The 54969-nt window shown below is 66.3% G+C and carries 52 protein-coding genes, 2 tRNA genes and 2 pseudogenes (1 of these 56 only partly in view); 32 read left to right on the forward strand and 24 right to left on the reverse strand.

Going from position 1 to position 54969, the window contains the following annotated elements; genetic code table 11:
• Positions 1-112 precede the first annotated feature (112 nt).
• From RN02_RS22685 to RN02_RS22695, 3 genes are all read left to right on the forward strand, one after another.
• Complete coding sequence (locus tag RN02_RS22685; RefSeq protein WP_009619991.1) at positions 113-391, forward strand: hypothetical protein; 279 nt, start codon at positions 113-115, stop codon at positions 389-391.
• A gap of 99 nt (positions 392-490) precedes the next feature.
• Positions 491-1411 (forward strand): bestrophin family protein, encoded by a 921-nt coding sequence (locus tag RN02_RS22690; protein WP_009619989.1) that lies wholly within the window; start codon positions 491-493, stop codon positions 1409-1411.
• A gap of 15 nt (positions 1412-1426) precedes the next feature.
• Positions 1427-1993, forward strand: a complete 567-nt coding sequence (locus tag RN02_RS22695; protein ID WP_043317052.1) for a flavin reductase family protein — start codon at positions 1427-1429, stop codon at positions 1991-1993.
• A gap of 186 nt (positions 1994-2179) precedes the next feature.
• Here RN02_RS22695 and RN02_RS22700 read toward each other — a convergent pair whose 3' ends face one another.
• Both RN02_RS22700 and RN02_RS22705 read right to left on the reverse strand, forming a co-directional pair.
• The gene (locus RN02_RS22700; protein WP_009619986.1) at positions 2180-3559 is read right to left on the reverse strand and encodes a sensor histidine kinase; all 1380 of its coding nucleotides are present in this window, start codon (positions 3557-3559) and stop codon (positions 2180-2182) included.
• Complete coding sequence (locus RN02_RS22705) at positions 3537-4226, reverse strand: response regulator transcription factor (protein ID WP_043317055.1); 690 nt, start codon at positions 4224-4226, stop codon at positions 3537-3539. Before RN02_RS22705 ends, RN02_RS22700 begins: the two co-directional genes overlap by 23 nt.
• 104 nt (positions 4227-4330) lie before the next feature.
• Here RN02_RS22705 and RN02_RS22710 point away from each other — a divergent pair, with 104 nt between their 5' ends.
• A complete protein-coding gene (locus tag RN02_RS22710) occupies positions 4331-5014 on the forward strand; it encodes a response regulator transcription factor (RefSeq protein WP_043317057.1) in 684 nt (227 codons plus the stop codon).
• Between the two features lie 242 nt (positions 5015-5256).
• On the opposite strand, the gene RN02_RS22715 is transcribed toward RN02_RS22710, so the two are convergent.
• Both RN02_RS22715 and RN02_RS22720 read right to left on the reverse strand, forming a co-directional pair.
• Positions 5257-5565 (reverse strand): HigA family addiction module antitoxin, encoded by a 309-nt coding sequence (locus RN02_RS22715; protein WP_024128404.1) that lies wholly within the window; start codon positions 5563-5565, stop codon positions 5257-5259.
• A gap of 8 nt (positions 5566-5573) precedes the next feature.
• The gene (locus RN02_RS22720; RefSeq protein ID WP_043317059.1) at positions 5574-5870 is read right to left on the reverse strand and encodes a type II toxin-antitoxin system RelE/ParE family toxin; all 297 of its coding nucleotides are present in this window, start codon (positions 5868-5870) and stop codon (positions 5574-5576) included.
• A 222-nt stretch (positions 5871-6092) separates the two neighbouring features.
• Between RN02_RS22720 and RN02_RS22725 the strand changes: the two genes are divergently transcribed.
• The 3 genes from RN02_RS22725 to RN02_RS22735 are packed head-to-tail and all read left to right on the forward strand — an operon-like array spanning position 6093 to position 11757.
• The gene (locus RN02_RS22725; protein WP_043317061.1) at positions 6093-7496 is read left to right on the forward strand and encodes an efflux transporter outer membrane subunit; all 1404 of its coding nucleotides are present in this window, start codon (positions 6093-6095) and stop codon (positions 7494-7496) included.
• Positions 7493-8659, forward strand: coding sequence for an efflux RND transporter periplasmic adaptor subunit (locus RN02_RS22730; protein WP_043317063.1), 1167 nt, complete (start codon positions 7493-7495; stop codon positions 8657-8659). Before RN02_RS22725 ends, RN02_RS22730 begins: the two co-directional genes overlap by 4 nt.
• Positions 8656-11757: an efflux RND transporter permease subunit gene (locus tag RN02_RS22735; RefSeq protein ID WP_043317065.1), complete on the forward strand. Its 3102-nt coding sequence runs from the start codon at positions 8656-8658 to the stop codon at positions 11755-11757. The genes RN02_RS22730 and RN02_RS22735 overlap by 4 nt, the downstream gene beginning before the upstream one ends.
• 7 nt (positions 11758-11764) lie before the next feature.
• Here RN02_RS22735 and RN02_RS22740 read toward each other — a convergent pair whose 3' ends face one another.
• Together RN02_RS22740 and RN02_RS22745 are read right to left on the reverse strand one after the other, a co-directional pair.
• Positions 11765-13135, reverse strand: a complete 1371-nt coding sequence (locus tag RN02_RS22740) for a CoA transferase (RefSeq protein WP_043317134.1) — start codon at positions 13133-13135, stop codon at positions 11765-11767.
• Positions 13136-13360: 225 nt separating this feature from the next.
• Complete coding sequence (locus tag RN02_RS22745) at positions 13361-13756, reverse strand: hypothetical protein (RefSeq protein ID WP_043273733.1); 396 nt, start codon at positions 13754-13756, stop codon at positions 13361-13363.
• A gap of 197 nt (positions 13757-13953) precedes the next feature.
• Here RN02_RS22745 and RN02_RS22750 point away from each other — a divergent pair, with 197 nt between their 5' ends.
• Both RN02_RS22750 and RN02_RS34000 read left to right on the forward strand, forming a co-directional pair.
• A complete protein-coding gene (locus tag RN02_RS22750; protein WP_009619967.1) occupies positions 13954-14271 on the forward strand; it encodes a hypothetical protein in 318 nt (105 codons plus the stop codon).
• 134 nt (positions 14272-14405) lie between these two features.
• On the forward strand, positions 14406-14582 hold the full coding sequence (locus tag RN02_RS34000; protein ID WP_009619965.1) for a hypothetical protein: 177 nt from the start codon (positions 14406-14408) through the stop codon (positions 14580-14582).
• A gap of 501 nt (positions 14583-15083) precedes the next feature.
• Here the strand turns inward: RN02_RS34000 and RN02_RS22755 are convergent.
• On the reverse strand, positions 15084-15428 hold the full coding sequence (locus RN02_RS22755; protein ID WP_052267799.1) for a hypothetical protein: 345 nt from the start codon (positions 15426-15428) through the stop codon (positions 15084-15086).
• Positions 15429-15573: 145 nt separating this feature from the next.
• Between RN02_RS22755 and RN02_RS22760 the strand changes: the two genes are divergently transcribed.
• Both RN02_RS22760 and RN02_RS22765 read left to right on the forward strand, forming a co-directional pair.
• The gene (locus tag RN02_RS22760) at positions 15574-16293 is read left to right on the forward strand and encodes an endonuclease (protein WP_043317069.1); all 720 of its coding nucleotides are present in this window, start codon (positions 15574-15576) and stop codon (positions 16291-16293) included.
• Positions 16294-16383: 90 nt separating this feature from the next.
• Positions 16384-16890, forward strand: a complete 507-nt coding sequence (locus RN02_RS22765) for a DUF1993 domain-containing protein (RefSeq protein ID WP_043317071.1) — start codon at positions 16384-16386, stop codon at positions 16888-16890.
• Positions 16891-16931: 41 nt separating this feature from the next.
• Here RN02_RS22765 and RN02_RS22770 read toward each other — a convergent pair whose 3' ends face one another.
• Complete coding sequence (locus tag RN02_RS22770) at positions 16932-17405, reverse strand: Lrp/AsnC family transcriptional regulator (RefSeq protein WP_043273730.1); 474 nt, start codon at positions 17403-17405, stop codon at positions 16932-16934.
• Positions 17406-17537: 132 nt separating this feature from the next.
• Here RN02_RS22770 and RN02_RS22775 point away from each other — a divergent pair, with 132 nt between their 5' ends.
• Positions 17538-17891, forward strand: a complete 354-nt coding sequence (locus RN02_RS22775) for a hypothetical protein (RefSeq protein WP_052267800.1) — start codon at positions 17538-17540, stop codon at positions 17889-17891.
• A gap of 140 nt (positions 17892-18031) precedes the next feature.
• On the forward strand, positions 18032-19036 hold the full coding sequence (locus tag RN02_RS22780; protein WP_043273852.1) for a bile acid:sodium symporter family protein: 1005 nt from the start codon (positions 18032-18034) through the stop codon (positions 19034-19036).
• A 203-nt stretch (positions 19037-19239) separates the two neighbouring features.
• On the opposite strand, the gene gorA is transcribed toward RN02_RS22780, so the two are convergent.
• Positions 19240-20595: a glutathione-disulfide reductase gene (gene gorA / locus RN02_RS22785; protein ID WP_043273729.1), complete on the reverse strand. Its 1356-nt coding sequence runs from the start codon at positions 20593-20595 to the stop codon at positions 19240-19242.
• Between the two features lie 86 nt (positions 20596-20681).
• Here gorA and RN02_RS22790 point away from each other — a divergent pair, with 86 nt between their 5' ends.
• The gene (locus RN02_RS22790; protein ID WP_043317073.1) at positions 20682-21113 is read left to right on the forward strand and encodes a VOC family protein; all 432 of its coding nucleotides are present in this window, start codon (positions 20682-20684) and stop codon (positions 21111-21113) included.
• A gap of 183 nt (positions 21114-21296) precedes the next feature.
• On the opposite strand, the gene galU is transcribed toward RN02_RS22790, so the two are convergent.
• Entirely contained in the window at positions 21297-22136 is an 840-nt protein-coding gene (galU, locus tag RN02_RS22795) for a UTP--glucose-1-phosphate uridylyltransferase GalU (protein ID WP_009619948.1), read from the reverse strand.
• Between the two features lie 401 nt (positions 22137-22537).
• Here galU and imuA point away from each other — a divergent pair, with 401 nt between their 5' ends.
• Genes imuA through RN02_RS22810 form a run of 3 tightly spaced genes read left to right on the forward strand, consistent with a single transcriptional unit; the run spans position 22538 to position 27649 of the window.
• Entirely contained in the window at positions 22538-23155 is a 618-nt protein-coding gene (gene imuA / locus RN02_RS22800) for a translesion DNA synthesis-associated protein ImuA (RefSeq protein WP_043317075.1), read from the forward strand.
• 7 nt (positions 23156-23162) lie between these two features.
• The gene (locus tag RN02_RS22805; RefSeq protein WP_043317077.1) at positions 23163-24578 is read left to right on the forward strand and encodes a Y-family DNA polymerase; all 1416 of its coding nucleotides are present in this window, start codon (positions 23163-23165) and stop codon (positions 24576-24578) included.
• Positions 24575-27649 (forward strand): error-prone DNA polymerase, encoded by a 3075-nt coding sequence (locus RN02_RS22810; protein WP_043317079.1) that lies wholly within the window; start codon positions 24575-24577, stop codon positions 27647-27649. Before RN02_RS22805 ends, RN02_RS22810 begins: the two co-directional genes overlap by 4 nt.
• Before the next feature lie 4 nt (positions 27650-27653).
• On the opposite strand, the gene RN02_RS31750 is transcribed toward RN02_RS22810, so the two are convergent.
• Positions 27654-28031, reverse strand: coding sequence for a LexA family protein (locus tag RN02_RS31750; RefSeq protein ID WP_064582945.1), 378 nt, complete (start codon positions 28029-28031; stop codon positions 27654-27656).
• Between the two features lie 143 nt (positions 28032-28174).
• Between RN02_RS31750 and RN02_RS22820 the strand changes: the two genes are divergently transcribed.
• A complete protein-coding gene (locus tag RN02_RS22820; protein WP_043317081.1) occupies positions 28175-28393 on the forward strand; it encodes a hypothetical protein in 219 nt (72 codons plus the stop codon).
• A gap of 126 nt (positions 28394-28519) precedes the next feature.
• Here the strand turns inward: RN02_RS22820 and RN02_RS22825 are convergent, their stop codons facing one another.
• Both RN02_RS22825 and RN02_RS22830 read right to left on the reverse strand, forming a co-directional pair.
• The gene (locus tag RN02_RS22825; RefSeq protein ID WP_009619935.1) at positions 28520-28735 is read right to left on the reverse strand and encodes a hypothetical protein; all 216 of its coding nucleotides are present in this window, start codon (positions 28733-28735) and stop codon (positions 28520-28522) included.
• A gap of 194 nt (positions 28736-28929) precedes the next feature.
• Positions 28930-29016: transfer RNA gene (locus RN02_RS22830), tRNA-Leu, on the reverse strand.
• Positions 29017-29426: 410 nt separating this feature from the next.
• Between RN02_RS22830 and RN02_RS31755 the strand changes: the two genes are divergently transcribed.
• Positions 29427-29846 (forward strand): LytR/AlgR family response regulator transcription factor, encoded by a 420-nt coding sequence (locus tag RN02_RS31755; RefSeq protein WP_052267801.1) that lies wholly within the window; start codon positions 29427-29429, stop codon positions 29844-29846.
• A 305-nt stretch (positions 29847-30151) separates the two neighbouring features.
• Here the strand turns inward: RN02_RS31755 and RN02_RS22840 are convergent, their stop codons facing one another.
• Positions 30152-30577, reverse strand: coding sequence for a hypothetical protein (locus RN02_RS22840; protein ID WP_043317083.1), 426 nt, complete (start codon positions 30575-30577; stop codon positions 30152-30154).
• 431 nt (positions 30578-31008) lie between these two features.
• On the opposite strand from RN02_RS22840, the gene RN02_RS22845 reads away from it, so the two are divergent.
• From RN02_RS22845 to RN02_RS22870, 5 genes are all read left to right on the forward strand, one after another.
• The gene (locus tag RN02_RS22845; RefSeq protein ID WP_043317085.1) at positions 31009-31359 is read left to right on the forward strand and encodes a hypothetical protein; all 351 of its coding nucleotides are present in this window, start codon (positions 31009-31011) and stop codon (positions 31357-31359) included.
• A 2294-nt stretch (positions 31360-33653) separates the two neighbouring features.
• On the forward strand, positions 33654-33968 hold the full coding sequence (locus RN02_RS22855; RefSeq protein ID WP_043317089.1) for a type II toxin-antitoxin system RelE/ParE family toxin: 315 nt from the start codon (positions 33654-33656) through the stop codon (positions 33966-33968).
• Between the two features lie 2 nt (positions 33969-33970).
• The gene (locus RN02_RS22860) at positions 33971-34276 is read left to right on the forward strand and encodes a helix-turn-helix domain-containing protein (RefSeq protein ID WP_043317091.1); all 306 of its coding nucleotides are present in this window, start codon (positions 33971-33973) and stop codon (positions 34274-34276) included.
• A 395-nt stretch (positions 34277-34671) separates the two neighbouring features.
• Complete coding sequence (locus RN02_RS34005; protein WP_177331072.1) at positions 34672-34956, forward strand: hypothetical protein; 285 nt, start codon at positions 34672-34674, stop codon at positions 34954-34956.
• Between the two features lie 132 nt (positions 34957-35088).
• Entirely contained in the window at positions 35089-35565 is a 477-nt protein-coding gene (locus tag RN02_RS22870; protein ID WP_043317093.1) for a tyrosine-type recombinase/integrase, read from the forward strand.
• Positions 35566-35664: 99 nt separating this feature from the next.
• Here RN02_RS22870 and RN02_RS22875 read toward each other — a convergent pair.
• A tRNA-Cys gene (locus RN02_RS22875) sits at positions 35665-35738 on the reverse strand.
• 403 nt (positions 35739-36141) lie between these two features.
• Here RN02_RS22875 and RN02_RS22880 point away from each other — a divergent pair.
• Together RN02_RS22880 and RN02_RS22885 are read left to right on the forward strand one after the other, a co-directional pair.
• A complete protein-coding gene (locus RN02_RS22880; protein ID WP_082033863.1) occupies positions 36142-38211 on the forward strand; it encodes a TonB-dependent receptor in 2070 nt (689 codons plus the stop codon).
• A 219-nt stretch (positions 38212-38430) separates the two neighbouring features.
• The gene (locus RN02_RS22885; protein ID WP_043317097.1) at positions 38431-39321 is read left to right on the forward strand and encodes a helix-turn-helix transcriptional regulator; all 891 of its coding nucleotides are present in this window, start codon (positions 38431-38433) and stop codon (positions 39319-39321) included.
• Between the two features lie 4 nt (positions 39322-39325).
• Here the strand turns inward: RN02_RS22885 and RN02_RS22890 are convergent, their stop codons facing one another.
• The 7 genes and pseudogenes from RN02_RS22890 to RN02_RS34760 all read right to left on the reverse strand — a co-directional run.
• Positions 39326-41065 carry an ABC transporter ATP-binding protein gene (locus RN02_RS22890; protein ID WP_043317099.1) on the reverse strand — a complete coding sequence of 580 codons (1740 nt, stop codon included), beginning with the start codon at positions 41063-41065 and terminating at the stop codon, positions 39326-39328.
• Positions 41049-42827, reverse strand: coding sequence for an ABC transporter ATP-binding protein (locus tag RN02_RS22895; RefSeq protein ID WP_052267802.1), 1779 nt, complete (start codon positions 42825-42827; stop codon positions 41049-41051). Before RN02_RS22895 ends, RN02_RS22890 begins: the two co-directional genes overlap by 17 nt.
• 151 nt (positions 42828-42978) lie before the next feature.
• Entirely contained in the window at positions 42979-44280 is a 1302-nt protein-coding gene (locus RN02_RS22900) for an MFS transporter (protein WP_201773771.1), read from the reverse strand.
• A gap of 50 nt (positions 44281-44330) precedes the next feature.
• A complete protein-coding gene (locus RN02_RS22905) occupies positions 44331-45080 on the reverse strand; it encodes a class I SAM-dependent methyltransferase (RefSeq protein ID WP_052267803.1) in 750 nt (249 codons plus the stop codon).
• A 176-nt stretch (positions 45081-45256) separates the two neighbouring features.
• Positions 45257-45613, reverse strand: a complete 357-nt coding sequence (locus RN02_RS22910; RefSeq protein WP_236695215.1) for a lipocalin-like domain-containing protein — start codon at positions 45611-45613, stop codon at positions 45257-45259.
• Positions 45614-45687: 74 nt separating this feature from the next.
• A pseudogene (locus tag RN02_RS22915) lies at positions 45688-46035 on the reverse strand (alpha/beta fold hydrolase); the annotation flags it as partial.
• A pseudogene (locus tag RN02_RS34760) lies at positions 45981-46441 on the reverse strand (VOC family protein); the annotation flags it as partial. The pseudogenes RN02_RS34760 and RN02_RS22915, both read right to left, overlap by 55 nt.
• 509 nt (positions 46442-46950) lie before the next feature.
• Between RN02_RS34760 and RN02_RS22920 the strand changes: the two are divergent.
• Positions 46951-47799 carry an amidohydrolase family protein gene (locus RN02_RS22920; RefSeq protein ID WP_043317100.1) on the forward strand — a complete coding sequence of 283 codons (849 nt, stop codon included), beginning with the start codon at positions 46951-46953 and terminating at the stop codon, positions 47797-47799.
• A 94-nt stretch (positions 47800-47893) separates the two neighbouring features.
• On the opposite strand, the gene hemN is transcribed toward RN02_RS22920, so the two are convergent.
• Positions 47894-49279, reverse strand: a complete 1386-nt coding sequence (gene hemN / locus RN02_RS22925) for an oxygen-independent coproporphyrinogen III oxidase (RefSeq protein WP_043317102.1) — start codon at positions 49277-49279, stop codon at positions 47894-47896.
• 196 nt (positions 49280-49475) lie between these two features.
• On the opposite strand from hemN, the gene RN02_RS22930 reads away from it, so the two are divergent.
• Both RN02_RS22930 and RN02_RS22935 read left to right on the forward strand, forming a co-directional pair.
• Complete coding sequence (locus RN02_RS22930) at positions 49476-49685, forward strand: DUF2945 domain-containing protein (RefSeq protein ID WP_043317103.1); 210 nt, start codon at positions 49476-49478, stop codon at positions 49683-49685.
• A gap of 12 nt (positions 49686-49697) precedes the next feature.
• Positions 49698-50246 (forward strand): DUF488 domain-containing protein, encoded by a 549-nt coding sequence (locus RN02_RS22935; RefSeq protein ID WP_043317104.1) that lies wholly within the window; start codon positions 49698-49700, stop codon positions 50244-50246.
• A 4-nt stretch (positions 50247-50250) separates the two neighbouring features.
• Here the strand turns inward: RN02_RS22935 and RN02_RS22940 are convergent, their stop codons facing one another.
• Positions 50251-51000, reverse strand: a complete 750-nt coding sequence (locus tag RN02_RS22940; RefSeq protein ID WP_043317106.1) for a succinate dehydrogenase iron-sulfur subunit — start codon at positions 50998-51000, stop codon at positions 50251-50253.
• A 222-nt stretch (positions 51001-51222) separates the two neighbouring features.
• Between RN02_RS22940 and RN02_RS22945 the strand changes: the two genes are divergently transcribed.
• The 3 genes from RN02_RS22945 to RN02_RS22955 form a co-directional block, all read left to right on the forward strand.
• The gene (locus tag RN02_RS22945; protein ID WP_009619857.1) at positions 51223-51777 is read left to right on the forward strand and encodes a sigma-70 family RNA polymerase sigma factor; all 555 of its coding nucleotides are present in this window, start codon (positions 51223-51225) and stop codon (positions 51775-51777) included.
• Positions 51777-52766: a FecR domain-containing protein gene (locus RN02_RS22950; RefSeq protein WP_052267804.1), complete on the forward strand. Its 990-nt coding sequence runs from the start codon at positions 51777-51779 to the stop codon at positions 52764-52766. Before RN02_RS22945 ends, RN02_RS22950 begins: the two co-directional genes overlap by 1 nt.
• 170 nt (positions 52767-52936) lie before the next feature.
• Positions 52937-54969, forward strand: the 5' portion of a protein-coding gene (locus RN02_RS22955) for a TonB-dependent siderophore receptor (RefSeq protein ID WP_236695216.1). 379 nt of this gene lie beyond the right edge of the window; the window shows 2033 of its 2412 coding nt (coding positions 1-2033); it begins with the start codon at positions 52937-52939; the stop codon falls past the right edge of the window.

Consider the following 54969-nt stretch of genomic DNA (forward strand, 5'->3'; position numbering starts at 1 on the left):
GCCCCGCCTCCCATTCCGGAAGGCGGTTCCTCACCCACTCGAGGAGCAATGGACATGCAATTTCCGGCCATCCGTGTGCATCGCCCTGCTGCCTCTCATCCGGAGGCAGACGATGCCTGACATGATCCCCCTCACCACCCTTTCCCAACCCCACGAGGACGTGCTCTACGTCAACCTGCAGGCCCCGGTGGACCATCTGATGGGCACCGCCGAACGTCGCCTGGAATCCCTCAGCGTGCTGCTGCGCCTGCTGGAAGACAGCGCCGACGAAATGCCCATGCCTTTGGGCGTAGCGCGCCTGTCCGCCAGCCTCGCACCGCTGCTGGAAGAAGCGCGGCAGCTGTACGAACTGGCCGAACGCAAGGCCCGGCAGGTACAGACCGGCGCCTGAGCCCACGGCGGAGGGCGCTGCGCCCTCCGCCCCCGCTGCCCCCGGCGGCCATCTCGGCTATGATGCGCGCTCTCCGTGTCCCCGCCTGGAAGCCCGCGCATGATCCTCCGCCCGCAAACCCCGACACTCTGGGTGCTGCTGTTCTCCCTCAAGGGCTCGATCATCCCGGCCATCTGGCGCAAGGTGCTCTACACGGTGCTGCTCAGCTCGCTGGTGGTGGCCACCCACGGCACCCTCTACCACTACAAGGTGGTGATCACCTCCACGCCCTTCACCCTCTGGGGCCTGACCCTGGCGATCTTCCTCGGCTTCCGCAACAACGTGGCCTACCAGCGCTTCTGGGAAGCGCGCACGCTCTGGGGCGAACTGCTGGTGGTGTCGCGCAACCTGGCGCGGCAGAGCCTGTCGCTGCTGCCCGGCCTGGACGACGCCGGGCGCCGCCTGCTGGCCCAGCGCCTGGCCGCCTTCGCCTACGTGCTGCGCGACCAGTTGCGCGAGCGCCCGCAAAGCGAAGACGCCCGCCGCCTGCTCGGCAGCGAACTGGCCGACGCCCTGGCGCACACGCCCGGCCCGGCCAGCGCCCTGCTCGCCCGCCTGGGCCGCGACTTCGCCGAAGCCGGCCGCCGCGCCAACGCCAGCGACATGCTGCTGGCCAACGTCGACCAGCAGGTCAGCCGCCTGTCCTACGTGCTCGGCGGCTGCGAGCGGATCAAGGGCACGCCCATCCCCTACCCCTACATCCTGATGCTGCACCGCATCGTCCATGTGTACTGCTTCCTGCTGCCGTTCTGCCTGGTCGACAGCATCGGCTGGTTCACCCCGCTGGCGGTGTGCGTGCTGGCCTATACCTTCTTCGGCCTGGATGCCCTCGGCGACCAGATCGCCGACCCGTTCGACACCCAGCCCAACGACCTGCCGCTGGACGCCATGAGCCGCCACCTGGAGATCGCCGTCATGGAGATCCTCGGCGAAAGCGAGCTGCCGGCGCCGCTGGAGCCGGTCGACGGCCTGCTGCTCTGATCCTGAGGACCACCCATGAACCACCTGCAAGACGTTCCCCTGGCCAAGGCCTACCTGCTGCTCAACCATGGCCCGTCCACGATAGTCACCAGCGAATACGAAGGCGTGGCCAACGTGATGGCCGCGGCCTGGGTGATGCCGCTGGACTTCGACCCGCCCAAGCTGATGCTGGTGCTGGACCGCAACACCTGGTCGCGGCACCTGGTGGAAGGCTCCGGCGCCTTCGTCATCCAGCTGCCCTCGCGGCGCCAGGCCGAACTCACCCTGGCGGTGGGCTCCAGCAACGGCGGCGAGCTGGACAAGTTCGCCCGCTACGACATCGCCACCGCCCGCGCCCGCCAGGTGCAGGCGCCGATCGTCGAAGGCTGCCTGGCCTACCTGGAATGCAAGGTGATCGCCGAGCCGCACAACCAGGAGAAGTACGACCTGTTCATCGCCGAGGTGGTGGCGGCCTATGCGGACGAGCGGGTGTTCTCGAAGGGGCGCTGGCATTTTCCGGACGAGGAGTCGCGGACCATTCATTACCAGGCGGGTGGGGCTTTCTTTGCGACGGGGGAGGCGTTTCAGGTGGTTAAGGCATAAAGAGCAAGAGCCCCTCACCCCAACCCTCTCCCGGAGGGAGAGGGGGCCGTTCGGCATGCTCTGATGGCCTGGCCTCAGCCGGTGGTGCAGGAGTGCTCTGATGCTTCAGCAGGCAGAGGGCAGCCCCCTCTCCCTCTGGGAGAGGGCCGGGGTGAGGGCAGCCGCGCTCAACCCCTACACCCAGCCCTACCCCCGCACCGCCGCCGAAACCACCCGCCCCCGCAAACTCACCCAACACCCCGGGGCCCCATCCCCCACGCTCATCGCCAGGTCATGCAACCGCGCCACCGCCGCCACCAGGCTCAGCCCCAGGCCATTGCCCGGCGTATGCCGGCTGCGCTCGGAACGGTAGAAGCGCCGCAGCACCGCCTCGCGCTCGTGCTCGGGAATCCCCGGCCCGTTGTCGCGCACCTGCACTTCCACCGAATCCTCACCCGCTTCCACCCGCACCTCGACACGCCCCTCGGCCGGGGTGAACTTCAGCGCGTTGTCCACCAGGTTGCTCAGGGCGTCGAACAGCAGGTGCGCGTCGCCCTGCAGCCAGGCCGGCTGCGCCGGGCCGCTGTAGCTCAGGAGCAGGCCGCGCTCCTCGGCCAGGGGCTCGAACAGCTCGACCACGTCGGCCGCCACCTGGGTCAGATCCACCGCGACGAAGCCGGTGCGCCGCGCACTGTCCTCGATCTCGGAGATGCGCAGCAGCGCGCGGAAGGTCAGCAGCAGGCCGTGGGCGTCCTCGATGGCCTGGTCGATGGCCGCGGCATACTCCTCCTTGCTGCAATCGCGCCGCTGCGCGCGCTCCAGGCCGGCGAGCAGGCGCGTCAGGGGCGTGCGCAGGTCGTGGGCGACGTCGTCGCACACGCCCTTCACCTCATGCATCAGCCGTTCGATCTCGTCGAGCATGCGGTTCACCACCACCGCCAGGCGGTCGACGTCGTCGGAGCTGCCGCGCACCGGCAGGCGCTCGCTGAGGTCGCCCTTGACGATCCGCTCGATGGCCCCGGTCACCGCGTCCAGGCGCTGCTGCGAGGTGCGCCCGGCGATGATCGCGCCGGCCAGGCCGAGGATCAGGATCAGCACCCCGCCGGAGGCCATGGCGCTGACCAGCAGTTCGTCGAATTCCAGCAGGTCCTGGATGTCCTGACCGATCACCAGCACCTCGCCCGAGGGCATGCGGTGGACGATGCCGCGCACCCGCCGCTCGCCGCCGGAGAGGCTGCGCCGGCTGAACTCGATGGGCGTGTCCAGCGCCGTGGTCGGCGGCTGCTCGGCGAGGGTGCCGGCCAGGCGCCGGCCGCTGGCATCGAACAGCGCCTGGGGGAAGTGCTGCTCGGGGTCCTTGGCGGCGTGCTCCTGCACCTCGCGCAGCAGCTCGGGCAGCTCCAGGCCGGCGCGGTTGTGGATCTGCCGCGTCAGGTTGGCCTGCACCTCGGCGCGCAGGTAGCCGGCGGTGCGCCAGTACACATAGCCGAACAGCGCCAGCGAGGCCACGCCGAACAGCAGCAGGAACAGCAGCGCCACGCGGAAGCTGGTGGTGCGCGGAATCTCACTCAGGCGCCCGGAGAACATAGCCCGCCCCCCGCACGGTGTGGATCATCGGCGGCTCGCCGTCGATGTCGACCTTGCGCCGCAGGCGGCCGATGTGCACCTCGATGACGTTGGTGCGCTCGTCGTAGCGGTAGTTCCACACCGCCTCGAAGAGCATGGTGCGGGTGACGATCTGCCCGGCGTGGCGCGCCAGGTACTCCAGCAGTTGGTACTCGCGCGGCACCAGGTCGATCGGCCGCTCGCCGCGGCGCACCGAGCGACGCAGCAGGTCGATGTCCAGGTTGCCGATGCGCAGGCGGCTGTCGCGCGCCTCGCCGCCGCGCGCGGCGCGGCGGGTCAGGGCGTCCAGGCGGGCGGTCAGCTCGATGAACTCGAAGGGCTTGGTCAGGTAGTCGTCGCCGCCGGCGCGCAGGCCGCGCACGCGTTCGTCGAGGTCGGAGAGCGCGCTGAGGATCAGCACCGGCGTCTCCACCCCGGCCGAGCGCAGCGCGGTGAGCATGGCCAGGCCGTCCATGCCGCCGGGCAGCATGCGGTCCAGGACGATCACCGCGAAGCTTTCGCTCAGGGCCCGCACCAGGCCGTCGCGGCCGTTGCCGGCCAGGCTGACCTGGTAGCCGTGGTCGTGCAGCGCGGCGCTGATCTCGGCGGCGGTGGCGGGGTCGTCTTCGACGACGAGAACCTGGGTCATGGGCGCGGTCCGTGGCGGCGGCGGGAGGTGTTCGGCAGTATATTTTGTCTGGCGCGGGCGAACGTCGGCCTCGCGCCAAGATGAACAAAAGTTTAGGTGCAGCCTTGAGAATCCTGGTCATCGAAGACGACCCGCAGGCCGCCGGCTACCTGGTGCGGGGCCTGCGCGAGAGCGGCCACATAGTCGACGCCGCGGGCGATGGCGTCCAGGGCCTGGACCTGGCCCTGGAGAGCCTCTACGACGCCCTGGTAGTGGACCGCCGCCTGCCCGGCCTGGACGGCCTGGAACTGGTGCGCCGGCTGCGCGCCGCCGGCTCCGACACCCCGGTGCTGATGCTCAGCGCCCTGGCCTCCACCCACCACCGCGTCGAGGGCCTGCAGGCCGGCTGCGACGACTACCTGGCCAAGCCCTACGCCTTCGTCGAAGTCCACGCCCGCCTGGCCGCCCTGCTGCGCCGCCCCGGCCGCCGCCTGCTCGGCGCGCGCCTGCAGGTCGGCGACCTGCAACTGGACTGCGAGGGCCGCGTGGCCCAGCGCCAGGGGCACAGCATCGCGCTGCAGCAGCGCGAGTTCCTGATCCTGGAAAAACTCATGCGCCACGCCGACCAGGTGGTGACCCGCGGCATGCTGCTGGAAAGCGCCTGGGACTACGACTTCGACCCGCGCGACAACGTCATCGACAAGCACATCCACCGCCTGCGGCAGAAGGTCGACCAGGGCTTCGGGTGCACGCTGATCCACACGGTCCCCGGCGCCGGCTACATGCTCAGCGAAACGCCGCCGGAATAGGCCGCGCCAAGGCGCTTTTCGTAGGATGGGTTGAGCGAAGCGATACCCATCGCCCCCCCAACCGAACACCGGCCCTGCCGACGGGATCGCGGACAGAGTCCGCTCGCGCGCCATTCCCATACACTCCCATATAGGAGCGCGCACTGCGTGCGAATCGCGGGCAGGGCCCCGCTCCTGCAAAAAACACCTCAGCGCAGCTGCAAGCGTGCCTATGAGGACCGCAACTCCACCACACCTGGCATTCAGGCCGCCCGATTCAATGGCCGAGCCCGCTCTATGCGGGCACGTCGCTCTGGCGAATTCAACGCCGCCCACAGGTCGTTGCGCCGCTGCAGGTTGAGCCAGAACTCCGCAGAGTTGCCGAATACCCGGGCCAGCATCAGCGCGGTATCGGCCGTCACTGCCCTCCGGTCGTTGCACAGTTCGTTGACCAGCTTGCGCTGCACCCCCATCGCTTCGGCGAGGCGGCCTTGGGTCAGGCCTAGCGGATCGAGGAACTCGCTGCTGAGCACCTCGCCGACGCTGACCGGCTTGCGTTCGGTGATGATCACGTTGCACCTCATCGGTACGAATGGTTGTCGAGGTAGACGTCCGAGGCTTCGCCTTTTTCGCCATCCCAATGAAAGACCAGGCGCCATTGGCGATTCACCCGGATCGAGTGGTATACCCGCAGGCGCCCCTGCAAGCGCTCGAAATGGTTGCTGGGTAGGCTACGCAAGTCCGCGTCCGTGGTGGCGTCGTCGAGCATCTGCAGCTTGCGGAACAGGCGCTCCTGGATATCCGCGGGAATCTGCCGCGGCATCCTGTCCCGCACGAAGAACGCTTCCAGCCACGCGTCCCTGAAACTCCCGATCATGGGCCGGCTTCCTTGAAGGGAAATGTACCGCGTCACGGTACAACCGGCAAAACTCTGGAGTTGTCAGCCAACGGTTAGGCAAAAGCCGCAAAGCCAATCGGAAACCTCCCAAGCGCCACCTAAACTTTTATTCAGCTTGGGAAGAACCGCCCGGTAGCTACCCGGCGCTAGGCTCGTCCATCACAGCAGCCCGCAGCACGCGGGACGCAGAAGGACGAACCCATGCCCCCAACCACCGCCGGCGCCCTGCCCCGGCTGGCCGCCGCCCTTTCCCTGGCCCTGCTCGGGGCTTGTTCGCTGGTGCCGCAGTACCTGCGGCCCGGCGTACCCGTCGCCAGCCACTGGGACAATGCCGCCGCGCCCGCCGCCCAGATGCCGCAGCAGTGGTGGAAGGACTATGCCAGCGCCGAGCTGGACAGCCTGATCCAGCGCGCCGGCAGCGACAGCCTCACTCTGCAGGCAGCAGTGGCGCGGGTCGACCAGGCCCGGGCCAGCGCCCGCGTCGCCGGGGCCGCGCTGTACCCGGACCTGAGCCTGGGCGGCAGCTACGTCCACGATCACGACAGCAGCAAGAACGCCCACGACCTCTACGCCCAGGCCAGCTACGAGCTGGACTTCTGGGGCCGCAACCGCGCCCTGGCCGATTCCGCCACGGCGCTGGCCCAAGCCACGGCCTACGACCTGGAGACGGCGCGCATCGGCCTGCAGGCGGATATCGCCGACAGCTACTTCCAGGTGCTCTCGCTGGATGAGCGCCTGGCCGTGGCCAAGCGCATCGCCAGCGACGCCGAGAACATCCTGCAACTGGTGCAGACGCAGTCGCGGCTGGGCTCCTCTTCCGACCTGGAAGTGGAGCAGCAACGCAACGCCCTGCAGAACTTCCAGGCCAACGTCAGCGTCCTGGCCCAGCAGCGCGACGCCGCGCTCTACCAGTTGGCGGTGCTGGTGGGCGCCGCGCCCGAGGGCTTCGCTCTGCAGCACAGCGGCCTGGACGGCGTCCAGTTGCCCGAGGCGCGCGCCGGGCTGCCGGCCAGCCTGCTGAGCCAGCGGCCGGATATCCAGGCCGCCGAGGCGCGGCTGGTCTCGGCCAACTTCAATGTCGGCGCGGCGCGCGCGGCCTTCCTGCCGAACATCTCCCTAGGCGCCCTCGCCGGCAGCGACGTGCACACCGGCGGCGGGCTCTGGCAGCTGGCCGCCAGCCTCAGCCAGCCGCTGTTCGACGGCGGCCTGCTGGAAGGCCAGTTGCAGGCCGACCGCGCCCACGCCCGCGAGCTGGTCGCCGACTACCGGCAGAACGTGCTCCAGGCCCTGCAGGACGTGGAGACGCAGCTCAGCGCCAACGCCCGCCTGGCGCAGACCCAGCGCATCGACCAGGCCGCCGTGGACTCGGCGCGCAAGGCCGCCGACCTGGCCCAGGTGCGCTATCGCCTGGGCAGCACCGACTTCCTCACCCTGCTGACCGTGCAGCGCACCCTGTACCAGGCCGAGGACAGCCTGCTGCAGGTGCGCCTGCAACGCCTGCTGGCCTCCGTCGGCCTGAACCGCGCCCTCGGCGGCGGCTTCCAGGCGCCGGCGGGCGCCGAGCTGGCCAGTAATCAACCTTCCGCACAGGCGACCCGACCGTGAGCCCGTCCCAGCCCTCCTCCCAACGGCGCTACTGGCGCCTGGCGTTCCTCTTCCTGGCCGTGGCGCTGGCCGCCTTCGCCTGGCGCCACTTCTCCGCCACCACGACGGCCAAGCCGGCCGAGGCGCCGGTGCCCGTGAGCCTGGGGGTGGCCGACCAGCGCGACCTGCCGATCTGGCTGCAGACCATCGGCACGGTGCAGGCGCTGAATGCGGTGGACATCAAGGTACGGGTGGATGGAGAGCTGCAACAGTTGCACTTCCAGGAGGGCCAGATGGTCAAGGCCGGGCAACTGCTCGCCGAAATCGACCCGCGCCCCTACGCCGCCCAGGTGCTGCAGGCCAAGGCCAACAAGGCGCACGACGAAGCGCAGCTGGCGGTGGCCAAGGTCAACCTCGAACGCGCCAGCAAGCTGGCCGCCGCCCATGCCGGGCCGAGCCAGGACGTGGACACCCTGCGCGGCCAGGTGGCCACCCTGCAGGCCACGATCCAGGCCGACCAGGCGGCGCTGGACACCGCCCAGCTGCAGCTCGGCTACACCCGCATCGCCGCGCCCTTCGCCGGGCGCACCGGGCAGCGCCTGGTGGACGCCGGCAGCATCGTCCACGCCAGCGACAACACCGGCCTGCTGACGCTCACCCAGATGGCGCCGATCTCCCTGGCCTTCAGCCTGCCCCAGGAGGACCTGGCCGAAGTGCTGCAGGCCAACGCCGGGCAGCCGCTGCAGGTCGAGGCGCTGAGCCGTGACGGCCGCCAGCACATCGCCACGGGGCGGCTGAGCTTCATCGACAGCCAGGTCTCCAGCGGCAACGGGCAGATCCTGTTCAAGGCCGACTTCGCCAACGCCGACGGCAAGCTCTGGCCCGGCGAACTGCTCAGCGTGCGCCTGCTGCTGCGCACCGAAAAGGCCGCCACCGTAGTGCCGGCCAGCGCCGTGCAGCAAGGCCCGCAGGGCAGCTTCGTGTACGTGGTGGGGCGCGACCAGCAGGCCCAGGTGCGCGAGGTGCAGGCCGGCGCGGTGGTCGATGGCCTGCAGTGGATCCACCAGGGCCTGGCGCCCGGCGAAACCGTGGTCACCGGCGGCCAGTACCGCCTGGCCCCGGGGCTGAAGGTCGCGGCCCTGGCAGACGCGCGGCAGACCGCCAGCGCGGAGCAGCGCCAATGACCCTCTCCGAACCCTTCATCCGCCGCCGGGTGGCCACCACCCTGCTGGCCCTGGGCGTGCTGCTGCTCGGCGCCGCCGCCTACTTCCTGCTGCCGGTGGCGCCGCTGCCGCAGGTGGACATGCCGACCATCCAGGTGCAGGCCAAACTGCCCGGCGCCAGCGCCGAGACCATGGCCTCGTCCGTGGCCACGCCGCTGGAGCGGGCCTTCGCCAGCGTTCCCGGGGTCACCCAGATGACCTCCGCCAGCTCCCTCGGGCTGACGCAGATCACCCTGCAGTTCGACCTGGAGCGCAACATCGACGGCGCCGCCCAGGACGTGCAGACGGCGATCAACGCCGCCGGCGGCAACCTGCCGAAGAACCTGCCGGCGCCGCCAACCTTCCACAAGGTCAACCCGGCGGAATTCACCTTCCTCTCCCTGGCCCTGACCTCGCCCACCCGCACCCTGCCGGAGCTGGACCGCTACGCCGACGACTACCTCGGACAGCAGCTATCGCAGATTCCCGGCGTCGGCCTGGTGGACTTCCACGGCGAGCAGCGCCCGGCGGTGCGCGTGCGCATCGACCCGGACGCCCTGGCCGCCCGTGGCCTGACCCTGGATGACGTGCGCGAGGTGCTGGGCAACGCCACTGTGGATGCGCCCAAAGGCAACCTCGACGGCGCCGAGCGCGCGGTGACTCTCGACACCACCGACCAGCTCACCCGCGCCGCGCAGTACGGCTCGCTGGTGATCGCCTACCGCAACGGCGTGCCGATCCGCATCAGCGACCTGGGCACGGTGATCGACGGCGCCGAGGACGTGCGCCAGGCTGCCGGCCTGCAGGGCCGGCCGACGGTGATCGTCGACATCCACAAGCAGCCCGGCTACAACGTGCTGGCGGTGACCCAGGCGATCAAGGACCGCCTTCCGGCGCTGATCGCGCAACTGCCGCGCGACGTGAAAGTGAACCTGGTGGGCGACCGCACCCAGACCATCGACGCCTCCATCGACGAGGTGCAGTTCAACCTGCTGCTGTCCATCGTCCTGGTGGTGGCGGTGGTCTTCGTGTTCCTGCGCAACGTCAGCGCCACTGTGATCCCGGCGCTGACCATCCCGCTGTCGCTGGTGGCCACCTTCGCGGCCATGTACGTGCTGGGCTACAGCCTGGACAACCTGTCGATCATGGCGCTGAGCATCGCCGTGGGCTTCGTGGTGGACGACGCCATCGTGGTGATGGAGAACATCATCCGCCACCTGGAGATGCACAAGCCGCCGCTGCAAGCAGCCATCGAGGGCACCGCCGAGGTGGCCTTCACCATCGTCTCCATGACCGTCTCGCTGGTGGCGGTGTTCATCCCCATCCTGTTCATGGGCGGGGTGATCGGCCGCCTGCTGCGCGAATTCGCGGTGACCGTGAGCGTGGCGGTGGTGATGTCCGGGGTGGTTTCGCTGACGGTCACGCCGATGCTCTGCGCCTGGTTCATCCGCCACGACCTGCACGGCGCGCAGAACCGCTTCCTGCAATGGAGCGAGCGCACCTTCGACGCCCTGCTCGACGGCTACCGGCGCAGCCTGCGCCGCGTGCTGCGCCACGAGCGCCTGACCCTGGCGGTGGCGTTGCTCACCCTGCTGGTCACCGCCGTGCTCTACGTCGAGGTGCCCAAGGGCTTCTTCCCGCAGCAGGACACCGGCGTGATCATGGGCGTGGCCGAGGCCAACGCGGACATTTCCTTCGCCGCCATGCGCGAACGCATGGCCGCGCTCAGCGAGGTGATCCAGCGCGACCCGGACGTGGCCAACGTCTACTACTGGATCGGCCCCAACCCCACCCTCAGCCAGGGCCGGGTGATGATCAACCTCAAGCCCTACGAGCAGCGCGCGGCCAAGGCCGACCAGGTGGTGGCGCGGCTCAAGCGTGAACTGGCCGCGGTGCCGGGCATCGCCCTGTACATGCAGATCCGCCAGGACGTGCAGATCGGCGGGCGGCCGAGCAAGACGCAGTTCCAGTACACCCTGCAGGACCCGGACAGCCACGAGCTGGACCACTGGGCCGCGGCGCTGCTGGCGCGCCTGAAGCAGCTGCCGCAACTGCGCGACGTGGCCACCGACCAGCAGCAGGCGGCGCCGCGCGCCACCCTGCACATCGACCGCGACAGCGCCGCGCGCCTGGGCGTGAACGTGCAGGCCATCGACGACGTGCTCTACGACGCCTTCGGCCAGCGTCAGGTGGCGACGCTGTTCACCGCGCTGGACCAGTACCACGTGATCCTCGAACTGGACCCGCGCTGGCAGGTGTCGGAGGAAAGCCTCAAGCACCTCTACGCGCGCTCCAGCCTGACCGGCGAGCTGGTGCCACTGAGCGTGCTCGGCCGCCTGGAGCCGGACCTGGCGCCCATCACCATCAACCACCAGGGGCTGTTCCCGGCGGTCACCCTGTCGTTCAACCTGGCGCCGGGCTATGCCCTGGGCGACGCGGTCGCCGCCATCCAGCAGGCCACCCGCCAGGCCGGCCTGCCGGACAGCGTCAGCGGCACCTTCCAGGGCACCGCCCAGGCCTTCCAGGACTCGCTGCGCAGCCAGCCGTGGCTGATCCTGGCGGCGGTGGTCACGGTGTACATCGTCCTCGGCGTGCTCTACGAGAGCCCGCTGCTGCCGCTGTCGATCCTCTCCACCCTGCCCTCGGCCGGCCTCGGCGCGCTGCTGGCGCTGCTGCTGTGCGGCCAGGACCTGTCGCTGATGGGGATGATCGGCATCATCCTGCTGATCGGCATCGTCAAGAAGAACGCCATCATGATGATCGACTTCGCCCTGGTGGCCGAACGCGGCGGCATGACGCCGGAGCAGGCGACCATCGAGGGCAGCACCCTGCGCTTCCGGCCGATCCTCATGACCACCCTGGCGGCGCTGTTCGGCGCCCTGCCGCTGGCCCTGGGCACCGGCTCCGGCGCCGAGCTGCGTCAGCCGCTGGGCATCGCCATCGTCGGCGGGCTGCTGGTGTCGCAGGTGCTAACGCTGTACACCACGCCGGTGATCTACCTGTGGTTCTCGCGCCTGGCCGCCAGCTTCCGCGCCTGGCGCCAGGTGCGCGGCGGCCTGCTGCTGCCGCCGCAGCGCTGAGCGCCGTTCAGGCGCCCTGCTCGAAGGCCCAGTACGGCTTCGACGAACCCAGCGCCGCCGCCGGCAAGGCCCATTGCAGCGGCGTGCCTTCCAGCAGCAATGGCGGGCGCAGGCGCTGCGCCGGGCCCCAGGCGGTGGCCTCGATGGCCGGGTCGAGGTCGGCCGGCGCCTCCTCGGCCAGCGCCGGCAGGGCGTCGGCCTGCATCCCCTGCTCCACCAGGAACTGCGCGGTGCGCGCCAGCGACAGGCGCCAGGTGCTGCCGCGCCCGCTGGCCAGGCGCCGGCCCAGGCCGCAGAGCGCGGCGGCGGCCATCAGGTAGCCGGTGGCGTGGTCCAGGGCCTGCACCGGCAGCGGCACCGGCTTTTCGGCCTGACGCCAGCGCATGCCGGCCTCGGCGATGCCGGTGCTCATCTGCACCAGGCTGTCGAAGCCGCGGCGGTTGCGCCAGGGGCCGCTCCAGCCGTAGGCGTTCAGGCTCACGTCGACCAGCCCCGGGGCCAGGTCCTGACGCACTTCGGCATCGAAGCCGAGGTTCTCCAGGGCGTCGCCGCGGTAGCCGTGGATCAGCACGTCGGCGTGACGCAGCAGTTCCTCGAAGCGCTCACGCCCTGGCGGGTCCTTCAGGTCCAGGCGCGCGCAGCGCTTGCCCAGGCAGACCTCGGGAATCACCCCCGGCTCGTCCCAGCCCGGCGGATCGATGCGCAGCACCTCGGCGCCGAGCCCAGCGAGGAAGCGGCTGGCCACCGGCCCGGCGAGCACCCGGGTGAGGTCCAGTACCCGCACGCCGGCCAGCGGCCGCTCCGCCGTCAGGGCCCAGGCCGGCGCGGGGGCGATGGCCTGTTCCTGGCACCAGATCAGGTCCTGTTCGGCCAGGGCCTGGCCCTGGGGGTGCGCCTTCCATTCGTCGATGGAGCGCATTTCGGCGGCGCAACCACCGGTAGCCACTACCGCATGCTCCAGTTCGGCCTTGTTCCAGGTGGCGACGCGGGCCGCCGCCTCTTCGCGGTTGGCGACCGGGCCCAGCACCCGCACCACGGCGGCACGGTGGTGCGGGGCGTTGGTGTGCAGGCGGATCCAGCCGTCGCGGGTGGCGTAGTCGCCGGCGATGTCGCCCCACATGGGCGGCAGCGCCCAGCCCTGGGGCCGCAGCGTCCAGGCGAACCAGAAGGACGCCAGGCGGCGGTCCACCTGCAGCGCCCCCGGCGTCTGGCCGGCACGCTTGAGCAACGCCGCGGTGGCCAGGCCGGCAGCGGCGATGGAGGCGCCGGCGAGGTCGCTGACGGCGAAGGTCGAGGGCAGCCCGCCCTCGGCCTCGAAGGACAGGGACGCGGGCAGGGCCGCGTTCTCTTCCAGGGCCTGCCACAGGGCCCTGGTCATCTGGCTGGCGAGCATGCTGCACCTCGTCTGAAGAAGTCCGTGAAACGGACCCGCCAGGCAACCTTAGCCCGCCCGCCGCACCGCCGCGAGCCGGCCTTTCGCCGCAGAGGAATCGCGGGCAATAAAAAACCCGCCGATGGCGGGTTCTTTATTGGGGCGCTAGTCCTTTAGCAATGTGCCTACCATCGCCCCACGCGCGTGAAAATTTCGTGAAGAAACTCGGGCTCAGCCGGAATAATCCAGCGCCGTCCAGGCACGGCTGAGGTCGTCGCGGATGCGGCAGGCGGACAGGTCGCCGCCCTCCTCGCCCACGCTCAGCAGGCGGGTGGCGCCGGTGCCGTCGTCGTACACCTCGGTCAGCGTCTGCAGGCGCCCGCAGTTGGGCGTGTCGATCACATAGCTGGCCACCATCGCCGAGCGCGAGCGCGGCACGCGGATGGCGTCGCGCACGATGCCGTGTTCCTCCACGCGCTTGCCGTCGGCCACCAGCACCGCCCAGGCCTCGCGGCCGTCGATCACCAGGTAGGCGCCATTGGCCTTGGGGCCTTCCGCCGGCGGCTGGGCGCAGCCGCCGAGCAGGGCCAGGAGGGCGAGCACCAGCAGGGCTTTGACTTGCTTCATCACGCGTTCCTCTTCTTCGTCGTCGCCGCGGGGCGGGGCCCGGTTTCGCGGCGGCCATGGATTCTGTGAGCCAGCGAAACCATGGTAGCCACAAAATACTGTTCATGCATACAGTATTTTTCGATTATGCTTCTGTCATCGACGAAAGGCACCCTGGCAACAGGTGGCAGGCAAGGACCCGAACAGGAGCGAAAGCGATGGTGGACATCCGCCAGATGAAATACACCGTGAACCACATGGGCGTGGAGGAAGTCAGCGAGGCGGTCGCCGAGTTGCACCTCGAGGGCCTGGTCACCGAGGGCAAGACGCCCTTCTCGCGCACCCACTTCAACACCTGCTTCGCCGAGATCGAGGCGCTGCTGCAGCGCGCCGGCTACCACCGCCCGCTGGACGTGGTGGGCTACCAGGGCCAGGCCTACGCCATGTTCGACCCCACGCGCTGGGAGGCGGTGCAGGTGCTGCGCTGGCTGAAGGAATACGTGGAGGAGGCCCACAGCGAGGCGGCGGGGGCCTGAGGCCTCCCCCTCCGCGGGGATGGCAAAAGGCCGCAAAGGCTTGCCGCAGAGCGGCCGGACTTGCGCACTGGGGGTTCGGCCACTAATGTCCTTGGGGCAGTTTCGCACCAGCACGCTGAATCAAGGACGAGTCCATGAGCAAGACGCTCCCCAAGGACTGGCTGTGGGCCTACCACAAACTTCGCAGCCTCTCCGTCGGCCGCACCAGTTCCGCCTTCCTCGCCACCCTCTACCACCTGCGCGGCGACACCGGCCCCTTCTACTGCAAGGGCGGGCTGAGCAAGTCGCGCCTGGTGCGCAAGGAGTCCTGAGCCTTCGTAACACCGAGCCCTTGTAGGAGCGCGCCCTGCGCGCGAATCGCGGGCAGGGACCGTTCCGGTAGTCCTGCACCGGACCCACTCCGTATGAGCGAACCTGGCTTTTCGTAGGATGGTGTTGAGCGAAGCGATACCCATCACCGCGACCGCATGGGTTTCGCAAGCTCAACCCATCCTACGAAAAGCATCTCGGCACAGCCGGCAAGACAGTTGTCCTACAGGTAACCCCGCCCCCTCCCCCTGTAGGAGCGCGCCCTGCGCGCGAGTCGCGGGCAGGGACCGTTCCGGTAGTCCTGCACCGGGCCCACTCCGTATGAGCGAACCTGGCTTTTCGTAGGATGGTGTTGAGCGAAGCGATACCCATCACCGCGACCGCATGGGTTTCGCAAGCTCAACCCATCCTACAAAAGGCACCTCGGCGCAGCCGGCAACGTAGGAGCGGATTCATCCGCGATCCGGCCGCCAGGCCGGCTATGCCCCGCGAACGCCACTCCCTCAGGGATACGACTGCCGCTGCCCGTTCGAACGCGTCGTCCCCGGCGTGACCTCGAACTGCACGCCATTGGGGTACTCGATGCTCTGGCGGATACCGCCGTTGGTGCCACCGCCGCTGTTGTCGATGATCACCCGGCTGGAGCCCTGTTCGTAGCTGCGCGGAACCTGGAGGCCGCCGTAGCCGTCATAGCGCTGCACGCTGGACGAGCTGTCGATGCTGCCGCTGGCACCGGGGCTGACATAGATGCGCTCGATGCTGCGCACCGGCGGCTGGCCGGCCAGCGCCACCCCGGCCACCAGGCTGGCGAGCAGGCCGCAAAGCGCTCGGCTCTTCATGCGGGTCATGCTGGCTGAACCTCCGGTTAGGCTGGAAATGTTCCCAGTCTAACAACTCCAGTTTCCTACGCACCTGTTCCTTGCCATTCGATTGCCACGATTGGCAGATCGTTTCATATCAGTAAGATGCGACGATTTCTGAAAGAAGTTTCTGATGAATATTCGTCGTCCAGCACTATTCCTCCTGCTCGCGGCCTTGCCCCTGGCCGCCTCTGCCGCCGCTCCGCGCACCTTCCAGGAAGCCAAGAAGATCGGCTGGAAGCTCTATGCCCGCCAGTCGGTGGAGTTCTATTGCGGCTGCCGCTACAAGGGCAACCGCGTCGACCTGGCCAGTTGCGGCTACGTGCCGCGCAAGAACGCCAAGCGCGCCGCGCGCATCGAGTGGGAGCACATAGTTCCGGCCTGGGTCATCGGCCACCAGCGCCAGTGCTGGCAGAGCGGCGGGCGCAGCAACTGCTCGCGGCACGACCCGGTGTACCAGCGCGCCGAGGCCGACCTGTTCAACCTGGTGCCGAGCATCGGCGAGGTCAACGGCGACCGCAACAACTTCGGCTACGGCTGGCTGCCGCAGCAGGCGCCGCAGTACGGCGCCTGCCCGATGGTCATCGACTTCAAGGCGAAGAAGGCCATGCCGCGCCCGCAGATCCGCGGGATGATCGCCCGCACCTACTTCTACATGAGCGACCGCTACGGCCTGAGGCTGTCCAGGCAGGACCGCCAGCTGTACCAGGCCTGGAGCAAGCAGTACCCGGTGGAAAGCTGGGAGCGCCAGCGCAACCAGATGGTCGGCTGCGTGATGGGCTGGGGCAATCCATACGTGGGCAAGATCGACCTGCAGGGCTGCGGCAGCGCGGGCAGCGTCGCCGGGCGCTGAAAGCCAGGCGACGGCCGCCGCGCCCGGCAGTAGACTCAGCGGGTGCGCCCTGTCGCGCAGGCCTCATTTTCCCTGTCTGGAGTACCTCGCATGTCCCTGTCGATCTACCAGATTTCCGTTCCGGTGTTCATCCGCATGCTCGGCAACCTCTCGGCCATCCTGGCCAAGGCCGAGGCCCATGCCCAGGCCAGGTCCATCGAGCCGACGGTGCTGCTGAACGCCCGCCTGGCCCCGGACATGTTCCCGCTGACGCGCCAGGTGCAGATCGCCAGCGACGCCGCCAAGGGCTGCGCCGCCCGCCTGGCCGGCGTGGAGATTCCCAGCTACGCCGACGACGAACAGAGCTTCGCCGACCTGCAGGCGCGCATCGCGAAGACCGTCGACTACCTCAAGGGCTTCAAGCCCGAGCAGTTCGAAGGCGCCGAGAACCGCGAAATCCACATCAAGACGCCGAGCCGCGAGCTGCAGTTCAAGGGCCTGGACTTCCTGCTCGGCTTCGCCAACGCCAACTTCTACTTCCACGTCACCACCGCCTACGCCATCCTCCGCCACAACGGCGTGGAGCTGGGCAAGATGGACTTCCTCGGCGGCGCCTGAGCCCGCCCGCGGGCGCCGGCCAGGCCGGCGCCTTCCTCCCGTCAACGCCCCGGCAGCGGCAGGCTGGTGGTCGACTTGATCTCCGACAGCGCGACTATGGAGTTGATCTCCTGGATGCCCGGCACCTGCGACAGGCGCTCGAAGAAGAAGCGCTCGTAGGCCTCGATGTCCTCGGTGACGATGCGCAGCATGAAGTCCACCGCGCCCATCAGCACATGGCACTCCAGCACCTCGGGGAACTCGCGGATGGCCGCGGCGAACTCGGTGAGGTTGTTGCGGCCGTGGGTGTTCAGCTTCACCTGGGCGAAGATCTGCGTGTTGAGGCCGATCTTCTTGCGGTCCAGCAGGGTCACCTGGCGGCGGATCACCCCTTCTTCCTTCAGGCGCTGGATGCGCCGCCAGCACGGCGATTGCGACAGGCCGATGCGCTCGGCGATCTCGGCGGTGGAGAGGGTCGCCTCCTCCTGCAACAGGGCGAGGATGCGTTTGTCATAGGCATCCAGCTCGATCGGCATGATTTATTCTCCAATCAATAAATTCACGCATAGTCTATTCCCAAATCGCCGACCTTGGCGCCCATTCCGCAAAGCAAAACCCGGCCGGGCCACCGACAATGAGCCACCTCCCAGCCTTGCCGGTCACCCGCCATGAACCAAGCCGTTTCCCTGCCCAGCAGCACCGCCGCCCTGCCCACCAGCCTGTTCGACGCCGCTCCCGCCGAGCGCCCCGACGGCTGGACCCGCCGCCCGGCCGATATGGCGCGCCAGGCGCACTTCGCCATCCGCGCCGAAGCCGATGCCGACGTGCTGTGCAAGCTGCTGAACCTGTTCGCCCTGCAGGGCTGGCTGCCAGCCGAAGTGCATGCCGTGCAGGCGGGCGAATGGCTGCAGGTGGACCTGCGCATCGCGGGCATGCCGGAGCAGCGTGGCGAGGTGATGGCCGAGCGCATGCGCTCGCTGGTCAGCGTGGCGGCGGTGGAATTGGCGTTCAGCGGCTGCTGACGGAGCGATCTGTCCGTTCAGCGATATAGGCTGGCTTTCTCGCGTTAGCCGGAAGGCCACCGCGGGCATAGAGTCGGAACCGTCGTCCGTCCGTCAGAGACGGCGACCGCATTCTTCGTACCTTGCCCGAGATGATCGCCATGGCTCGTCCACGTCTGCTCCCCGACAACTTCACCCTGGCCCTGGTCGCCACCGTGGCCATCGCCAGCCTGCTGCCCTGCCAGGGGCAGGTGGCCACCGCCTTCGGCTGGATCACCAACCTGGCCATCGGCCTGCTGTTCTTCCTGCACGGCGCCAAGCTGTCGCGCCAGGCCATCATCGCCGGCGCCACCCACTGGCGCCTGCACCTGCTGGTGTTCGCCTGCACCTTCATCCTCTTCCCGATCCTCGGCCTGGCGCTCAAGCCGGTGCTCTCGCCGCTGGTGACCCCGGACCTGTACCTGGGCCTGCTGTACCTGTGCGCCCTGCCGGCCACCGTGCAGTCGTCCATCGCCTTCACCTCGCTGGCCCGCGGCAACATCCCGGCGGCGGTGTGCAGCGCCTCGGCGTCCAGCCTGATCGGCATCTTCCTCACCCCGCTGCTGGTCCAGCTGCTGCTGGGCGTGCATGGCGACACCGGCGTCTCCACCCTCGATGCCATAGGCAAGATCACCCTGCAACTGCTGGTGCCCTTCATCGCCGGCCAGGCCCTGCGCGGCGTGATCGGCGGCTGGGTGGACCGGCACAAGCCGGTGCTGCGCTACGTCGACCAGGGCTCGATCCTGCTGGTGGTCTACACCGCCTTCAGCGCCGCGGTGATCCAGGGCCTGTGGCACCAGGTGCCGCTGACCGCGCTGGCCGGCCTGGTGGTGGTGTGCTGCATCCTGCTGGCCCTGGCGCTGTTGGCCACCTCCCAGCTCAGCCGGCGCCTGGGCTTCAACAAGGAGGACGAGATCACCATCGTCTTCTGCGGCTCGAAGAAGAGCCTGGCCACCGGCGTGCCCATGGCCCAGGTGCTGTTCGCCACCGGCAGCATCGGCGTGATCCTGCTGCCGCTGATGCTCTTCCACCAGATCCAGCTGATGGTCTGCGCGGTGCTGGCCCAGCGCTACGCCAGGCGCCAGCAGGAAAGCGCAGCGGCGGCGCAGGTGGCGCAGTCGCGCTGAGCCGCTCGGTGCGACGTGTCTTGCCGGCTGCGCCGAGGCGCTTTTCGTAGGATGGGTTGAGCCTTGGCGAAACCCATGCGGTTGCGGTGATGGGTATCGCTTCGCTCAACCCATCCTACGGAGTGTCATATTTGCCTGTAGGAGCGCGCCCTGCGCGCGAATCGCGGGCAGGGCCCGCTCCTACAGGTTGATGCCCCGCGAAGTCAGGCCACCGGCGAACGCATGGTGACGAACTCCTCGGCCGCCGTCGGGTGGATGCCGATGGTCTCGTCGAACACGCGCTTGGTGGCCCCGGCCTTGAGCGCCACGGCGATGCCCTGGAGGATCTCGCCGGCCTCCGGGCCGACCATGTGGCAGCCCAGCACCTGGTCGCTGTCGGCGTCGACGATCAGCTTCATCAGGGTCTTTTCCTGGGACTCGGTGAGGGTCAGCTTGAGCGCGCGGAAGCGGCTCTCGAACAGCTTGACGCGGTGCCCGGCGGCGCGCGCCTCGTCCTCGGTGAGGCCGACGGTGCCGATGTTCGGCAGGCTGAACACCGCCGTGGGGATCAGCTTGTAATCCACCGGCCGGTATTCCTCGGGGCGGAACAGGTGGCGCGCCACGGCCATGCCCTCGGCCAGGGCCACCGGCGTCAGCTGCACGCGGCCGATGACGTCGCCGATGGCGCGGATCGACGGCTCGCTGGTGCGGTAGGCCTCGTCGACCTTGACGAAGCCCTTGTCGTTCAAGGCTACATCGACGTTCTCCAGCCCCAGGCCATCGAGCATCGGCCGGCGGCCGGTGGCGTAGAACACGCAGTCGGCCTCCAACAGGCGGCCGTCCTTGAGTGTCGCCAGCAGGCTGCCGTCGGCCTGCTTGTCGATGCGCGCGATGTCGGCGTTGAACTGCAGGTCCAGGCCCTTCTTCGTCAGTTCGTCGCGCAGGTGCTCGCGCACGCTGCGGTCGAAGCCGCGCAGGAACAGCTCGCGGCGGTACAGCAGGCTGGTCTGCGCGCCCAGGCCATGGAAGATGGAGGCGAACTCCACGGCGATGTAGCCGCCGCCCACCACCAGCACCCGGCGCGGCAATTGCGGCAGGAAGAAGGCCTCCTGGGAGGTGATGACGTGCTCCTTGCCGGGGATGTCCGGCACCTGGGGCCAGCCGCCGGTGGCGATGAGGATGTTGGCGGCGCGCAAGCGCTGGCCATCGACTTCCACGGTGTGGGCGTCGACCAGGCGCGCGTGGCCTTCGAGCAGGCTCACCCCGCTGTTCACCAGCAGGTTGCGGTAGATGCCGTTGAGGCGGTGGATCTCGCGGTTCTTGTTGGCGATCAGGGTCGGCCAGTCGAAGCGCGCTTCGCCCAGGCTCCAGCCGAAGCCGGCGGCCTGCTGGAAGTCCTCGTGGAAGTGCGCGCCGTACACCAGCAGCTTCTTCGGCACGCAGCCGACGTTCACGCAGGTGCCGCCCAGGTAGCGGCTCTCGGCCACCGCCACGCGCGCACCGAACCCCGCGGCGAACCGCGCGGCGCGCACGCCGCCGGAACCCGCACCAATCACGAACAGGTCGAAATCGAAAGCCATCGTCGTTCTCCACTGGCAGATGCCCGGCAGCATACCTCATCGCCGCTGGCCTATCCTGCCAGCAGAGCCCACAGGAGGAAGCCGCCATGCGCCCGACCCTGACCCACCTGGCCCTGCACGTACCGGACCTGGAAGCCTGCATCGCCTTCTACGAACGCTTCTGCGGCATGCGCGTGATCCACCAGCGCGAGGGCAAGGGCTCGCGCATCGTGTGGATGGCCGAGCCGGGCAAGGAGCACCAGTTCATCTTCGTCATCATGCCCGGCGGCGAAGCCCGCCACCTGGCCAGCGACGACTACAGCCACTTCGGCTTCGCGGTGGACAGCCACGAGAAGGTCGACGCCATCGCCGCCGAGGCCGAACGCGCCGGCTGCCTGATCTGGGCGCCACGCCAGGAGCCTTACCCTGTTGGCTATTACTGTGGCCTCAGGGATTCATCAGGCAATTACGTCGAGTTCAGCTACGGCCAACCCCTGGGGCCGGGCTCGGAAGACATGCCGATCCCTCAGGCGCCATAGCTTTGCAGCGCTTTTTGTAGGAGCGAGCTTGCTCGCGAACCGCCCACGCACCGGAAACAGCGTTCGCGAGCAAGAACCAGGCGTCCCCCTCGCTCCTACGAAAAGCCCGTGGATCATGCGGGCGCCGGAAACGAAGAAGCCACCCGCAGGTGGCTTCTTCGACGGACCGGGAACGCGCTGGGGTTACCAGGCCTTGCCGGTCTTGTAGAGGTTCTCGTAGCAGAAGTTGGTCGCCTCGATGTAGCCCTCGGCGCTACCGCAGTCGAAGCGCTTGCCCTTGAACTTGTAGGCCAGCACGCAGCCGTCCTGGGCCTGCTTCATCAGGGCGTCGGTGATCTGGATCTCGCCACCCTTGCCCGGCTCGGTCTGCTCGATCAGCTCGAAGATGTCCGGGGTCAGGATGTAGCGGCCGATGATCGCCAGGTTCGACGGCGCTTCTTCCGGCTTGGGTTTCTCGACCATGTTGTTCACGCGGTAGATGTCGTCGCGGATCATCTCGCCGGCGATCACGCCGTACTTGTTGGTCTCTTCCGGCGGCACTTCCTGGATGGCCACGATGGAGCAGCGGAACTGGTTGTACAGCTTGACCATCTGCTTCAGGACGCTATCGCCTTCCAGGTTCAGGCAGAGGTCGTCGGCCAGGACCACGGCGAAGGGTTCGTCGCCGATCAGCGGGCGGCCGGTGAGGATGGCGTGGCCCAGGCCCTTCATCTCGATCTGACGGGTGTAGGAGAAGGTGCACTCATCGATCAGGCGGCGGATACCGACCAGGTACTTTTCCTTGTCGGTGTTGCGGATCTGGGTTTCCAGCTCGTAGCTGATGTCGAAATGGTCTTCCAGCGAACGCTTGCCGCGGCCGGTGACGATGCCGATCTCCGACAGCCCGGCTTCCAGCGCCTCTTCGACGCCGTACTGGATCAGCGGCTTGTTGACGATCGGCAGCATTTCCTTGGGCATGGCCTTGGTGGCCGGGAGGAAGCGGGTGCCGTAGCCGGCAGCCGGGAACAGACATTTCTTGATCATGGAAGTCCTTCGACATGAACGAGGGTGTGAATGGCGCGCAGTCTAATGAGCCCGCGTGCGGCTTACAATGCCCACGCTGCGCGCCCGCCAGCGGAGGCGCAGGCCCGTCGGGAGATGGGCAACGGCTAGTCAGACCGCCGCGGCGCCGGCAAGTTCGGCCGATACTGGCAAAAAGTCAGCACCGGCTGCCCTCGGCGACCGTCTGTCGGCCTCGACCTACACACTCTGAAGGACACCGCTACGCCCCGGGCTGACCTGGCTCAGCCTTCCGGCGGATCGTCGCGGCGGAGCGATCCGGCCGTATTGACCGGATAGGGACTAGACCGGATACTGTATTTACATACAGTATATTGAGATTCCATCTTGCGTCGTTTCTGCCTTCCCCACCACCGGTGCCGACCATGGGCCTCGCCGTAGACCTGGGCGCGCTGCTCGACCAGCGACGCGTCTGGAAAGGCCAGGCCGGCACCGCGCCCAGCGCGGCCCAGCCCACCGGCCACGCCCGGCTGGACGCCCTGCTGCCCGGCGGCGGCTGGCCGGAGTCGGCGCTGAGCGAGATTCTCCATGGCGCCGAGGGCATCGGTGAGCTGCAGCTGCTCTGGCCAACCCTGGCGCGCTTGAGCCGCGCCGGCGAGCGCGTGGTGCTGGTGGCGCCGCCGCACATTCCCTACCCCCGCGCCTGGCTGGCGGCCGGCGTCGACTTGCAACACCTGGTGTGGGTCGAGGCCAGCGGCCGCGATGCGCTCTGGGCGACCGAGCAATGCCTGCGTTCGGGTTGCTGCGGCGCCGTGCTGTGCTGGCCGCAGCAGGCCGACGACCGCGCCCTGCGCCGCCTGCAGGTGGCGGCGGAAAGCGGCCAGACGCTGGCCTTCGCCTTTCGCCCGCTGCGCGAGGCGCTCAACCCCTCGCCGGCTGCCCTGCGCCTGGCCCTCGAAACCCGCCCGGCACAGCTGCGGGTGCTCAAGTGCCGTGGCGGCCTCGCCCCGGCCAATCCCCTGCCGCTGGCTGCCCTGAACTGAGGTCGCCATGCTCTGGGCCTGCATTCTTCTGCCACAGCTGGCCATGGACGCCGCCCTGCGCCAGCGCAGCGATCCCGAGGCGCCCCTCGCCCTGCTCGCCGGCCCGCCGCAGCGGCGCGTGCTGCAGGCGGTCAACCCGGCGGCCCGCCGGCTCGGCCTGCGCCCCGGCCTGTCGCTGACCGCGGCGCGCGCCCTATGCCGCGATTTCGACTGCGCCGAGTACGACCAGGCGGCCATCCAGCGCAGCCAGGACCTGCTCGCCGCCTGGGCCTACGGCTTCAGCTCCCAGGTCAGCCAGCATTACCCGCGCGCGCTGCTGCTGGAGGTCGCCTCCAGCCTGGCGCTGTTCGGCCCCTGGCCGCGCTTCGAGGCCCGCCTGCGCGAGGAACTGCGGGCCCTGGGCTTCAGCCACCGCATCGGCGTGGCGCCCAATCCCGCCGCCGCGCGGGTACTGGTCAACGTCGGCGACGGCCTGCTGGTGGAACGGCCGCAAGCCCTGCGCAGCGCCCTCGGCCGCCTGCCCCTGGAGCGCTGCGGGCTGCCCCGGGAAAGCGTGGCCAGCCTGGCGCGCATGGGCCTGCGCGGCCTGCAGCAACTGCTCGCCCTGCCCCGCGATGGCCTGGCCCGGCGCTTTCCGGCGGAACTGCTGCGGCAGGTCGACAGCCTGCTCGGCCAGCGGCCGCTGGCCCTGGACTTCTACCGGCCGCCGGAGCGCTTCGAAAGCCGCATCGAGCTGAACTTCGACGTCGAATCGACCCAGGCCCTGCTCTTCCCCCTGCGCCGCCTGACCGGCGACCTCGCCGCCTTCCTCGCCGGGCGCGACAGCGGCGTGCAGCGCTTCGAGCTGTACCTGGAGCACCACGGCCGCAGCGACACCTGCATGCCGGTCGGCCTGCTCAGCGCCGAACGCGAGCCTGCCATGCTCTTCGAGCTGAGCCGCGGCCGCCTGGAACATTTGCAATTGCCCGCCGCGGTACACGCCGTGCGCCTGCAGGCCGACGACCTGCCGCCCTTCGCCCCCGAACGGCGCCAGCTGTTCGACGAGCGCCCCCAGCAAACGCAGCCCTGGGAGCAGTTGCGCGAACGCCTGCGCGCCCGCCTCGGCGACGAGGCCGTACATGGCCTGGGCGCCCTCGCCGAGCACCGCCCGGAGCAGGCCTGGCAACCCCGGGAAAGCCCGCGCGCCCTGCCCTTGCCGCCCTGCGGGCCGCGTCCCGGGTGGCTGCTGTTGCAGCCACAGGCGCTGCGCGAAAGCCTGCCCCAGGTGCTCGCCGGGCCGGAGCGCATCGAGTCCGGCTGGTGGGACGGCGCCGACCTGCGCCGCGACTACTACCGGGTGCAGACCCGCGCCGGCCAGCAGGCCTGGGTCTACCGCGAGGTCGGCAGCGAGGGGCCGTGGCTGATCCACGGCTGGTTCGCATGACTCCCGACTACGCCGAGCTGCACTGCCTGTCGAACTTCAGTTTCCAGCGCGGCGCCTCCAGCGCCGGGGAACTCTTCGAACGCGCCGCGCGCCTGGGCTACCGCGCCCTGGCGATCACCGACGAATGCAGCCTGGCCGGCATCGTCCGCGCCTGGCAGGCGGCGAAGGAATGCAAGCTGGCGCTGATCGTCGGCAGCGAAGTACGCATCGAGGCCGGCCCCAAGCTGGTGCTGCTGGCCGAGAACCTCGCCGGCTACCAGAACCTCTGCCGGCTCATCACCCACGCCCGGCGCCGGGCCGAAAAGGGCAGCTACCGCCTGTTGCGCGAAGACCTGGAAGCCGAGCTGGAGGGCCTGCTGGCGATCTGGCTGCCCGACGCGCCAACGGATACCGACGGAACCTGGCTGCGCGAACGCTTCCCGCAGCGCCTCTGGCTAGGCGTCGAGCTGCACCGCGGCGCGGATGACAGCGCCCGCCTGCAAGCCCTGCTGGCCCAGGCTACCCGCCATGGCATCGCCGCCGTGGCCTGCGGCGACGTGCACATGCACAGCCGCGGCCGCCGCGCCCTGCAGGACTGCATGACGGCCATCCGTCAGCACCTGCCGGTCAGCGAAGCCGGCGCCTATCTGTTTCCCAACGGCGAACGCCACCTGCGCCCGCGGGAAGTGTTGGCCGGGCTGTATCCGCCGCCGTTGCTGGAGGAGACGTTGCGGATCGCGGGGCGCTGCAGTTTCGATTTCGAACAACTGCGCTACCAGTATCCCCGCGAACTGGTGCCCGAGGGGCACACGCCGAAGTCCTGGCTGTGCCAGATGACCTATGCCGGCATCCGCAGGCGCTGGCCTGAGGGGGCGCGGAAGAAGGTGCTCAAGCGCATCGGCAAGGAACTGCTGCTGATCGCCGAACTGGAGTACGAGAACTACTTCCTCACGGTCCACGACATCGTCCAGTTCGCCCGCAGCCAGGGCATTCTCTGCCAGGGGCGTGGCTCGGCCGCCAACTCCGCGGTGTGCTTCGCCCTGGGCATCACCGAACTGGACCCATCGCGCAGCAAGCTGCTTTTCGGCCGCTTCATCTCCCGCGAACGCAACGAGCCGCCGGACATCGACGTCGACTTCGAGCACGAGCGGCGCGAAGAGGTCATCCAGTACGTCTTCCGTCGCTATGGCCGCCAGCGTGCAGCCCTGACCGCCGTGGTCAGCAGCTACCGCGGCGCAGGCGCCATGCGCGACATAGCCAAGGCCCTGGGCTTGCCGCCCGACCAGGTAGACGCCCTGGCCGGCTGCTGCGGGCGCTGGAGCGAGCAAACGCCACCCGAAGAGCAACTGCGCGAAGCGGGCTTCGATCCACAGAGCCCGGTCATGCGCAGGGTGCTGGCGCTCACCGCCGAGCTGATCGGCTTTCCCCGCCACCTGTCGCAACATCCCGGCGGCTTCGTCATTTCCGAGCAGCCATTGACCAGCCTGGTCCCGGTCGAGAACGCGTCCATGCCCGAACGCACCGTGATCCAGTGGGACAAGGACGATATCGACGCAGTGAAGCTGCTCAAGGTCGACGTACTCGCCCTCGGGATGCTCAGTGCCTTGCGCCGCTGTTTCGACCTGGTGCATCGACTGCGCGGCACGCCGATGAGCATTGCCAACATCCCCCCGGAAGACGCGGCCACCTACGAAATGATCAGCCGCGCCGACGCCATAGGCGTGTTCCAGATCGAGTCCCGCGCACAGATGGCCATGCTGCCGCGGCTACGGCCGAAGACCTTCTACGACCTGGTGATCGAGGTCGCCATCGTCCGTCCGGGCCCGATACAGGGCGACATGGTCCACCCCTACCTGCGACGGCGTAATGGAGAGGAGCCGATCACCTATCCCTCGCCGGCCCTGGAACAGGTGTTCCGGCGCACCCTGGGCGTGCCGCTGTTCCAGGAACAGGTCATGGAGGTCGCGGTGGTGGCCGCCGACTACACCGCCGGCGAAGCCGACGACCTGCGCCGCTCCATGGCCGCCTGGAAACGCCATGGCGGCCTGGAAAAACACCGCCTGCGCCTGACCGCAGGCATGTTGAAGAATGGCTATACCGCCGAATTCGCCGCGCGCATCTTCGAACAGATCAAAGGCTTCGGCAGCTATGGCTTCCCCGAGTCCCACGCCGCCAGTTTCGCCCTGCTCACCTATGCCAGCAGCTGGCTGAAGTGCCACGAGCCGGCAGCCTTCGCCTGCGCCCTGGTCAACAGCTGGCCGATGGGTTTCTACAGCCCCGACCAGGTCCTGCAGGATGCCCGCCGCCACGGCGTCGAGGTGCGCCCGGTGGACGTGCGCTACAGCCACTGGGACTGCGGCCTGGAGAACAAGGGCGAGGCGCAGCTGGCGATCCGCCTGGGGCTGCGCATGGTCCGCGGCTTCCGCGAGGAGCTGGCCCTGCGCATCGTCCAGGCCCGCGGGCGACGGGCCTTCGAAAGCGTCGAGGACCTCAGCTACCGGGCCGGCCTGGACGCCGCGGCCCGCGAACGCCTGGCCGACGCCGGCGCCCTGCGCGGCTTGGCCGGGCACCGCCACCGGGCGCGCTGGGCCGTGGCCGGGGTGGAGCCGCAGCTACCGCTGTTCGCCGGCCAGGATCTGATGACGGAGACCGCGGTGAGCCTGCCGCTGCCCAGCCTGGGCGAAGAAATGCTCACCGACTACGCCAGCCTGGGCACCACCCTCGGCCCGCACCCGCTGAACCTGCTGCGCGGCCAGTTGAAGGCGCTGCGCTGCCGCAGCTCCCGCGAGTTGCCCGGCCTGGAGCACGGCCGGCCGGTCAGCGTCGCCGGGCTGGTCATCGGCCGGCAGCGGCCGCAGACCGCCAGCGGCGTTACCTTCGTCACCCTGGAAGACGAGTTCGGCCTGGTCAACGTGGTGGTCTGGCGCGACCTGGCCGAGCGCCAGCGCCGCGTCTTCCTGCAAGCGCAACTGCTGCAGGTGCGCGGCCGACTGGAAAGCGAGAGCGGCGTGCGCCACGTGATCGCCGAGCAACTGGTCGACCTGACGCCCCTGCTCAGCGGCCTGGACGTGCCCAGCCGCGATTTCCGCTAGGGGCTCAGCTGGCCAGGCGGTGCAGGTTCCAGCGCACCACGCCCCAGATCGCCAGTTCGTCGCCCTCGCCGATGCGGATCGGCGGGTAGCGGTCGTTGGCCGGCAGCAGCGCGTAGCCGCCATCGATGATGTCCAGGCGGCGGATCAGCGGCTCGCCGTTCACCGCGGCCACCACCACCTCGCCGGAGCTGGCCAGGCAGGCGCGGTCCACCACCAGCAGGTCGTTGTCGTGGATGCCGGCGCCGGTCATACCATCGCCATGTGCGCGGACTATGTAGGTATGGGGGGTGTGCAGCTCGAGCAGGTCATCCAGCGACCGCGGCTGCGCCTGAAGGAACGCCGACGGATCGGCGGCGGCAGGAAGGAAAGCGGTATGAGACATGACGGGGCATCCTCGGAATACTGTACATACATACAGATACCAGAAACAATGTGAACCCGGCAAGCCATTCCCCACTCCATTGACAGCCGCCGGCAAGCGCGCCGGCGTGGTCTATCCTTCGTGTGGGGGCGAGGAGTTTCAGCATGAATCCTGGCACGTTCGTCACGCTCATGATTTTCGGCTGGCTGCTGCTGGCGGGCGTCACCCTGTGGGCCTTCCTGCGCGTGCCCATGCGCCGGGCCCGGCTGCATTCGCGCAGCGAGGCCCATGCCCACCCCCACGAGGCGCCGGCACCCCAGGCGCAGCCGCAGGCGGCCCCGCGCAGGCGCCATGCCGGCTGGCTAACGTGGAGTCATCGCTGAGGCGGCAGCAGGCCGCCGTCATTCAGGCTTTTCGGAAACCCCGCACAGGCCCCTGCCCCGGCTTTCTCGCCCGACGGGCGAGGCTGAACAGCCCCGGAGCAGGCAGGCTCCCCCGGCTACCCGGCCTCAGGCCAGGCGAATGTCCGCGCCGGTGACCTCGTCGCGCAGGGCGCGCAATTCGGCTGCATCCTGATTCAGGTGGTGGATGGCCTTGAGCAACCGCTGGCGCAGCAGTTCGTCGGGCACTTGCTCCACGGCGCGCATCACTTCGATGGCAGTGGCTTCGTTGTTGCTGGCTACCGAGTCCAGCACCTTGCGGATGTTGCGGGCTGCACGTTGCACGTCAGGTCCTCATGACAAAGTGCGAGCACCCTAGGACAACAATATTTCTCAAAGATTTCAGCGAGTTGCATTCTGACCAATGGTCAAGCGCAGGCCCCGTGCGCAAGCCGGCGGATGACGCGGCGGCAGGCATCGGCGGCGCGGCCGATTGTCACGCTGCCGAATCGGGAAGCTGGGAATGCAGAGGGGGATTCTGGTGCTCGGAGCGGGACTCGAACCCGCAAGACCGTAAGGCCGGCGCATTTTAAGTGCGCTGTGTCTACCAATTTCACCATCCGAGCCGGGCGGGCATTGCCGAGGCCGGAAGAGCGCGGCCACCGGGCAATGTGGAAGGGCCGAGACTATACCGAGTCGACTCGTTGCGGTAAAGCCGGGGCCATGGGCGTAAGCGCTTGATGGCACAGCCGATTCCCTTCTTTCCGGGCGCCCTGCACAAGGGACTAGTCGGAATTACCGGCTTTTTGCCATCTCCCCTGTCGCATAAGCTGCCCACCCACGGGGCGGAAGGGAAGCCGACTCCGTCTTGGGCCGCATTACCCCGGATGCGGCCGCTTTTTCTTCCGCCACCTTCCCTGGACAGCCGAGCAGCGTGAACCCAATCACATAACCGTCGAAAAGCCAGCACAGAGCCATCATCGGTACAAGACTTTGACGTTCAGTGGATCACGAAACGCCAAACAGGAGAGGTCCGATGAGGCAACGTATTGCCACCCGCGTGGGCAGGTCCCTGGTCGTCATCGAAACCAAGGACATCACGCATTTCAGCGCGGAAGAAAAGTATGTGACGGCCTTCACCGCCAAGGGACGCATCCATTTCGACGCCACCCTGAAGGCCCTGGAAATCGAGTTCGCGGAGGAGTTCATCCGCATCCATCGCAGCCACCTGGTGCGCCGCAGCCTGGTCAGCAACCTGCGCTGGGACGCCTATTCAGCCAGCATCGGCATCGACGGCACGGAAACCCGCCTGCCCCTGAGCCGCCAGCGCGTCGGCGTGGTTCGCAACCTGCTGCGGGCCCGCGACGGAGCGACCGTGATCGCCACCCTGGACGGGTCGCTGCCACCTTCCATGCTGGCCAGCCCGCAGACAGCCCCTGCCCTGCGGGCTGGCTGACGAAAGAGCGTATCGCTCGACCGCCTGCAATATCAAAGCAACATCACGCTTCTATACTGCATGAAGGCTGACGGACCAGCCCCCATCGGTAGTACGAAGAAGCCTCGCCTCGCCGCGGGGCTTTTTCCTTTCCGCTATCCATCGTTCGAGTGAAAACCTGCATCAGCTCAAGGTATGAGCGATTCGCATACATGCAATCGAGGATGTATGTTTATTTCGCTGTCGCGTAATGGCAATATGCCTGGCCCTCTTGCTGAGGACATGGCCGGCCGAGCAGGGACGCGACGGCCAGCCACTCGCCCTTCTCAGCGCGCCACCCTGCCGCGCAATCCCCAGAGCAGCAGTCCGATGGCGACGATGATCGCCAGGCCGACGCTGACGAAACCAAGGGTCACCAGCAGCTCCTGCCAGGGCTCCCCGCTATGCCCAGCGGCGGTGACGGGCGACATGGCCGCAGTGCCGAAAACCGCGGCGAGCAACGTAAAGGCCCAATTGGCATAGGCGCCGTAGAGCAATGCGCAGAAAGTGACACCCAGCCACCTGCGCGACAGCGCCACCTCATCCCAGATCGCCCCCAGCGCCAGCAACAGCAGGCCATTGAGGATGCCCTCCAGGTGGGCCGCCAGGGCCATGCGCGGATTGCTCAGCTGCGCCTCGACCAGCCCGGTGAGCAGGCCGAGCAACAGCAGCAGCAAGCCGTGCCAGAGCAACCGCCGATTCACGCCAGCCATACCGGGCCCCTCCGCGATCGGGCTTTCCCTTCACTCTAGACGGCGCGGCCTAGCGCAGCGGCAGCCAGCCGGGCGCGATGTTTTCGTATGGAAGCAGCAGATAGGCCGCCAGATAGCAGACGATGAAAAGACAGGCGGCGGCCACGACGAGCCATTCGAAGCGCGACATCTCTCATCCTTGAGCAGCGCAATTCCAAAGTGCCAGTATGCCACGGCGAACCATGGATGGCATCCGGCATTCAGCGGCAGGCAAGGAAACGAGCGGCGCAGCGCCGGGCCCGGTAGAATTCCGCCGCCCCGGGAACCGGAACGGCTACGGCCGGTCTGACACCGCCAGCGAATTCACATTGCGGATCGCCCTGCGATCCGGACGCTCCATCGACCATCCCGGGCGGCAAGCCTGCCGCCCTTCATCCCTCGAGGTTAGCAATATGCGCAAAGCACTCCCCGCCCTGGCCCTGAGCCTGCTCTTCGCCCAAGCCGCCATGGCCGGCGGCGGTACCCAGGCAGCCGTCGGCGGTGGCCTGGGTGGCGCCCTGGGCAACGTCGTCGGCCAGCAACTGGGCGGCAGCACCGGTGCCGCGATCGGCGCCGGCGTCGGCGGCGCGGCAGGTAGCGCGGCCACCGCCAAGAAAGGCAGGAAGACCAAGGCCGCCATCGGTGGCGGCCTGGGCGCCGCCGGTGGCTCGCTCATCGGCAACAAGCTCGGCGGCAGCACCGGCGCGACCATCGGCGCCGGCCTGGGCGGCGCGGCGGGCGGCGCTCTCGGCGGCAAGAAGTAAATCCAGCGCCGCACTGGAATGCCGAAGCCCCGTGGGCGCGAACCCACGGGGCTTTTTCGTGTGCGCCGCAAGGGCAGAGCGCCTGCTCCGAGGAGACGAAGCCGTGTTCTCTCCAGTGGCCTGATTTTCTGCATCGATCCCAGTTCGACGAGCGGTAGTGGATCATTTCACCCATCACCCAGGCTCGCCGGAATCATCGTTTTCCTCGTCGACCACATACAACCTGACCTTTAGAACGCCCAGGCTGTCGACCTCGCTGTAAATCTCAGCCCAGTGCTCTTTCGTCAGCGAAGGGCACATCACCGGAGCGTGAAGATACATGCCGTGCTTGCGGATGGCCGGCAGGGCCTGAAGTAGTCTTTTGACCTCATGCGCCACTCGCAGAAATGAGCGACCGTCCTGCACCACCTAACAGGCCCAGGAAAGGATATATAAATAGTTTTTTTGAAGCACAGCTTCGTAATGGCCGCGCGCCCTAGACCCTCATGATTTCAGCGCAAAGAAAGGCGGATGTAGAGCTCGCCTCGTCAGTTCGGGATAATGAAGTTTTATTGTTCATAAGAAATCGCAACTTCTTTTCTGTTCAGACTTGGCCTGACGAGGAGAACAACACTGTAAAATCCAGAGCATCCATTGATGGGCAGCGGTGGCATTACTGGCGGGGAGACACAGGTTACGACTATCTATTTCAGCAGTTCTCAGCGGATGCCAAGCAGATACTCAATGACCTAGATAGCCGGAACCCTGATTATTAGCGCGCTGCCCACCAAAGCCCCTTTAGCTCCACCGCCGCCACCACAACCACCCAAAAACGACTGATCAAATAGTCAAGGATCGGCCATGTACTTCAAAACAGCCACGTTCATCGATCTAGTCCAGTGGCTATGGGACAACGCGGCTTCAGGCATCTGGAGCACCTTCTGCGTCTGGGCCATAGTCCGCTTACTCCGCAAGGCTCAGTGGATCGCAAAATGGCTCACAAATAGAGCTCCTGCTTTCCTCCGCAGGGTGCGACTTAAGCGCTCGAATTGGATCCGCAATTCTTTCAGGCACCTGAAACTAAGAAACCTTAGGTGGATCCGCAAGCATCGCTTCGACACAGCGTGGATCGGACGTGAAGTCAGCCGAGGCCACACCTCTCAGATTCTGTTTTTACTTTGGCTTGGGCTATGGGTTCTCGCAATGGGACTACGAGACTCATTCATTTTTTCCGATGTGCCGCTCGCACGTACACCAGGGGTAGCCGTGTTGGTTGCATGTCCAATGTACCTGTTCGAGATTGCCTGGATACGCTACTCCGGCCGGGCGGAAGAAATCATAAAGTATCGCCAATCCGTTAAAATCTGGCGATTTAGACACTGAACTCCTGAAACAATTAGGTCCACACTAGGCGCTTCAGGCTCGGGCGCAACGCAAAAGGTTGCAGCGTCATCCGAGCAACTTGTCCCACGGAAGATTCCCAGACAGGTATCCAGCAGCAAGCATGATGCCGATCAGCCAGAGCGCCCAGAAGCGCGGCGGCGACAGCTTGTCAGTCATGATTCGCACCTCGCGAATGATCTTGCTAAGATCCACGAATGTTCTGCTCCTTGGGTCTGACAAGGGGTGGAAATAGAAACCCTCGTGAGCCGGCCAGCTCTCGGGGGTTTGTTTTTTGGCCGGTGAGCAAATCGTGCCGTCACGACCTGCCAGGACAAAACCCTACAGGGGGTGACGCTCATTGCCGTGTACTTCACTTTCGCTTCGGTATGCGCCCAGTGTCTTTTGGAAAGGGCGAAAATTCACTCGCCGAACCTTGTAGCTGTGAGAGCTACAGGGCATAGCTTCTCTCTTGATCCGCAACCCGGCTTTTAATCAGGTTTAAAGAACGTATCGCCAGAAACGACGAAGCCCGCGCTAGGCGGGCTTTTCGTTGGGCTTGGGGTTAGGCCGCTTGTGGGTAGATCAGCCGGAGCTGGCCCGGCAGCCCGAACGCCTGCATGCATCTGACTTCGAAGTCCTTGCGGTCAACCGAGCTATCCGCGATCAGCGTGACCTTGCGGATTTGCTGGTCGAGCCAATCACGGCCTCCGTCGGTCAGCCTGCGCTGTGAGGCTCAACCGAAACCTCGAACGCCGTGAAGCTCCATCTGGAGACGCTGATCGAGAACGCGGACGCCATGGCAGGCGCCATGGCCGATCTGGCAATCCAGGAAGCCAAATCCGATCCTGAGTAGCTGCACAGAAAGCCAGCATTGAATCTAGTGCCACTATTAGCTACAGTTTTCCATACGCCAATGACGCACGAAGAAACGGATGATCTTCATCGAAACGCCAGTCTTCACGAAGCGGATTCTCGCGCTAGTAGACGATGAGACCTATCGCAAGCTTCAGGAAGACCTAACGCTCCACCCGGACGCCGGAGCAGTCATTGAAGGCACAGGTGGCGTGCGCAAGATTCGCATTGCTGCCAATGGCCACGGGAAAAGAGGCGGCGCCCGGGTCATCTACTACCACTTCACATCCGCCTCTCAAATTGCATTCCTGCTGGTCTATGACAAGGCATCGCAGGAGGACCTGACTGCCGATCAGAAAAAGGTACTTCGGCAGATCGTTGAGAACTGGAGATAGCCATGGACAAAGAACTCTTCGCTGAACTGGTCGAAAGCGTGACCCAGATGGACGAGATCGTGCGCGGCGAACGTCAACCTTCCCGCGAATTCCACATCAATGCCGTGAAGGTTCGCGAAATCCGCCGCGCTACTGGCCTGTCCCAGGCCAAATTCGCCCGGAAAATTAATGTTGCTGTCGGCACGCTGCGCAATTGGGAGCAAGGGCGCCGCGATCCCGAGGGGCCTGCTCGCGCGCTGCTCCGAGCCATCGATAATGATCCGGTCCATGTTCTAGCTGCCCTGAACGGCGGCCCGCGAGAAGACTAACTCTTCCGCTACCCCCGCGCCGGCCTAGTGCCGAGCTTTTCGTTTCTGCCAGCCCTTCCCTCCCGGCTCTGCTCTGAGCTGATGACCGCCCTGCCCCAGCTCTGAATCCGTTGTAGAGCCGGCCATAGCAGCCTCACATTAAATTGTAGTGCTACCTTTGGCCCGTAGTTTGCTCGGGAGAGCCGCATGGCTCGCACGAAGGTTCCTTTCGCCAAGGTGGCGATGCTCAGCCTAGCGCTGAGCATTTCGACCTCGTGCGCCCAGTTGGCAGCAGCCCTCAAATTGGACAGCCAGAAGGCCGGCAAGCAGCATCAGCAACAAGAGCTTGCCCAAAAGGCCAAGATTCGTGAGGACATCAAGCGAGCCATGGCCGCTCTCGGCCAATTGCGCGATAAGTGCCGGATTCGCTGCTCAACGAGCAGCCCTTCACCAAGATCGTGCAGACCTTACGCCAGCTAGAAGAGACCGTGCCTGCCGATAGCACCCTATCTGGCCTACCCGTGATCGGTGAAGAATACGACGCCCTGCGCCGAAACCTGGCCAAAGTCCGCGCCATGGCTGTTCAGAACGAGATCCTCTTCAACACCGCCCCGGAAGTATTCCAGAGCGATGTCAGCAGCGAAGGGCTCAAGGCCTTGGCTGACCTCGGCACCGAACGTCTATATCGCCTGGTGAGTTGATCACCAGGATGGCGGTCATCGTAGGGTTCAATCCCGAAACCTACACCGAACTCTTCCAGGACGTCCTGAAGGATTATCAGCGACAGGATGTTGAGCACCGGATAGGTGCGTTCGATCTTCCGGCGGAGCCGGATGGCCTACCTGACCGGACAGCGCCCCGCCGATGTGCTAGGGATGCGCAAAGACGACATTGTCGACGGCTATCTGCTGGTCACCCAGGGGAAGACCGGCAAGCGTCTACGCATCCAGATCGAGGTCGACGGCGAGCAGAACTCACTCGGAAAGCTGCTGAAACGCATAGCGCAAGGGAATGAGGGGATGCTATCGCCGTTCCTGGTGCTGAACCGGAGCGGCAGGCGGGTATCCTGGCCAATGCTCAGGAATCGATGGGATGAGGCCAGGTCAAAAGCGGCCAGTGAAGCGGAGGCGAATGGTGAGGCGGACCTTGCAGTGCGCATTCGGCAGTTCCAGTTCCGCGATATCCGCCCGAAAGCGGCGAGCGAAATCCGGGATGTGGCCGACGCAAGCGTGCTGCTGGGGCACTCGAAGGAGGGAATCACGGAGCGGGTTTACCGCCGAGTGGGTGCCGTTGCGAAGCCGGCGAAATAGGAAAGATTATGGAACGAATACCAGAACATACCGTTTCGCATGTCTTTCGGCCACACAAAGAAAAAGCCCCGTAGACCTTGATCTACGGGGCTTTTCTGTTGGAGGCTGAGGTCGGAATCGAACCGGCGTTCACGGATTTGCAATCCGCTGCATAACCACTCTGCTACTCAGCCTTTTAACCTGGCAAACCGCGCTGCGGCTTGCTGCAATTCTGTTCGGTTTGGCTTTCTTTCAAGCTCTAACCTATTGATTACACAGAGTTTTCATCGCCCTGCGCTTTCGATGGCCGGGATTATGGACTAATGGGACAAGGCTGGCAACACCTGAGATTAAATTTCTTCATTGCCGGCTGCAGGCTCGAAGCAACCCCATTAGTTCCCACAAACTCGACGCTCGCTCAACCCCAGGCCCAATAGCTGCAGCAGCCACGGGGCTCACCTTTCGCCCCCATCAGTTGCAAAGGCGCATAGCCAATCGCTACTTACACTGCAATCGGGGGTTTTGCGACCTGAATCGGGTAGTGACGCAAATGTGAATCCGTATCATTCACGACAATCTCATTCAGGCGTGAATTTCATGGATCGCACTCCCCTCTTCCAGGCTACCCGCTGCCTCCTTCTGCTCTGCGGCCCCTCGACGTTGCTGCAGGCCGCCCACGCGGCCGATGCTTTCCCCCGGGAGTTGGATGCCACTGTCATCACTGCCACCAAGCAGGACACCCCGGAGTTCAACACCACCAACAGCGTCAGCGTGGTGAGCGGGGAAAAGGTCGAGGACAGCCATCTGGACACACTGGGCGACGTGGCCCAACGCATACCCAACGTATATTTCAGCACCTTCACCCAACACACCCCGTCGCTGACCATTCGCGGCCTGGGCTTTTCCGACGACGAAGGCGACAGCATCAGCAACAGCGTGTACATCGACGGTGTGCCGATGAATGGCCTGGTTCTCGGCCAGCTCTATGACCTTGAACAGATAGAGGTTCTGCGCGGCCCGCAAAACACGCTCTATGGCCAGAACAGCATGGGCGGTCTGGTAGCCCTGCGCACCCGCGATCCGGAGTTCGATGCTGGCGGCAAGGTCAGGCTCGAATACGGTAGCCACAACCAGCAACGCGCCGAGGTCGTCGGCAACCTGCCGCTTTCCGGAAATACTGCGCTACGGGTCAGCGCCGGCGGCGAGCAGAACGACGGCATGGTGGCCAACCCGACACTGGGGCGTCATGACAGCGCCGGTTGGAACAGCGGTTTCGGCCGCGTCAAGCTGCTGCACCTGGACGATGATGGTGGTGAATGGCGCTTTGCCCTGCATCAGATGAACACCCACAGCGACAACGACTACTTCGCATCCCGCGATCTAGCCAAGAAGCACAAATCCAACGCCACCGACACTGGTACCAACGACACCGAATACACCCTGTTCAGCGGTGAATACCGCACGCGCTACGCCGATGGCACGCAACTGGTGGTCAATCTCGGCGCCAACCGGAGCGAATGGGACTACTGGCTGCCCCGATCGATTTTCGGCGGCGAGGCCGGCTACGACATGCAGACCCGCCAGTACAGCGCCGAGGCCCGCTTGAACGGCGAACAGGGCAAGTGGGACTGGCTGGTAGGCGGCTTCCTCTCCCATGTGCGTCGTGATGCGCCCTATACCTTCGACATGAGCCCGTATTACCTGAGCGATACCAAAGCCAAGGTCAACGGCGACACTGCGGCGACTTTCGGCGAGTTGGGCTGGCGCTTCCAGCCGGACTGGCGCCTGGCCGCCGGCCTGCGGTTGGAGCATAACCGCCGCCGCATGAACTGGAGCAGCCACCAGAGCGGCTTGTTCGATGGCAACGGTGACGGCATGCCGGATACCCCGTTCGAAAGCCTGGAAGCCTTCGACGACCGCAAGGTGAACGAAACCGTGGTCCTGCCGCGCCTGAGCCTGGAATACAGCCCCAACGACCAGCACTTCAGCTACCTGGTACTGGCCCGTGGCTACAAGGCCTCGGGCTTCAACACCTATGCCACGAACGCAGCCGCGGCTGGCGATGCCTATGACCCGGAATACGGTAACTACATCGAACTGGGCTACCGCTATCGCGCCCCGGACAATCTCTGGGAAGCCGGTGCGAACCTCTTCTATACCCGCCTGCGTGACCAGCAGGTAGTCGTCGAAGACGTCGGCGGCCAGACCTTCACCAGCAACGCCGGCAAGTCCCACAACAAGGGCGTGGAGATTACCGCCACGCTTTTCCCGGTGGAATCAGTGCAACTCAACGCCTATGCCGCTTTCGTCGAAGCCCAGTTCGATGACTACACGCGCGGCGCAGTGGACTACTCCGGCAAGCAGTTCCCCAGTACTCCCAGGCACAGCTTCGGGGTGTCCATGGACTGGGCCGTCACTGATCGCATCACGTTCGGCACTGGCCTGACTCGCCAGGGCAAATCGAACCTGTACCCTAGCGCCAACATCGAAAACAACGCCTATACCCTGTGGGATGCCAATCTCGACTATCGCCTCAGGCAATGGAGCATCGGCGTGTTCGGCAAGAACCTCAGCGACGCCACCTACTACACCCGCGCAATGGCCAACGACATGGTCATAGCTGGTCAGCCGAGGACACTGGGAGTGCGGATGGGCATGGAATTCTGACCAATGCGCCAAAGTGTGAGCAGCACTGCAGAAATGGCGCCAGATCACGGGCGCCAACTTGCAAATGATAAGCATTAGCAATAACCTGAATCCGCCTTGAATGCTCGCAGGGATTTCGAGCCCATAGCGAATGGATTCGTCTCACCGCCAGAAGCAGGGAAACCTGCGAGCCCTCTCCTTCTGCTCAGCCCGACTGGGCGCAGGCCAGCGAGGACGACCATGTACCAGCTTCGCGCTTCCACCTTCTTCAATACGGGCACACCTCAAGCCGGCCCGCCCGGCTGTCATGTGCACACTCAGGTGCTGCAACCGGGCCTGGAGGTCTCTCTGGTGTCCTTCGAGGCCACCCACAACGAGAGCATCAGCACCATCGACGACAGCTCGCACCTACATTTCAGCTGCATGCTCAACGGCGACGTCGGCATCCGCATCGGACACAAGAGCCTGTACCTGGGCAAAGGCCAGTTGATGACCAGCTTCGCTCCGGCCGAGCGGTTCGAGCTGGAATTCGCACCAGCCCATCGCAACCTCGAACTGCGCATCACCCCGCAACGCCTGAGCGAACTGGCCGGTGACGATTACCACCGACTGGGGGACAGTATCGAACGCAGCTTCTGCCTGCAGGTCACCCATGGCAACCAGAGAATCAAGGACGCGGCGCTGCGCCTGGAACGCCTGCTTGGCGACGAGTCCTCCTCGCCACTGCTGGTGCATTCGGCCACCCTGGAGTTTCTCGCCTGGCACCTCAAGGCCTTTGCTCCGCAGGACCAGGAAGGACAGATCTGCAAACGTGAGCAACGGCTCCTGCTGGCCGCCCGCGAGCGCTTGTTGATGGACCTCAGCGCACCACCCACCATCGAGCAACTGGCACGGGAAGTCGGGCTAAACCAGCTCAAGCTCAAGCGCGGCTTCAAGGCCCTGTTCGATACCAGCATCTACGCGTTATTCCAGCGCGAACGCATGGGCAAAGCCCGACAGTTGCTGCGCCAGCATGGCGTTACCGACACCGCATCGATGCTCGGCTACAGCAACATCAGTCACTTCAGCACGGCCTTTCGCAAGCAGTACGGAGTACTGCCCCGCGATGTCCGCAAAGGCGCGCTGGAGTAGCACCTCAACCCGCCATCTGCCGGCGCCACAGTTCAGCATACAGGCCATCCTCGGCCAGCAGCTGCTCGTGGCGACCGCGCTCGACGATACGCCCCGCCTCCAACACCAGAATCAGGTCGGCATGGCATACCGTGCTCAAGCGATGGGCGACCATGATCAGCGTGCGCCCCTGGGCCAGCCGTGACAGCCCCTGCTGGATTTCGTACTGTGCCAGAGGATCCACGGAGGCGGTGGCTTCGTCGAGCAACAGGATCGGCGCATCCTTGAGTAGGGCCCGGGCAATCGACAAGCGCTGACGCTCACCGCCTGACAGACGCTGGCCGTTCTCACCGATACGCGTGTCGTAGCCCTCGGGCAGGCTCTGGATGAACTCATCGCACCAGGCCTGACGACACACCGCGACCACTTCCTCCAGACTGGCCTCGGGCTTCCCCAGGCGCAGGTTGTCCAGCACGCTACCGTCGAACAGTTGCACGTCCTGAAAGACAAAACTCGACTGCTGATAGAGCTGTTTCAGGCACATCTGCCGAAGGTCGACGCCCCCCAGCTCGATACTCCCCTGCTGCGGGTCGTGAAAGCGCGCCAACAGATGCAGCAAGCTGCTTTTACCAGCACCAGAGGGACCAACGATCGCCAGCATCTGCCCTTCTCCGACAACGAACTCCAGCGCTCGCAACGCCCATTGCAATTGTCCCGGATAACGCAGACCGACATTTCTGAAGACGATCTCATGGCCATGCAGACGAGCCGGCTCCACAGGCTCCTGTACCTCGGGCAATTGCATCAGTTCCTGCAAGCGGGTTTGCGCCTGGGCCAGGCCACGCAATTCACTCAGATAAGCAGCAGCATCCAGCAGGGGATCGAGCAACCGGTTGGCCACCAGAACGAACAGAATCCAGGTCAAGGCCGACAACTGCGACGTCGCCGACAGCCAGGCTGCAGCAACCAGCATGAGCGCCAGGCTCATGTCTATGCAGATGCGGTACAGCTGAATCGCACTACCTGCCCAGACTTCCACCCCCAGGCTGTGACGCTCGATGGCCCTGAACTGCTGGTACAGCCGAATGCGCCAGGGCTCGGCACGATCGAACAGGCGCAAGGTGCGCAGGCCGCCGATGAACTCCACCAGCAGCCCCGCCGCCTCAAGAAAACCCTGTTGCTTGCGCCGCCCCTGCACGAGAAAAAAACCACTCAACAGGTTGAGCACGGCGAACGCCAGGGGCAACGTCACCAACAACGCCAAGGTCAGGCGCCAGTCGACCCACATCAGCACCAGCATGAACATCAGGGGCACGCTCAGGGCTGCCAGGAACTCGGCCAGAACGTGGGTGAAAATGCTTTCGATACGCTTGACGTCCTCGGTCAAGCGCTCCCCCAACTGGCCGATCCGCTCACGCTGCAACGCCCCCAGGGGTAACCGGCCGACATGGTCCAGCAACCTCCGGCGATAGCCGTGCATCAGCTGATAGCCACCGTGAAAGGCATTGAGCTGGCCGAAATGCGAGCACAGCAACTGCGCCGCCAGCAATGCCATCAGCCCCCCCGCCAGCCACTCCAACGGCAGTGGCTGCGCCGGCCCCTGCTTACCCGGCGCGGGCTTGCCCAGCCAGAGAAAGCCGAGAAAGAACGGCGCAACGGCGCAAGCCCGCTCCAATACTCGCAGCCCTAACCCCAGCCACAGGCGTGGAACCCGCGTGTCGGCCGTAGCCATCACCTGCCGTAGCCCTTCAATCAACCACTGCATGCTGCGGGCTCCTGTTGCGGATGGACCATTGATCGGTCTCGAACTGGCGCAGCCATTGCTGCGCATACAGAGGACTACGCTCCAGCAACTGCTGGTGCCGCCCCCTATCGATCAGCACACCGTGGTCCAGCAACACGATCTGCTCGGCATCGCGAACGCTGCTCAGGCGATGGGCAATCACCAGCAAGGTCTTGTCCGGCCAGGCCTGGCGCAAATCGCGATAGAAGCGCTGCTCGGTGCGGCTGTCGGCGAAAGCCGTGGCTTCGTCCAGCACCAGGATCGGCGTCTCGGCCAGAAGTACCCGGGCCAGCCCGATACGTTGCCGCTCGCCACCGGACAAGCGCACTCCGCGCTCGTCCAGTTGCGTATGCAGGCCCTGGGGCAAGGCACGTACGAAATCCTCGGCCTGGGCCACGCGCAAGGCGGTGAATATCTGTTCTTCGCTGGCATCGGGACGGCCGATCAGCAGATTGTCCAGCAACGACCCCTGGAATAGGAAAGCCTCCTGGGATACAAGGCCGACCGTAGCCGCACGCGTCACATCGCTCATCCCTGCCAGGGGCCGGCCAGCGATGCTCACCTGCCCGGCCCCAGCCTCCAGAAGGCCTCCGAGCAGCCAGGCCAAGGTGCTTTTGCCACTGCCCGACGGCCCAATCAGCACAGTCATCTGCCCGGCCGGCAGGCACAGGTCGATATGGCTGAGCACAGGCTGCTCGTCATAGCTGAAGCACAGATCCTCGAAACGCACCTCCAGCGCGCCCTGCGGCACCTGCTCATCCCCACCTGCGGGCTGAGGCCACTGCAGCAGGGGGGCGAAGCGCCGCACGCCACCGATGATGTCCTGAATCTGCGAGCTGAACCGCGCTACCCGCAACAGTGGCCTGAGCATGCCGGTACCGAGGATCAACACCAGCACCAGGCGGGCCAGGTCCAGTTCACCCCGTGCATGAAGCCACAGTCCCATCGGGAACAGGATGATCACGTTGGCTCCCAGCAGCACCGTGAACGCCGACCAGCCAGGCACGCTCAGAGCGATCATGCGGCCGATCAGGCGTCGGTAATGTGCCAGAGCCTCACGCATGCGCTTGAACGAGCGCGAGTCCTGGCGGAAGGCTTTCATCAACAAGGCATTGCGCAGGTACTCCAGGATCGCGCCATCCAGGTCATCCACGGCTCCGGCATATTCCCGGAGCCGGCCTTCCAGGCCGCGCATCATCCACCACTGGGCCAGTAATGCCAGAGGCACGGGAAGCAAGGCACAGAGCGCCAGGCGCCAATCGACGAAACACAGCAGGGCCAACGCCCATAAAGGACTCAGCAGTGCCGCCACGCACTCGACACTGTGATGGGCGATGAACTGCTCCATACGCTCCACGTCCTGGATCAACCGTTGCTTCAACTCGCCGCTGGACAATCTACTCAGCCAAGGCAAGGGGGCCCACGACAAATGCCGTACCAAGGCCCTGCGGGTGTTGAACAGCACACGGTAGGCCGCCACGTGGCTGAGGTAATAGGCGAAGGTGTAAAGCACGTACTTGAGCAGCACGCACAGCATCATCCAGCCGGCCAGTTGCAGCAGACCGATACTTGGCGCCTGCTCCAGCAGAACCAGGCCCACCGCCTGGGCCAACAACACGAACGGCAGCAACTCGACGCCGGCCGCCAGCACCGCCGTCACCACCGCGCCACCCAGACGCCAACCCTGCCCCCGCAACAACCAGCGCCAGGTAGGCCTTTGCCCGCCGTAGTGTTCACCGCCCATGACCGCCCCCACTCGCCGCTAGTGCCTGCAGCATCCATCAGGCCCTGGCTCGGAGCTGCCCGGATCAGTTCTGACAGACCCCGGATGAGGACTATTACCCACCAAGTCCGCGCACCTGGCCATCCGGGGGCATTGCCCCCCAGGAAATGCCCTAGAGCCGGTCATCATCCAGGCCGATCCCGACGGTGCTGCGGCGCACCTGCCGCAGAACCACCACCGCTACGCATAGCACCAGCAGACCGACGCCGAGGCCACTGGCGTAACCCCAATATCCGGCCACACCGATGGCCAGCGACGACACGAGGATTTCACCCAAAGTCTGCAGTCCCTGGAACACCGAGCAGTCGGTTCCAGGTTGCGCTCCCTGTTGGGCGAAACGCATCGCCAGAGTGTAGGACGCCACGCTGGTGACGCCGATACCCAGCCCACCCAGCAATGTCGCCCCGCCAACGTAACCGCTACCTGACAGGTTTGGTTGCAGCACCAGGGCCAGCCACAACAGCCCCGCCATCCCTACCAGAAGCAAGCCGCAGAGCAAGGTGTTCCAACGCGAAACCTGGCGCAGCAGCAGCCCGGCCAGACCGCAGCCGAGGATGATCGCCAGCAATTGACCAACGCCGGCGAGAATGCCGACGTCGCTCATAGACCAACCGATGTCCAGCAAAATCAGCTTGGCCAGGCCAAAGAAGATCGAGCCCGCAAGAGTAACCAACATCACCAGGGCCGTGAGATGCCCGGCAAAGCGCCGTTTGAAAAAGCTGCGCAGGCTGGCCCTGGCCGGTACCACCAGCGGAGCCGGCTCGCGCCAGAACAGCACCGGCAGACTGCACAGCAGCACCACCGCAGCGAGCGCAAGAAAGACCACGGGCGCATTGAAATGATCGAACAGAACCATGGCACCCGGCCCCCCAAGCAGCATGCCGCCCATGAAACCGGCAACCTGGAAGGTATTCGCACGGCCCAGGCTGGTGCTGGGCAAGCGCTCGGCGGCCAGGCCGTCGACAGCGATGTCCTGGGTGGCGCAAAGCAGCGAGAGCAAAGCGATCATGCCCAGCAGTATGCCCATGTTGGCTACGTCGAACGGCACCAGCGCCATCACTGCCAAAGTCAACACCGAACCGGCCTGCAACGGCAGGATCCAGCTGCGGCGACGACCAAGGCGCTCACTCCAGCGGTTCTCCACCGCCGCGGCCCACAGCAACTTGGCAACCCACGGCAAGCTGGCCAGAGGCGTGAGCGCCACCAGATCCAGCGAGGCGCCCATATTGCGCAACAGGGTCGGGTACGCCTGAAAAGCCAGCCCCACCGGCAAGCCCTGAGCCAGATACAATCCCCCCACCAACAGCAGAACCCGCCATGCACGTCCCTGCTCGCACGGCAGGCACCTTGCTTCTACAACCGACTGCATATGCTCCCCCAAACCAAAGTCGCAAAGGGAGTCATGGAAATCCATGGTCCCTCGAGACGCCGCCCGCAACCGGCGGCGCATCCCCCGAATCGGGATTAACTGCGTGGACGGCGGCGCAACACCGCGGCCGGAATCAGCGCATCACCCAGTGGCTCCAGGGCAAAACCCGCAACCCCAGCCTCTTCGGCAACCTGCTCCAAACCAAAGGTGTGCCAGTCATGCTCGGCGCTGAAATGGCGCACCACGTTGTCGCCAGCCAGCACCTGATAGTCGAGGGTCCAGTGCATCAGGTCGCCGCCCGCCGGCTCGCCCTGCAGGGATACCTGATAGAGGTGCTCGCCAATCTCGGCGCAAGCCACCTGCATTCGCGGTACCGCTTGCGGCGCCTTGAGCATCATCACATCGACAATCACAATGCCGCGCTCATCCAGGCGCTCCGACAGTTGCTGCCATAGGTGCTGGCGCTGGGGCGCATCGAGGTAGCCGAGGGTGCCGCAGATCACCGCAGCCGACAGTCGTAGCGGCAATGTCACCTCTTCCAGAGTGCCTGCCAGTACAGTGACCCGCTGACGCAGATCGGCACTGCGCATCAGCCGGCCGAGCAATGCCGCCCGCATGGCCGCCGAAGGTTCCACAGCCAGAATCCGCGCCTGGGGCAAAGCATCGGCAATCACCTGCACGCAAGGTCCGGTGCCGGCGCCGACGTCGAGAATCAGCCCCTGCGGATCGACCTCCTGCAGCGCCTTACTTATGGGGCCCCGACGTTTCAGCCATTGTTGTTCGCTGAGCACGTCATAGAACTCAGCGGACAAGGCGTAGGGATCAGAGCATTGAGTGGATGCCATGGGAATCCTCCTGGACGCGCCAGCATAAATGATAAGAAGTCTCACTATCATTTAAACACTAACAGCGCCCTTCATCCCATGCCAGCGAGCAGAGATCACTCAACCAATCGCCCATACCGAGCGCCCACCCTGGCGAAGGTGGGCACTCTGCTGGAACAGGGCCGAAACGGCGGCAGCTACCCTACCCGCCGCCACAGCAATCTGGCGGTTCGCGCCTCGGGGGTGCCCTCCTCCAGGCGTGCGCTGAGCGCCAGGACGTCGCCTTCCAGTTGCGCGATGCGCCGTTGGCTGCCGCCCTCCCAGTTGGGGAACAGGCTGTGGCGCACGTGGTGCAGCACGGTGTCGCCCTGCACTTCGTAGCCGCCTGCGTAGGTCAGGTAGCTGCCGTAGGCGGCGGCCTTCTCCGCGTCGCTGGCCGACCATTGTCCGCCGCTGCGGAACGGCTCGCGGTTCTTCCTGGCGACCACGCAGAACATGCCGTGCGGCCCGTATTCGATGAAGCCCTCCAGTTCCACGCCCATCGGGTGGACCACGCGGCCGTCGTCGTAGAGCTGTTCCCAGGCGAGGATTTCCCCAGCGGCCCTGGATGTCTGCTGCGTTCATGGCGTCACTCCGGCGTTTTAATGAGGAAATCCATCAGCAGGCGGATGAATTCCCCTGCCCGCTCGATCTGCACCCAGTGCCCGCACTCGCCGAACACGTGCAGTTGCGCATGGGGGATCAGGCGCAGCATGCGCTCGGAGGCCTCCAGCGGAATCACCCGGTCGTCGCGGCCATGGATGAGCAGGGTCTGCTGGGGCAGCTCGCGCAGCGCCGCCTCGGGCACCGCGAGCATCTCCACGCCCTGCTGGCGCGGCGCGGGGAACAGCCGCGCGAAGCGCGTTTGCACGTCGTCGCGGATGCTCGCCTGAGGTCGTCGAAGTCGTTGTACTCCAGCATCATGTGGTAGATCTTCGCCGGCCCGCCGGTGTGGGCGATGCTCAGGGTGTGGTGGCGCGGGTTGACGTGGAGGAACTCGACGCGGAACGGCGCCCGGGCGCGGTCGCTGACCTTGAAGCCCAGCACCTCCTTGTAGAGGTGGCACATCTGCTCGAAGTGCGCGGTGATCAGCGCCACGTGGCCGATGCCCAGCTCGCCGGTGCGGAAACCGCCCAGCGGGCGCCCCGGCACGAAGGGGTCATCGGCGGTCTCCAGCACCGCCGCGGCGCAGGCCTCGGCAAGTTCCCTGGGCACGGAGCGAACGCCGCGATCCGTTCACGCGCCAGGGCCACCACGTCATTGACCTCCTGCAGCACCTCCGGCGCGGGGTCCACGTGCCCGATCAGCGGGGAATGCGAAAGGCATTGGAGAAGGACACTCATCACCGGCACCCGCGGCAGAGGGTCACGGTCATCAGGGTATTCATGGGCAGGCACTCCAGGGACTCGGCAAGCGGACAACGCCCCGGTCACGCCCGGAACGGGCCTCTGCGGCCGACACGGACGGGCATCCGGGCAATTCGTCCGAATCATAGGAAGCACGCCGCCGCCCCGCGCTCCCATGGCCGAGGGGCTTATCCCGATAGCGCAGAAACCCGGCCCTGCCGGCCCGAAGCCGGTTGCGGCGGGGCGGGCCAAGTGTTGGTCTGGCGACAGTTAGCCGACAGTACAGTTGCAGGCGCAACAGCAAAGGCCCGGCGCCAGCCCGCGGCCCCCGGAATCACCGAGGCGCCCGGTGGCACGGGGATTGCCTCGGGGGCACCACGACGGATTCCCCCAGCTAGCAACGAGGACAGCAACATGAGTCTGGACGCCTTCCGCGCCCCACCACTCTCCAGCGACAGCCACCACCCAGGCCCAACCCACGGCGAGCAGAAACAGGAGCACGGCGCATGAAGATCATCGACATGCGCTGCCGCCCCGCCTTCCTGCATCCGTTCTTCGGCGCCGTGCCCGGCTCGGCCGAGCACGCCACGGCGCGCTGGCTGAACCGGCGCGTCGGCACTCGTGGCGACGATGCCCACTTCGAACGCTCGCTGACCCAGGAAGGCTTCCTCGCCGAAGTACGCGACGCCGGCCTGCACAAGGCCGTGGTGGTCGGCCGGCACACGCCGGCGCAGCACCTGCCCAACGAGCGGATCCACGCCATCGTCGACGGCCACGCGCAATTGCTCGGCATCGGCTCGGTGGACCCGGCGCTGCAGGGTGTGGAAGGCGCGCTCGCGGAGATCGACCATGCGATCGACGACCTGGGCCTGGCCGGCATCGACCTGGAGCCCGGCTTTGGCGAACCGGCGCGGCACCCGGACGACGCGCTGTACTGGCCGATCTACGAGCACCTGCAGAAGCGCGCCATTCCATTGTTCCTGATGAGCGGGCCGACCACGCCCGACCCGACCTACAACGACCCCGGCCGCCTGGCGGCGGTGGCCCGGGCCTTCCCGGACCTGCGGATCGTCGTCTACCACGGCTTCTGGCCCAACGTGCAGCAGGCCATCGGCCTGGCGTTCCGCTACGAGAACGTCCACCTGGTGCCGGACATGTACCTGTTCCTGCCCGGCAGCGAAGCCTACGTGCAGGCCGCCAACGGCTTCCTCGCCGACCAGTTGCTGTTCGGCTCCTCCTACACCTTCAGGCCCATTCGCCAGAGCATCGAGGACGCCCGGCGCCTGGGCTTGAGCGAACACGCCCTGGAGCGCTTCTTCCATGGCAACGCCGCGCGCCTGTTCGGGCTCGACTGAGTAGCGCGAAGCCCGCCGGGGAGCCCGCTCGGCAGCGGGCCCCCGGCGGGCGACGATAGGAAGACCGCCGGCCAGGGCGGCGCCGTGGCCCGCCTCAGATCGTGCGCGAGAAACGCTCCTGCTGCTCGCCGCCCAGGTAGGCGTCGAAGGCCATCGCCACACTGCGCATCATCAGCTGGCCCTGGGGCAGCAGGATCAGCGCGTCGTCGCGCAGTTCCACCAGCCCGTCGTCGACCTGCTCCTGCAACTGCCGCAGCGAGCCTGCGAAATACTCGCTGAAGCGGATGCCATGGCGCGCCTCCAGCGGCGCGTAGTCCACGCGGCCATGGCACATCAGCGCGCCTATCACCTCGCGGCGCAGGCGGTCGTCGTCGGTCAGCCGGTAGCCCTTGTGCACCGGCAGCAGGCCCTCGTCGAGGCGCGCGTAATACTGCGACAGCTCCTTCACGTTCTGCCCGTAGGTGTCGCCGACCTTGCTGATCGACGACACGCCCAGGGCGATCAGGTCGCAGTCGGCATGCGTCGAATAGCCCTGGAAGTTGCGTTGCAGCGTGCCCCTGGCGCGGGCCACGGTGAGTTCGTCGTCGGGCAGCGCGAAGTGGTCCATGCCGATGTACGCATAGCCCTCCCCCGTCAGCCGCCGGATAGTCAGCTCCAGCAGCTCCAGCTTGCGCTCGGGCGGCGGCATGTCCTCGCGGCGGATCAGCCGCTGCGCGCGCACCCGCTCGGGCAGGTGGGCGTAGCTGTAGGCGGCGATGCGGTCCGGGCGCAGCGCGATGATCTTGCCCAGGGTGGCGTCGAAGCTCTCCACCGTTTGCAGCGGCAGGCCGTAGATCAAGTCCACCGAGACCGACTTGAAGCGCGCCTCGCGGGCGGCCTGGACCAGGTCGAAGATCTGCTGCTCGCTCTGCACGCGGTTGACCGCGGCCTGGACCTTCTCGTCGAAGTCCTGCACGCCGAAGCTGAGGCGGTTGAAGCCCTGGGCGCGCAATTCGGCGATGCGTTCGCGGCTGATGGTGCGCGGGTCGACCTCGATGGAGAACTCGTGGTCGTCGCTCTCGTCCAGGTTGAAGTGCTCGCGCAGGCTGTCCATCAGGTCCGACAACTGTTCGCTGGTCAGGTAGGTCGGCGTACCGCCGCCCAGGTGCAGCTGGGTGAGCTTGCGCGAGCCCTCGAACAGCGCCGCCTGCATGGCGATCTCGCGCTTGAGGTAGTCCAGGTACTCCACGGCGCGGTGGGTCTTCTGGGTGATGATCTTGTTGCAGGCGCAGTAGTAGCAGAGGCTCTTGCAGAACGGGATGTGGATGTAGACCGACAGCGGCTTGGCCGGCGCCCGGTTGCTCGACCGGGCGGCCTGGCGATAGTCGTCGGCGGCGAACGCGCCATGGAACTGCGGCGCGGTGGGATAGGAGGTATAACGCGGGCCGGGGCGATCGTACTTCTCGACCAGCGCGCGGTTGAAACTCATCGACTCAGACATGGCACGGCTCCTCGGACGCTGGCAGTCTGTCGCTGCAAGTCGTCCGTCCAAAGATACACCCATGTGGGCGTTGCGCCTCCTGAGCGGGATCAAGAACTTCCGCCGGGCGCAGCTCGGCTTCGCGCATCCGGGGCGAGCTAGACTGTCCGTGCTGGCAGCGCCAGCGATTAGCGCAACGTCCTGAGGAGCCTGTACGATGACCAGGAGACTCGAGATCGGCGATCATGTGAGCTGGAATTCCGAGGCGGGCCGCGTGTCGGGGACGATCATCGCCATCCATACCCGCGACTTCGACTACAAGGGCCACCGCCATCACGCCTCGGAAGACGATCCGCAGTACGAGATCAAGAGCGACAGGACCGACCACATCGCGGCGCACAAGGGCAGCGCCCTTACCCTTGTGTGATGCTGGCGGCCCGTGAAGCTTCCGTTCTTCACCATCGGCCACTCCAACCGGAGCCTCGAGGCCTTCGTCGAGTTGCTGCGCGGGCCCGACGTCGGGCTGCTCGTGGACATCCGCAAGGTCCCGCGCTCCGCGTCCAACCCGCAGTTCAATGCCGACACACTTCCCGGGGCGCTGGCCGACTGCGGTATTGCCTACGAGCACCTGGCCGCGCTCGGCGGGCTGCGCGGCAAGGCCCGGGGCCTGCCGGCGCAGGTCAATGGCTTCTGGGACAACCGCAGCTTCCACAACTATGCCGACTACGCGCTCTCGGCGCCGTTCCAGCAGGGCCTGGAGCAGTTGCTGGAAGCCGGGCGCCAGCGCCGCTGCGCGATCATGTGCTCGGAAGCCGTGTGGTGGCGCTGCCACCGCCGCATCGTCAGCGACTACCTCATCGCCAGGGGCGAGGCGGTCTTCCACATCATGGGGGAAGGCCGCCTGGAGCCGGCCCGGCTGACGCCCGGCGCCGTCGTCCAGGCGGATGGCTCGGTGGTCTATCCCGCGACTGGTTCGCCGCCGGCGTGAGCGGCTAGGTGCCGCGCTTCAGCAGCATCCTCTCGATATGCCCGATGGCTGCCCGCGGCTTGAGCTTTTTCGGGCAGAAGGCGATGCAGTTGTAGATCGAGCGGCAACGAAACACGCTGAAGGGTTCGTCCAGCGCCGCCAACCGCGCCTCGGTGGCCGTATCGCGGGAGTCGACGAGGAAGCGGTAGGCATTCAACAGGCCCGCCGGGCCGATGAAGCGCTCCGGGTTCCACCACCAGGAGGGGCACTGCGTCGAGCAGCAGGCGCACAGGATGCACTCGTACAGGCCATCCAGCCTGGCCCGCTCCTCCGGCGACTGCAGCCGCTCAATGGCCGGTGGCGGCTGGTCGTTGATGAGGTAGGGCTTTATCCGCTCGTACTGCCTGTAGAACGTCCGCATGTCGACGACCAGGTCCCGTATCACCGGCAGGCCGGGCAATGGCCGTATGACGATGTCCACCTCGCCGCGCAACGGCCTGATCGCCTGCCCGGATGGCAGTTGCCCGCCGTGGAGCAGGGTCGAGACGCTGGTGATGCAGGCCAGGCAGTTGGCACCGTTGATGTTCATGCCGTCGGAGCCGCAGACGCCTTCGCGGCAACTGCGCCGGTAGGTCAGCGTCTGGTCCTGGGTTTTCAGGTGCTCCAGCAGGTCGAGCACCATCATGTCCTCGCCCGGCTGCAGGTCGTAGGTGTAGTCCTGCAGGCGCGGCGCTGCATCCTGTTCCGGGAGATAACGGTAGATACGGACTTTCATCTCGCTCGCCTCCGGGCCGATTTCCAGCGTGGACCTTCCAGGCGATCTCGCCGGAGCTTCTGTCGACAGCCCAGGAACTATACGACTCATCGATACGAGCTGCGCCGGCAGCGGCGCCGAGTTGCTGGCCAATGGCAAGCTATGTGATGATTAGTATCGATTCTCATTTACCAAAAGACTCTGATGGCCGCGGGACACCACCCGGCGGCGTGGTGACTGTCTGTGAGCTCATCTGCCTATGCCACTCCTCCATCGCTGGAGACGCTGTACTGCGACCATCACGGCTGGCTGCAGGCATGGCTGCGCAGGCGCCTGGGGCACGCCAGCGATGCCGCGGACCTGGCCCACGACACCTTCCTGCGGCTGATCGGCGGGGCCAGCCAGCCGCGCTTCGCCAGCATGGCCGAAGTGCGCGCCTACCTACGAACCACCGCCAAGAACCTGTGCATCAACCTGTGGCGGCGCCAGGAAATCGAACGCGCCTGGCTCGACACCTTGGCGGCGCTGCCGGAAGAGCAGTGCCCCTCCGCCGAGCGGCAGGCCGCGGTGCTGCAAGCCCTGGAGGAGATCAGCTGCATGCTGCAGACGCTGTCCGCCAAGGCGGCACGGGCTTTTACCCTCGCCGTGGTGTGCGAGATGACCGACGACGAGGTCGGCGCGCAGCTGGGGGTTTCCGGGCGCATGGTGCGCAAGTACGTGGCCCAGGCCATGCTCGCGTGCCTGACGCTGCGCGCCGGCGAGACGGCTGCCGCGTTGCGCCAGGAGCCGCTCTACTGATGGCGAACCCCGGTCACGAAAGCCCCCTGCCCTCGCACGCCGTGCTGGAGCAGGCGGCCTACTGGTACGCCACCCTGCGTGACGGCCAGGCCAGCGCCCAGCAGCGCGCCCACTGGCAGGCATGGCTGGGCGCGGATCAGATGCACGAGCAGGCCTGGCGTTATGTCGAAGGCGTCAGCCGCAACTTCGAGCCGCTGCGCGGCCGGCCCGACACGCACCTGGCCGCCGATGCGCTGGGTATCGCCGCCGAACGCATGCATTCGCGTCGCCGGCTGCTGACCGCAATGGCGGCCGTCAGCACTGGCACCCTGTGCGGCTGGCTGGGCTGGCGTGAAGCGCTGCTGCCGCCCGCCCTGATGGCCTGGGGCGCCGATTACCATACCGCCACTGGCGAGCAACGTGAAATAACCCTGGCCGATGGCTCCCGCGCCTGGCTCAACACCGCCAGTGCCATCGACCTGGCGTTCAGTGCCCGGGCTCGCCGCGTCACGCTGGTGCGCGGCGAGGTGTTCATCGCCACCGCCAAGGGCGCGCGCCCCTTCTACGTCGAGACCGGGCATGGGCGCCTGCAAGCGCTGGGCACGCGCTTCAACGTGCGCTGCGAGGGCGAGCGGACCTGGCTGGCCGTCTATGAAGGCGCTGTGGAAATACGCACTGCCAAGGGCGCCGTCCGCGTGCTGAAGGCCGGCCAGCAGGCGCATTTCAGCGCCAGCCACATCGGTGACAGCCAGACCGCCGACGCGGCCCGTGAAGCCTGGACCCAGGGCTCGCTGCTGGCCGACAACATCTCCCTGCGCGAGGTGGTGCAGGAGCTGCGCCGCTATCGCCACGGCCACCTCGGCGTTGCCGATGAGGTGGCCGACCTGCGGGTGTATGGCAACTTCCCCATCCAGGACTCCGAGCGTGTGCTGCGCATGCTGGCCTCGGCGTTGCCGATCCGTATCGAACGGCCCCTGCCCTGGTGGGCGAGCATCGAAGCCCGGCGCTGAGCAAGGCGGGCAAAAAAAAATCGGAAAAAGGGTTCCGGGTTTCGCCCGCTCGCTGGTTTACCCAGTGAGAAGACATGAAACATCGCCGCATCGGTGCCTCGAGGGGCCGTATGGCATCGGCTGTTGAGGGTCTTCGCTCATCAACCCTTGTCCCCAGAGGAATGCCGTCCATGTCCCTCCGCTGTCACCCGCGCGCTGCCCACCCGGGTGTTGTCGCACACGCTTTTGCCCTGCGCCCGCTGACCCTGGCGCTTCACCTGGCGCTCTCGGGCAGCGCCGTGGGCCTGGCGGCCTGGTCGCCGGTCGCCATGGCCGGGGACGGCGTCGTGGCCAGCGCCGAGCGCAGCTACGACATTCCCGCCGGCCCGCTGGCCAGCGCGCTCACGCGTTTTTCCCGCGAGGCAGGCGTGTATCTGGTCGGTGCCGGCAGCGTGGCCGAGGGCGTGACCAGCCCGGGCCTGCAAGGCAGCTACACGGTGTCGGACGGCCTGGCCGCGCTGCTTTCCGGAACCGGCCTGGAGGCCGTTCGGCAGGCCGATGGCAGCTATGGACTGCAGAAGGCGCCAGGCGCGGAGCCCTATCGCCTCGCTCCCGTCATCGTCAACGCCCAGGCGGTAGCGGACGACCCCGCAGCCTCGGTGGTGACCCGGGAACTGTGGGTCGGCGGCAAGGTGGCGACCAACATCCAGAACACCCCGGCCTCGGTTTCCGTCGTGACCCAGAAGGAAATCGAGCAGCGCAGCGCCAGCACGACCGAGGAAATCCTGCAGTACACCCCGGGGACCATCACCGACTACTACGGCACCGATGACCGCAACGACTACTTCCTGATTCGCGGCTTCCAGGCCACCACCTACCGCGATGGCCTGACCCTGGGCTCGATGCGCGGCGTGCGCGAGGAGCCTTTCGCCTATGAGCGCGTCGAGGTGCTGCGCGGCGCCAACTCCACGCTGTTCGGCCCGGCCGACCCGGGCGGCTCGGTGAACTTCGTGACCAAGCAGCCGCGTTTCAGCAGGTTCGGCCAGGTCTATGCGACCTACGGCTCGTTCAACCACATGGAGGCCGGCCTGGATACCGGCGATGCGAACGAAGAGAAGACCCTGGCCTACCGTTTCACCGGCAAGTTCCAGGACAGCGATCGCGAATACGACCACTCCCAGGACGACAACAACTTCCTCATGGGCGGCCTGACCTGGGCGCCGACGGCCTATACCTCCGCCACCCTGGTGGTGGACCACCTGCGCCAGGACAACACGCCCAACAGTGGCGGTTACCCGATGGATAGGGAGTATGACCGCGACAAGTTCTTCGGCGAGCCGAGCTACAACTTCCACGATGTCGAGCGCACCAACGTCAGCGCCAACTTCACCCATGATTTCGACAACGGTTTCACCCTGCGCAGCAACCTGCGCCACAGCGACCTGAGCGATGAATACGGCTATGCCTATATCAGCGACGCTGCCGGGCATACCGGAACCCTGGTCGACCGTGGCTACCTGGGTTCCGACAGCGACGCCGAGCAGTTCAACGGCAACCTGATGCTGCAGTACGACGCGCGCTTCGAGAACATCGACAGCAGCAGCATCGTCGGCGTGGAATATCTCGACTCCTCCGCCAAGAACGTCTCCGTCTACGGCTCCGCCGACCCGATAGACGTTGCCAACCCGGTATACCGCGGCGTTTCGCCGGCCATCGTCTACCAGGACAAGGATCAGGACAGCACCATCAAGTCGGTGTTCCTGCAGCAGAACCTGTCGTTCTTCGAGCGTTTCATCGTCACCGCCGGCATGCGCAACGACTCCATGGACGTTTCCGAAACCGACCACCTCTCCGGCATCAAGTCCTCGGACAATTTCTCGGAAAACTCTTTCCGCGGCGCGTTGACCTATATCGTCAACGACGAGGTTTCCACCTACGTCAGCATGGTGGAGTCGGTTTCCCCGCCCGAGGTCGGCGTCACCCCGGAGCGCGGCACCCAGTACGAAGTGGGTGTGAAGTATTCGCCGCAGGAGATGAACGCGCTGTTCTCCGCTGCCGTCTACCAGCTGACCCAGGACGATGTCGCCACCGCGGTCGTGCAGCCGAACGGCGTCATCGACCAGCAGACCGTAGGCTCGCAGCGCGTGCGTGGCCTCGACCTGGAGGTCAAGGCCGAGCTGACGGATAACCTGAGCCTGGTCGGCGGCTACTCCTACATGGACAC

Origin of the sequence: Pseudomonas sp. PI1 (genome assembly GCF_000812405.1) — a bacterium.
Classification (GTDB): domain Bacteria; phylum Pseudomonadota; class Gammaproteobacteria; order Pseudomonadales; family Pseudomonadaceae; genus Pseudomonas; species Pseudomonas citronellolis.

What these genes read in the sequence shown, in the direction of transcription:
- RN02_RS22685 (WP_009619991.1), top strand. Translation starts at nt 113, where the DNA reads ATGCCTGACATGATCCCCCTCACCACCCTTTCCCAACCCCACGAGGAC.
- RN02_RS22690 (WP_009619989.1), top strand. Translation starts at nt 491, where the DNA reads ATGATCCTCCGCCCGCAAACCCCGACACTCTGGGTGCTGCTGTTCTCC.
- RN02_RS22695 (WP_043317052.1), top strand. Translation starts at nt 1,427, where the DNA reads ATGAACCACCTGCAAGACGTTCCCCTGGCCAAGGCCTACCTGCTGCTC.
- RN02_RS22700 (WP_009619986.1), bottom strand. Translation starts at nt 3,559, where the DNA reads ATGTTCTCCGGGCGCCTGAGTGAGATTCCGCGCACCACCAGCTTCCGC.
- RN02_RS22705 (WP_043317055.1), bottom strand. Translation starts at nt 4,226, where the DNA reads ATGACCCAGGTTCTCGTCGTCGAAGACGACCCCGCCACCGCCGCCGAG.
- RN02_RS22720 (WP_043317059.1), bottom strand. Translation starts at nt 5,870, where the DNA reads ATGATCGGGAGTTTCAGGGACGCGTGGCTGGAAGCGTTCTTCGTGCGG.
- RN02_RS22725 (WP_043317061.1), top strand. Translation starts at nt 6,093, where the DNA reads ATGCCCCCAACCACCGCCGGCGCCCTGCCCCGGCTGGCCGCCGCCCTT.
- RN02_RS22735 (WP_043317065.1), top strand. Translation starts at nt 8,656, where the DNA reads ATGACCCTCTCCGAACCCTTCATCCGCCGCCGGGTGGCCACCACCCTG.
- RN02_RS22740 (WP_043317134.1), bottom strand. Translation starts at nt 13,135, where the DNA reads ATGACCAGGGCCCTGTGGCAGGCCCTGGAAGAGAACGCGGCCCTGCCC.
- RN02_RS22745 (WP_043273733.1), bottom strand. Translation starts at nt 13,756, where the DNA reads ATGAAGCAAGTCAAAGCCCTGCTGGTGCTCGCCCTCCTGGCCCTGCTC.
- RN02_RS22750 (WP_009619967.1), top strand. Translation starts at nt 13,954, where the DNA reads ATGGTGGACATCCGCCAGATGAAATACACCGTGAACCACATGGGCGTG.
- RN02_RS34000 (WP_009619965.1), top strand. Translation starts at nt 14,406, where the DNA reads ATGAGCAAGACGCTCCCCAAGGACTGGCTGTGGGCCTACCACAAACTT.
- RN02_RS22755 (WP_052267799.1), bottom strand. Translation starts at nt 15,428, where the DNA reads ATGACCCGCATGAAGAGCCGAGCGCTTTGCGGCCTGCTCGCCAGCCTG.
- RN02_RS22760 (WP_043317069.1), top strand. Translation starts at nt 15,574, where the DNA reads ATGAATATTCGTCGTCCAGCACTATTCCTCCTGCTCGCGGCCTTGCCC.
- RN02_RS22765 (WP_043317071.1), top strand. Translation starts at nt 16,384, where the DNA reads ATGTCCCTGTCGATCTACCAGATTTCCGTTCCGGTGTTCATCCGCATG.
- RN02_RS22770 (WP_043273730.1), bottom strand. Translation starts at nt 17,405, where the DNA reads ATGCCGATCGAGCTGGATGCCTATGACAAACGCATCCTCGCCCTGTTG.
- RN02_RS22775 (WP_052267800.1), top strand. Translation starts at nt 17,538, where the DNA reads ATGAACCAAGCCGTTTCCCTGCCCAGCAGCACCGCCGCCCTGCCCACC.
- RN02_RS22780 (WP_043273852.1), top strand. Translation starts at nt 18,032, where the DNA reads ATGGCTCGTCCACGTCTGCTCCCCGACAACTTCACCCTGGCCCTGGTC.
- gorA (WP_043273729.1), bottom strand. Translation starts at nt 20,595, where the DNA reads ATGGCTTTCGATTTCGACCTGTTCGTGATTGGTGCGGGTTCCGGCGGC.
- RN02_RS22790 (WP_043317073.1), top strand. Translation starts at nt 20,682, where the DNA reads ATGCGCCCGACCCTGACCCACCTGGCCCTGCACGTACCGGACCTGGAA.
- galU (WP_009619948.1), bottom strand. Translation starts at nt 22,136, where the DNA reads ATGATCAAGAAATGTCTGTTCCCGGCTGCCGGCTACGGCACCCGCTTC.
- imuA (WP_043317075.1), top strand. Translation starts at nt 22,538, where the DNA reads ATGGGCCTCGCCGTAGACCTGGGCGCGCTGCTCGACCAGCGACGCGTC.
- RN02_RS22805 (WP_043317077.1), top strand. Translation starts at nt 23,163, where the DNA reads ATGCTCTGGGCCTGCATTCTTCTGCCACAGCTGGCCATGGACGCCGCC.
- RN02_RS22810 (WP_043317079.1), top strand. Translation starts at nt 24,575, where the DNA reads ATGACTCCCGACTACGCCGAGCTGCACTGCCTGTCGAACTTCAGTTTC.
- RN02_RS31750 (WP_064582945.1), bottom strand. Translation starts at nt 28,031, where the DNA reads ATGTCTCATACCGCTTTCCTTCCTGCCGCCGCCGATCCGTCGGCGTTC.
- RN02_RS22820 (WP_043317081.1), top strand. Translation starts at nt 28,175, where the DNA reads ATGAATCCTGGCACGTTCGTCACGCTCATGATTTTCGGCTGGCTGCTG.
- RN02_RS31755 (WP_052267801.1), top strand. Translation starts at nt 29,427, where the DNA reads ATGAGGCAACGTATTGCCACCCGCGTGGGCAGGTCCCTGGTCGTCATC.
- RN02_RS22840 (WP_043317083.1), bottom strand. Translation starts at nt 30,577, where the DNA reads ATGGCTGGCGTGAATCGGCGGTTGCTCTGGCACGGCTTGCTGCTGCTG.
- RN02_RS22845 (WP_043317085.1), top strand. Translation starts at nt 31,009, where the DNA reads ATGCGCAAAGCACTCCCCGCCCTGGCCCTGAGCCTGCTCTTCGCCCAA.
- RN02_RS22855 (WP_043317089.1), top strand. Translation starts at nt 33,654, where the DNA reads ATGATCTTCATCGAAACGCCAGTCTTCACGAAGCGGATTCTCGCGCTA.
- RN02_RS22860 (WP_043317091.1), top strand. Translation starts at nt 33,971, where the DNA reads ATGGACAAAGAACTCTTCGCTGAACTGGTCGAAAGCGTGACCCAGATG.
- RN02_RS22870 (WP_043317093.1), top strand. Translation starts at nt 35,089, where the DNA reads ATGGCCTACCTGACCGGACAGCGCCCCGCCGATGTGCTAGGGATGCGC.
- RN02_RS22880 (WP_082033863.1), top strand. Translation starts at nt 36,142, where the DNA reads ATGGATCGCACTCCCCTCTTCCAGGCTACCCGCTGCCTCCTTCTGCTC.
- RN02_RS22885 (WP_043317097.1), top strand. Translation starts at nt 38,431, where the DNA reads ATGTACCAGCTTCGCGCTTCCACCTTCTTCAATACGGGCACACCTCAA.
- RN02_RS22890 (WP_043317099.1), bottom strand. Translation starts at nt 41,065, where the DNA reads ATGCAGTGGTTGATTGAAGGGCTACGGCAGGTGATGGCTACGGCCGAC.
- RN02_RS22895 (WP_052267802.1), bottom strand. Translation starts at nt 42,827, where the DNA reads ATGGGCGGTGAACACTACGGCGGGCAAAGGCCTACCTGGCGCTGGTTG.
- RN02_RS22900 (WP_201773771.1), bottom strand. Translation starts at nt 44,280, where the DNA reads ATGGATTTCCATGACTCCCTTTGCGACTTTGGTTTGGGGGAGCATATG.
- RN02_RS22905 (WP_052267803.1), bottom strand. Translation starts at nt 45,080, where the DNA reads ATGGCATCCACTCAATGCTCTGATCCCTACGCCTTGTCCGCTGAGTTC.
- RN02_RS22920 (WP_043317100.1), top strand. Translation starts at nt 46,951, where the DNA reads ATGAAGATCATCGACATGCGCTGCCGCCCCGCCTTCCTGCATCCGTTC.
- hemN (WP_043317102.1), bottom strand. Translation starts at nt 49,279, where the DNA reads ATGTCTGAGTCGATGAGTTTCAACCGCGCGCTGGTCGAGAAGTACGAT.
- RN02_RS22930 (WP_043317103.1), top strand. Translation starts at nt 49,476, where the DNA reads ATGACCAGGAGACTCGAGATCGGCGATCATGTGAGCTGGAATTCCGAG.
- RN02_RS22940 (WP_043317106.1), bottom strand. Translation starts at nt 51,000, where the DNA reads ATGAAAGTCCGTATCTACCGTTATCTCCCGGAACAGGATGCAGCGCCG.
- RN02_RS22950 (WP_052267804.1), top strand. Translation starts at nt 51,777, where the DNA reads ATGGCGAACCCCGGTCACGAAAGCCCCCTGCCCTCGCACGCCGTGCTG.